Origin of the sequence: Paenibacillus ginsengihumi DSM 21568 (assembly GCF_000380965.1) — a bacterium.
GTDB classification, from domain to species: Bacteria; Bacillota; Bacilli; order Paenibacillales; family NBRC-103111; genus Paenibacillus_G; species Paenibacillus_G ginsengihumi.
Genome location: NZ_KB905555.1, coordinates 9,338 through 67,008 on the forward strand (window position 1 = coordinate 9,338; position 57,671 = coordinate 67,008).

Annotated in this window: 53 protein-coding genes and 1 pseudogene; 39 read left to right on the plus strand and 15 right to left on the minus strand. The window is 58.0% G+C overall.

Annotated elements, in window-relative coordinates; translation table 11 throughout:
• A partial coding sequence (locus F591_RS32225) for a hypothetical protein (protein ID WP_211217562.1) occupies positions 1-263 on the plus strand: 263 nt, incomplete at its 5' end.
• 200 nt (positions 264-463) lie between these two features.
• The gene (locus F591_RS0106165) at positions 464-907 is read left to right on the plus strand and encodes a DUF2663 family protein (protein ID WP_019533717.1); all 444 of its coding nucleotides are present in this window, start codon (positions 464-466) and stop codon (positions 905-907) included.
• 303 nt (positions 908-1,210) lie between these two features.
• Here the strand turns inward: F591_RS0106165 and F591_RS0106170 are convergent, their stop codons facing one another.
• The 3 genes from F591_RS0106170 to F591_RS0106175 all read right to left on the minus strand — a co-directional run bounded on the left by F591_RS0106170 (position 1,211) and on the right by F591_RS0106175 (position 4,696).
• The gene (locus F591_RS0106170) at positions 1,211-2,191 is read right to left on the minus strand and encodes a ribose-phosphate diphosphokinase (protein WP_019533718.1); all 981 of its coding nucleotides are present in this window, start codon (positions 2,189-2,191) and stop codon (positions 1,211-1,213) included.
• 442 nt (positions 2,192-2,633) lie between these two features.
• Positions 2,634-3,077 (minus strand): hypothetical protein, encoded by a 444-nt coding sequence (locus tag F591_RS33375; RefSeq protein WP_156829468.1) that lies wholly within the window; start codon positions 3,075-3,077, stop codon positions 2,634-2,636.
• A 308-nt stretch (positions 3,078-3,385) separates the two neighbouring features.
• Positions 3,386-4,696, minus strand: coding sequence for an ABC transporter substrate-binding protein (locus tag F591_RS0106175; protein ID WP_019533719.1), 1,311 nt, complete (start codon positions 4,694-4,696; stop codon positions 3,386-3,388).
• Between the two features lie 183 nt (positions 4,697-4,879).
• On the opposite strand from F591_RS0106175, the gene F591_RS27490 reads away from it, so the two are divergent.
• The 8 genes from F591_RS27490 to F591_RS0106215 all read left to right on the plus strand — a co-directional run bounded on the left by F591_RS27490 (position 4,880) and on the right by F591_RS0106215 (position 13,121).
• The gene (locus tag F591_RS27490) at positions 4,880-5,740 is read left to right on the plus strand and encodes an AraC family transcriptional regulator (protein WP_019533720.1); all 861 of its coding nucleotides are present in this window, start codon (positions 4,880-4,882) and stop codon (positions 5,738-5,740) included.
• A 429-nt stretch (positions 5,741-6,169) separates the two neighbouring features.
• Positions 6,170-6,856 carry a class I SAM-dependent methyltransferase gene (locus F591_RS27495; protein ID WP_019533721.1) on the plus strand — a complete coding sequence of 229 codons (687 nt, stop codon included), beginning with the start codon at positions 6,170-6,172 and terminating at the stop codon, positions 6,854-6,856.
• 16 nt (positions 6,857-6,872) lie between these two features.
• Positions 6,873-7,736, plus strand: a complete 864-nt coding sequence (locus F591_RS0106190; protein WP_019533722.1) for a carbon-nitrogen hydrolase family protein — start codon at positions 6,873-6,875, stop codon at positions 7,734-7,736.
• 195 nt (positions 7,737-7,931) lie between these two features.
• On the plus strand, positions 7,932-8,618 hold the full coding sequence (locus F591_RS0106195; RefSeq protein WP_019533723.1) for a GNAT family N-acetyltransferase: 687 nt from the start codon (positions 7,932-7,934) through the stop codon (positions 8,616-8,618).
• 134 nt (positions 8,619-8,752) lie between these two features.
• Complete coding sequence (locus tag F591_RS0106200; protein ID WP_019533724.1) at positions 8,753-9,397, plus strand: superoxide dismutase family protein; 645 nt, start codon at positions 8,753-8,755, stop codon at positions 9,395-9,397.
• A gap of 280 nt (positions 9,398-9,677) precedes the next feature.
• Positions 9,678-10,796 (plus strand): DUF3900 domain-containing protein, encoded by a 1,119-nt coding sequence (locus F591_RS0106205; RefSeq protein ID WP_019533725.1) that lies wholly within the window; start codon positions 9,678-9,680, stop codon positions 10,794-10,796.
• A 358-nt stretch (positions 10,797-11,154) separates the two neighbouring features.
• Entirely contained in the window at positions 11,155-12,009 is an 855-nt protein-coding gene (gene larE, locus F591_RS0106210) for an ATP-dependent sacrificial sulfur transferase LarE (RefSeq protein ID WP_019533726.1), read from the plus strand.
• A 125-nt stretch (positions 12,010-12,134) separates the two neighbouring features.
• Positions 12,135-13,121: a 2-hydroxyacid dehydrogenase gene (locus tag F591_RS0106215; protein WP_019533727.1), complete on the plus strand. Its 987-nt coding sequence runs from the start codon at positions 12,135-12,137 to the stop codon at positions 13,119-13,121.
• A 112-nt stretch (positions 13,122-13,233) separates the two neighbouring features.
• Here F591_RS0106215 and F591_RS0106220 read toward each other — a convergent pair whose 3' ends face one another.
• Positions 13,234-15,405 carry a HelD family protein gene (locus F591_RS0106220; RefSeq protein ID WP_019533728.1) on the minus strand — a complete coding sequence of 724 codons (2,172 nt, stop codon included), beginning with the start codon at positions 15,403-15,405 and terminating at the stop codon, positions 13,234-13,236.
• Positions 15,406-15,633: 228 nt separating this feature from the next.
• Here F591_RS0106220 and F591_RS0106225 point away from each other — a divergent pair, with 228 nt between their 5' ends.
• The 6 genes and pseudogenes from F591_RS0106225 to F591_RS30075 form a co-directional block, all read left to right on the plus strand.
• On the plus strand, positions 15,634-17,214 hold the full coding sequence (locus F591_RS0106225; RefSeq protein ID WP_019533729.1) for a response regulator transcription factor: 1,581 nt from the start codon (positions 15,634-15,636) through the stop codon (positions 17,212-17,214).
• A 121-nt stretch (positions 17,215-17,335) separates the two neighbouring features.
• A complete protein-coding gene (locus tag F591_RS0106230; RefSeq protein WP_019533730.1) occupies positions 17,336-19,084 on the plus strand; it encodes a cache domain-containing sensor histidine kinase in 1,749 nt (582 codons plus the stop codon).
• Between the two features lie 191 nt (positions 19,085-19,275).
• On the plus strand, positions 19,276-20,949 hold the full coding sequence (locus F591_RS0106235; protein WP_019533731.1) for an ABC transporter substrate-binding protein: 1,674 nt from the start codon (positions 19,276-19,278) through the stop codon (positions 20,947-20,949).
• A 123-nt stretch (positions 20,950-21,072) separates the two neighbouring features.
• Complete coding sequence (locus tag F591_RS0106240) at positions 21,073-22,038, plus strand: ABC transporter permease (RefSeq protein ID WP_019533732.1); 966 nt, start codon at positions 21,073-21,075, stop codon at positions 22,036-22,038.
• Between the two features lie 14 nt (positions 22,039-22,052).
• Complete coding sequence (locus tag F591_RS0106245) at positions 22,053-22,946, plus strand: carbohydrate ABC transporter permease (protein WP_019533733.1); 894 nt, start codon at positions 22,053-22,055, stop codon at positions 22,944-22,946.
• 267 nt (positions 22,947-23,213) lie between these two features.
• A pseudogene (locus F591_RS30075) lies at positions 23,214-23,363 on the plus strand (putative PEP-binding protein); the annotation flags it as partial.
• Between the two features lie 77 nt (positions 23,364-23,440).
• On the opposite strand, the gene F591_RS0106255 reads toward F591_RS30075, so the two are convergent.
• Positions 23,441-23,671, minus strand: a complete 231-nt coding sequence (locus F591_RS0106255; protein ID WP_019533735.1) for a hypothetical protein — start codon at positions 23,669-23,671, stop codon at positions 23,441-23,443.
• Between the two features lie 180 nt (positions 23,672-23,851).
• Between F591_RS0106255 and F591_RS0106260 the strand changes: the two genes are divergently transcribed.
• From F591_RS0106260 to F591_RS0106280, 5 genes are all read left to right on the plus strand, one after another.
• A complete protein-coding gene (locus F591_RS0106260) occupies positions 23,852-24,640 on the plus strand; it encodes a MerR family transcriptional regulator (RefSeq protein WP_019533736.1) in 789 nt (262 codons plus the stop codon).
• A 243-nt stretch (positions 24,641-24,883) separates the two neighbouring features.
• The gene (locus F591_RS0106265) at positions 24,884-25,468 is read left to right on the plus strand and encodes a P-loop nucleotide/nucleoside kinase family protein (protein WP_019533737.1); all 585 of its coding nucleotides are present in this window, start codon (positions 24,884-24,886) and stop codon (positions 25,466-25,468) included.
• Between the two features lie 165 nt (positions 25,469-25,633).
• On the plus strand, positions 25,634-26,638 hold the full coding sequence (locus F591_RS0106270; RefSeq protein ID WP_019533738.1) for a LacI family DNA-binding transcriptional regulator: 1,005 nt from the start codon (positions 25,634-25,636) through the stop codon (positions 26,636-26,638).
• 182 nt (positions 26,639-26,820) lie between these two features.
• A complete protein-coding gene (locus F591_RS0106275) occupies positions 26,821-29,235 on the plus strand; it encodes a DNA topoisomerase 3 (RefSeq protein ID WP_019533739.1) in 2,415 nt (804 codons plus the stop codon).
• Positions 29,236-29,241: 6 nt separating this feature from the next.
• A complete protein-coding gene (locus F591_RS0106280; protein WP_019533740.1) occupies positions 29,242-29,661 on the plus strand; it encodes a DUF4395 family protein in 420 nt (139 codons plus the stop codon).
• A 1,076-nt stretch (positions 29,662-30,737) separates the two neighbouring features.
• Here F591_RS0106280 and F591_RS0106285 read toward each other — a convergent pair.
• Entirely contained in the window at positions 30,738-31,514 is a 777-nt protein-coding gene (locus tag F591_RS0106285) for a helix-turn-helix domain-containing protein (protein WP_051109121.1), read from the minus strand.
• A gap of 355 nt (positions 31,515-31,869) precedes the next feature.
• Here F591_RS0106285 and F591_RS0106290 point away from each other — a divergent pair, with 355 nt between their 5' ends.
• Positions 31,870-33,183 (plus strand): ABC transporter substrate-binding protein, encoded by a 1,314-nt coding sequence (locus F591_RS0106290; protein ID WP_019533742.1) that lies wholly within the window; start codon positions 31,870-31,872, stop codon positions 33,181-33,183.
• Positions 33,184-33,324: 141 nt separating this feature from the next.
• Here F591_RS0106290 and trhA read toward each other — a convergent pair whose 3' ends face one another.
• On the minus strand, positions 33,325-33,966 hold the full coding sequence (gene trhA, locus F591_RS0106295) for a PAQR family membrane homeostasis protein TrhA (RefSeq protein ID WP_019533743.1): 642 nt from the start codon (positions 33,964-33,966) through the stop codon (positions 33,325-33,327).
• A 618-nt stretch (positions 33,967-34,584) separates the two neighbouring features.
• Here trhA and F591_RS0106300 point away from each other — a divergent pair.
• Complete coding sequence (locus F591_RS0106300) at positions 34,585-34,845, plus strand: YkgJ family cysteine cluster protein (RefSeq protein WP_019533744.1); 261 nt, start codon at positions 34,585-34,587, stop codon at positions 34,843-34,845.
• 589 nt (positions 34,846-35,434) lie between these two features.
• The gene (pepF, locus tag F591_RS0106305) at positions 35,435-37,225 is read left to right on the plus strand and encodes an oligoendopeptidase F (RefSeq protein ID WP_019533745.1); all 1,791 of its coding nucleotides are present in this window, start codon (positions 35,435-35,437) and stop codon (positions 37,223-37,225) included.
• Positions 37,226-37,469: 244 nt separating this feature from the next.
• Here the strand turns inward: pepF and F591_RS0106310 are convergent, their stop codons facing one another.
• From F591_RS0106310 to F591_RS0106325, 4 genes are all read right to left on the minus strand, one after another.
• Positions 37,470-38,027, minus strand: a complete 558-nt coding sequence (locus F591_RS0106310) for a DJ-1/PfpI family protein (protein ID WP_019533746.1) — start codon at positions 38,025-38,027, stop codon at positions 37,470-37,472.
• Between the two features lie 208 nt (positions 38,028-38,235).
• Positions 38,236-38,385: a hypothetical protein gene (locus F591_RS31265; RefSeq protein WP_019533747.1), complete on the minus strand. Its 150-nt coding sequence runs from the start codon at positions 38,383-38,385 to the stop codon at positions 38,236-38,238.
• Positions 38,386-38,590: 205 nt separating this feature from the next.
• Positions 38,591-38,971, minus strand: a complete 381-nt coding sequence (locus F591_RS0106320) for a glyoxalase superfamily protein (protein ID WP_019533748.1) — start codon at positions 38,969-38,971, stop codon at positions 38,591-38,593.
• Between the two features lie 50 nt (positions 38,972-39,021).
• A complete protein-coding gene (locus tag F591_RS0106325) occupies positions 39,022-40,362 on the minus strand; it encodes a hypothetical protein (RefSeq protein ID WP_019533749.1) in 1,341 nt (446 codons plus the stop codon).
• A gap of 250 nt (positions 40,363-40,612) precedes the next feature.
• On the opposite strand from F591_RS0106325, the gene F591_RS0106330 reads away from it, so the two are divergent.
• Positions 40,613-41,668 (plus strand): CobW family GTP-binding protein, encoded by a 1,056-nt coding sequence (locus tag F591_RS0106330; RefSeq protein ID WP_019533750.1) that lies wholly within the window; start codon positions 40,613-40,615, stop codon positions 41,666-41,668.
• 300 nt (positions 41,669-41,968) lie between these two features.
• The gene (locus tag F591_RS0106335) at positions 41,969-42,445 is read left to right on the plus strand and encodes a Fur family transcriptional regulator (RefSeq protein WP_019533751.1); all 477 of its coding nucleotides are present in this window, start codon (positions 41,969-41,971) and stop codon (positions 42,443-42,445) included.
• Between the two features lie 120 nt (positions 42,446-42,565).
• Here F591_RS0106335 and F591_RS0106340 read toward each other — a convergent pair whose 3' ends face one another.
• Positions 42,566-43,345: a sulfotransferase domain-containing protein gene (locus tag F591_RS0106340; protein WP_019533752.1), complete on the minus strand. Its 780-nt coding sequence runs from the start codon at positions 43,343-43,345 to the stop codon at positions 42,566-42,568.
• Between the two features lie 3 nt (positions 43,346-43,348).
• Positions 43,349-44,767, minus strand: a complete 1,419-nt coding sequence (locus F591_RS27500) for a glycosyltransferase family 4 protein (protein WP_019533753.1) — start codon at positions 44,765-44,767, stop codon at positions 43,349-43,351.
• Between the two features lie 564 nt (positions 44,768-45,331).
• Between F591_RS27500 and F591_RS0106355 the strand changes: the two genes are divergently transcribed.
• The 12 genes from F591_RS0106355 (at position 45,332) to F591_RS0106410 (ending at position 55,527) form a co-directional block, all read left to right on the plus strand.
• Positions 45,332-46,426 (plus strand): sulfate ABC transporter substrate-binding protein, encoded by a 1,095-nt coding sequence (locus F591_RS0106355; RefSeq protein WP_019533755.1) that lies wholly within the window; start codon positions 45,332-45,334, stop codon positions 46,424-46,426.
• A 27-nt stretch (positions 46,427-46,453) separates the two neighbouring features.
• The gene (cysT, locus tag F591_RS0106360) at positions 46,454-47,293 is read left to right on the plus strand and encodes a sulfate ABC transporter permease subunit CysT (RefSeq protein ID WP_019533756.1); all 840 of its coding nucleotides are present in this window, start codon (positions 46,454-46,456) and stop codon (positions 47,291-47,293) included.
• An 18-nt stretch (positions 47,294-47,311) separates the two neighbouring features.
• The gene (cysW, locus tag F591_RS0106365) at positions 47,312-48,199 is read left to right on the plus strand and encodes a sulfate ABC transporter permease subunit CysW (protein WP_019533757.1); all 888 of its coding nucleotides are present in this window, start codon (positions 47,312-47,314) and stop codon (positions 48,197-48,199) included.
• A gap of 5 nt (positions 48,200-48,204) precedes the next feature.
• Positions 48,205-49,266 carry a sulfate/molybdate ABC transporter ATP-binding protein gene (locus tag F591_RS0106370; RefSeq protein WP_019533758.1) on the plus strand — a complete coding sequence of 354 codons (1,062 nt, stop codon included), beginning with the start codon at positions 48,205-48,207 and terminating at the stop codon, positions 49,264-49,266.
• A 96-nt stretch (positions 49,267-49,362) separates the two neighbouring features.
• Positions 49,363-50,196, plus strand: a complete 834-nt coding sequence (locus F591_RS0106375) for an alpha/beta hydrolase family protein (RefSeq protein ID WP_019533759.1) — start codon at positions 49,363-49,365, stop codon at positions 50,194-50,196.
• Between the two features lie 28 nt (positions 50,197-50,224).
• Positions 50,225-50,425, plus strand: a complete 201-nt coding sequence (locus tag F591_RS0106380; RefSeq protein ID WP_019533760.1) for a YezD family protein — start codon at positions 50,225-50,227, stop codon at positions 50,423-50,425.
• 172 nt (positions 50,426-50,597) lie between these two features.
• Positions 50,598-51,170: an NADPH-dependent FMN reductase gene (ssuE, locus tag F591_RS0106385; RefSeq protein WP_019533761.1), complete on the plus strand. Its 573-nt coding sequence runs from the start codon at positions 50,598-50,600 to the stop codon at positions 51,168-51,170.
• Positions 51,167-52,183, plus strand: a complete 1,017-nt coding sequence (locus tag F591_RS0106390; RefSeq protein WP_019533762.1) for a sulfonate ABC transporter substrate-binding protein — start codon at positions 51,167-51,169, stop codon at positions 52,181-52,183. The genes ssuE and F591_RS0106390 overlap by 4 nt, the downstream gene beginning before the upstream one ends.
• Before the next feature lie 210 nt (positions 52,184-52,393).
• Entirely contained in the window at positions 52,394-53,593 is a 1,200-nt protein-coding gene (ssuD, locus tag F591_RS0106395) for an FMNH2-dependent alkanesulfonate monooxygenase (RefSeq protein ID WP_019533763.1), read from the plus strand.
• Positions 53,562-54,344 carry an aliphatic sulfonate ABC transporter permease SsuC gene (ssuC, locus tag F591_RS0106400; RefSeq protein WP_019533764.1) on the plus strand — a complete coding sequence of 261 codons (783 nt, stop codon included), beginning with the start codon at positions 53,562-53,564 and terminating at the stop codon, positions 54,342-54,344. Before ssuD ends, ssuC begins: the two co-directional genes overlap by 32 nt.
• A gap of 35 nt (positions 54,345-54,379) precedes the next feature.
• The gene (locus tag F591_RS0106405) at positions 54,380-55,165 is read left to right on the plus strand and encodes an ATP-binding cassette domain-containing protein (RefSeq protein ID WP_019533765.1); all 786 of its coding nucleotides are present in this window, start codon (positions 54,380-54,382) and stop codon (positions 55,163-55,165) included.
• A gap of 59 nt (positions 55,166-55,224) precedes the next feature.
• Entirely contained in the window at positions 55,225-55,527 is a 303-nt protein-coding gene (locus F591_RS0106410) for a hypothetical protein (RefSeq protein ID WP_019533766.1), read from the plus strand.
• Between the two features lie 395 nt (positions 55,528-55,922).
• Here F591_RS0106410 and F591_RS0106415 read toward each other — a convergent pair whose 3' ends face one another.
• Positions 55,923-56,105: a hypothetical protein gene (locus F591_RS0106415; protein ID WP_019533767.1), complete on the minus strand. Its 183-nt coding sequence runs from the start codon at positions 56,103-56,105 to the stop codon at positions 55,923-55,925.
• A gap of 734 nt (positions 56,106-56,839) precedes the next feature.
• A complete protein-coding gene (locus tag F591_RS30085; protein WP_245580989.1) occupies positions 56,840-56,995 on the minus strand; it encodes an aspartyl-phosphate phosphatase Spo0E family protein in 156 nt (51 codons plus the stop codon).
• 187 nt (positions 56,996-57,182) lie between these two features.
• Between F591_RS30085 and F591_RS31920 the strand changes: the two genes are divergently transcribed.
• Positions 57,183-57,338 (plus strand): hypothetical protein, encoded by a 156-nt coding sequence (locus F591_RS31920; protein WP_019533770.1) that lies wholly within the window; start codon positions 57,183-57,185, stop codon positions 57,336-57,338.
• Positions 57,339-57,671: the final 333 nt, after the last annotated feature.

Consider the following 57,671-nt stretch of genomic DNA (forward strand, 5'->3'; position numbering starts at 1 on the left):
GACCACAGATGGACGCAGAGTACGGAGCCGCAGACGAAACGCGGGCATTCAGGGCCCGCAGGAGCACGAGGCTGCGGACGAAGAGCGGACCACAGGTGGACGCAGAGTACGGAGCCGCAGACGAAGCGGAGGGCATAGAGGGAGCCTGGGTGGGCAGGGCCGAGGGCAGCTGTCCGAAAGCGGCGTTGCCTGCCTCGGGCGGAAGAAGGGCGTGCGTATGGCCGGCCGACAGCGTGCCGCGGACCGCTCGCCATCGCGCCTAGAGCTGTCTTGCGGTGTTGCGAGCAGTCCGCTGCTCCGGCTAGGCAGGGGCCGAACCGGGAGCAAGCCAGGCCGGACGGTAAAATGCCTGGCAGACTCGGGCGGTGCGGCGGCCTTCGCATGTCAAAAATAAATCTGCGGCAGGCTTGCAAAGTGCCCCGGACATGCGCATACACTCCTTGTATAAGGGGAGGGAATGCGCATGATTTGGACCGAGATGGACGTTTCCGAGGATACCAAGAAGCTGCTGAACGAGCTCGTCGCCAGGAAGAAAAAGCTGGATCGCTATGCCAAGCTGCGCGCGCTGCTGGCTTACCTCGCGCTGCTTGGCTCGACGGCGACGGTCGTCTATTTTTACAAGGCGATTCTGATTCCTTCCGGCGGCAACATCATGCGCATGCTGGGGGCACTGGCGGGAAGCTCCGCAAATGTGCTGCTTGTCTTCCTGGCGGCGTTTTTATTTTATTTGATGAATTATTATTCGAAGAAGTACGATAAGCAGAAGGCAAAATACGAGTCTTTGCGAGAGGAGGCGGTCGATCATCTGCGCGGTCCGTCGATCGCTGCCAGACTTACCGACGATAAAGATAAAATCTCCGGCTTTTTGCAGCAAACCTATAAAATCAATGTGACGTACAAAAGCTAGCGGAAAAAAGGACACGGGGGCGGGACGCTGCTACATTGCGATCAAGCGTTAGTGCGACGGTGAATCGCGGGCCGAGGGTAAATCGGCGGTGAATCTCAGCCGAGGGTGAAACTGCGCTACACCGCGATCAAGCGTTAGTGCGACGATGAATCGCGATTAGCAACAAGCCGCGGTCGCATTGCGAGCCGTTTGAGGGGCGCCGCGCGCCGCGCGTCAGTCGGCATCCGCATGCTGCCTTGCCGCTCAATCGCCAAGGGGCATGCCCGCGAGACTTGCAGCTTAATCTGCGCTGCTCCGCGCCGGTCAGCCCAGCGAACTGTCGATGACCTGCTCGGGGACGTTGTCGAACAGCGGGCTGAGCGATTCCTTGCGGTGAATGCGGCTGACGGCTTCGCCGAACAGCGGCGCCGCGGATACCTGCATTATTTTAGCGGAATGGATCAGGTGGGGATTGTCTACGGAATCGGTTCCAATGATGCGCTCGATGGGGCTGGCGTCCAGCTTTTTGACTGCGGCTTCGCTCAGGACGAGATGGGACAGGCAGGCGATAATGCTTACAGCTCCCCGCTGCTTCAGCAGCTGGGCTATCTCCGTCAGCGTTCCGCCGGAAATGGAGAAGTCGTCGACAATAACGGCCGTTTTGCCGGCGACGTCGCCGATCAGCTCAAGCAGCTCGGCCCGCTCGTTATGGCTGCGCCTCGTTTTGTCTCCGATAGCGATGGAAGCGCCGAGATGCTCCGCGAATTTGCGGGCTTGCTTGGCAAAGCCCGCGTCCGGCGAGACGACGACCGGGTCGGCGGGCTGTAGCCGCTTGACCGCCTCGCACAGGACAGGCAAAGCGAACAGGTGATCCACCGGCTTCTTGAAAAAGCCTTGAATTTGCTGGCTGTGCAAATCCATGGCGACGATGCGGTCTACTCCGGCCAGCTCCATTGACTCCGCGCATACCCTTGCCCGGATAGAGACGCGCGGCTCGTCTTTTTTGTCGCCTTTGGCATAGCTGAAATAGGGGAGAATGACCGTTACGGAGTTGGCGCTGGCTCTCTTGAAGGCGTCAGCCCAAAAAAGAATTTCCACGAATTCGTCGTTTGGCCTGAGACCGATCGATTGAACGAGATAGACGTCCTTGTCCCGCACCGTTTCGCCGATGCGAACGAAGATATTGCCTTCCGAAAAGGTTATCGTTTCGGACTGTCCCAGGTTTGCGCCAATATATCGGCACATTTTCTCGGCAAACGCCTTTCCCGAGCTGCCCGCAAAAATTTTGATTTCATGATTGTTCAAATCGATCCCTCCCGGAGCATTCGTCTGCCGTAGGCGGCTGTCATCTAGATTATACGCGCAACTCCGAAAGTTCTGCTTGTTTTTTGTAGCGATTCCGGGATCAGCGCTTGACCAACTAACCCAGGCCTGGACGAGACGCCTTCAGGTTCGCTGCGAACGCTAACGCTGCTGAGAAGCGCTATTTCCATGAATATAGCCTTATTAAAAATATAAGGAAACCGAGCAGCGCTATTTTGCCTAAAAACTCGCTTTCGATCGCTCCGAAGGTACAATTAGGTGGCTGGCGAGCGTTACAATCCGATAACGGTTATTTCTAGCGAAATAAGCTTTGTGGCCAGCGTTAGCGTGGCGGAGTTAGCGCAACAGCGCCAACGCTGCGCCAGACCTTGTGTCACTTCCCAGGATCAAGAAGGGCAGATGTCGGGATTCGACGACACGGCGATCAAGAAAGGTCATGCGTGTAACAACCCGCAGCGCGGTTCGCTGCGATAAGCCGGGGGGAAGGCCGAAAAAGGCAAAGAGCGGGGCGATTCCCGCTCTTGTGCGCAGCTTTATGCGCTGTTTGGAAGCGCTTTCTGATGAATTGACTTGCTGCCGTCTGGATGCGTATAATACCAGATGTAACCGGTTGCAAATTCGCTCCCTGATCATCAGGGTTGCATGCCCATCCCTCAGCACATGAGGCGACAAATCCTGCAAAAAATACAACATTTTCGGCATTTATTGTGCAAGAGAAAGGGGAATGTTGCATTTTATACAACAATTTAGGGGCGATGGGCTTCAAACCCGGAAACATCGCCTGAAATGTTGCACAAAATACACAAAATACAACATTGAGCCGTAAATAGGGTGTATCCCCCCGTTTTTGTTGTACAAAATACAACATTTGCGGGCTCTCGTGAAAATAGTCCGGGGTCCGCGGTCCATTTTCATCATCTGATGGTGCTGCGCGAGAAATCGCTCGTCATAGCCGTCCGCGATTGCTTCGCGCTCGGTTGCCGCATTCGGACCGCGGACATGTCGGCGGCGGAGAACCGTTCAATTGCCCAGAGCGGCCGATATCGCCTGCCAGAATGCCGCCTACCGGAAGCTTCCTGCCAGGGAGATTGCCGTCAGCCAAACTGCCGATTGCCAGGGAGAATGCCGCTGTGGCCTGGCCGTTATGAAGCCGGTCTTGGCGCAGCTTGGCGATAGTTATTTCTGCTCTGCCTCGATTTTCTGGTTCACTTCTTCCTCGGCGGTTCTAAGGGCCGTGTTCAGATCGGTTTCGCCCGTCAGCAGCGGCGTATACTGCTTGCGGATGGCTTCCTCGACAAAGGTATCGTACCGCGTTTTGGCAACGGCCGGGGCGGGACGGTTGAAGAAGACGGCGTTTTTGATGTTTTTGTCCTTCATCTCCGTCTCTTCGCCGAACACCTGCTTGATGGCATCGTTGTTCAGCGTGGTGATGCCTCCGGATTTGGACATCCGGGTCTGGTAGTCGTCCGATATAAACAGCTTCACCACTTCCATCGCGGCATCTTTATGCTCGCTGGTAGATGTAATGAACATGTACGTCGGATACGACTGGCTGCCGACCTTCGGGTTGTCCTTGAAGCTCGGGAGCGAGACAACGTCGTAGTTCATCCCTTTTAACCATTCGTACTCTCCGTACATAAAGCTGAACATCGCCGTATTTTGCGTTTTGGAAAACTCGTCTAAATAAGGGATTTTGTACCATTTGCTTTTCAGCTCGGCTGCCACCTGTTTGTACACGTCGGATTGCATCGGATTAAGCATCGATTCCTGAAGCAGCTTTTTCCAATCCTCGTTGTTCAGCGACGCCCGGTTCGTCTTCGGATCGACATTGACCAGCGAAAGCGGATTCATCCGCAGATAATGGTTGATCGAGGTGGAATAGCCGACGTAATGGACTCCGCCGTCGCTTCTCGTGAGCTTCTTGGACAGCTCGGTCAATTCGTCCCAGGTCATGCCGTCCTGAGGATAGGGCACGCCGAACCGGTCGAAGATGTCCTTGTTGTACATAATGAGCATCGTGCTGTTGCTGATGGGAAGCCCGTACAGCCCGCCCATCACGTTGATCGCCTCGATCGCGCCCGGGTCAAAACGGTTCAAATCGACGTTGTGCTTCTTCACCAGCTCCGTCATGTCCTCGTGCAGCCCGACATCGAGCAGCGAGCCCTTGAGGCCGATCTGGCCGATGGAATCGATAAATATGTCGATCTTCATCGATCCGCTGGCGACCATCTCCGGGAACGATACGGTTTTGTCCTTCGGTATGAATTTGACGGTTACGTTCGGCAGCTTTTCCCGAATATAATTGCCGAACTGCGACATGAACTGTTCCTCGGGAATTCCTGCGTTATGATAAAAAGAGAGCTCGACCGGCTCGGCGAGCGCTCCTCCCGGCTCCGGTTCCGACGCGATGTCCTGCCGCGAGCAGGCGGAAAGCGCCATCGCCGCCGTCAGCGCCAAAACGGCGCAGGTACGCTGTGTTCTTGTCATCTGTTTTTGTCCCCTTTCTAAAATGTGGCTGCCGCTCTCTGAATACGCTGTCATCCCAGCGGATTCATGCTCCATGATAGCGAATGAAACGCCGGAAAGTCTGTTGCCGGGTTTAGCAGATTTGTTGCTGGATTACGATAATGTCCGCCGCGTCCGCGCGGGCAGGGGGTGATGGACGTGCGAATGACGAATTATATGCATTTAAACGAATATCCTTTTTTCTTCCGTTTGCGGGAGGACCGGACGCAGCAGTTTATCAGCGTGCGCCACGCGCATCAGGGCGTCGAGATGCTGTACGTGCACGAAGGCTTCGGGCGGGTATCGATCGACCGGCAGTCGTTCATCGTAAGGCCGGGCACGCTGTTCATTTTTAAGCCGTATCAGCTGCATCAGGTGCAGATGTTTACGAGCTCCCGCCAGCCGTATGTGCGCACGCTGCTGCTGTTCGAGCCGGCTGCGCTGGAGAAGTTCCTGACCGCGTTTCCGTCGCTGCGCAGGCTGCTCTTCTCCATGCTGCACGAACGGACGGCGCCGATGGTGTTCGGGGAACTGGATCCGAGCAGCCTCGATGCGCTTTTTCAGCTGTATCAGGGCGGCTTTCGGCCGATGAACTCCGCGGATGTGATGGAGCACCAGGCGATGCTTCTGATCTCCATGCTGTGCATGCTTAAAACGGCCTGGGACACGGCGACGTCTCCGCTGTCTCCGGTCGAGCAAATGATCCGCTGGATCGATCTTCACTATATGGAGCCCTTCGAATTGAAAAAGCTCGCGCAGGCGGTTCATTTGTCGCCGGCTTACGTCTCTTATTTGTTCAAAAAACAGGTCGGCTCCAGCATTACGGATTATTTGAAAAAGGTGCGCATCCGCCAAGCTTGCTGGCTGCTGAAGACGAGCGATCTTTCGGTAGGGGAGGTGGGCGAGGCGGTCGGCCTGACGAACGAGTCATATTTTTGCCAGCTGTTCAAAGCGGAGACGGGCACGAGCCCGTACCGCTACAAAAAAGATGCGGAAAACAATCCGCCCTTCGTCCCCTTTAAATAAGCGGGATCGAGGCGGCGAGCGCGTTGGTTGCACCGGCTTCGGTGCCGGAGAGAGAACTTCGTGCCAGAGGCAGGACTTCGGTGCCGCAGACAGGACTTCGGCGCTGCTGAGAGGACTTCGCTGCCTGCGCCAGGACTTCGCCGCGCGGATTTGGCGCTGCTGAGAGAACTTCGCTGCCTGTGCCAAGGCTTCGGTGCCGGAGGCAGGATTTCGGTGCCACAGAGAGGGCTTCGGCGCTGCTGAGAGGACTTCGCCGCCTGCGCCAGGACTTCGCCGCGCGGATTTGGCGCTGCTGGCTTCAGCGTCAGGCCGAATGTTCGGCGCCGAATTTTCGCGAGGAAGCGCTGACAGCGTAGTTTTATCCTGCGGCTGATGGTATAATGTACAGCACAACCTTCGTCTCATGAAAGAAAGCGGGCGTTAATCGGAATGAACGTGCGGGAGATGTTCGGCGATATCGATATTTATTTGTTCGATCAGCTGCTGAAAGGGCGGATCGGACCCGGCATGAGAATATTGGATGCCGGTTGCGGGCAAGGGCGGAATCTTGTCTATTTCATGCGCGAGGGCTACGATATATATGGCGTGGACCGTTCGGAGGAAGCGATTGCCGCCGTCCGGGACCTTGCGCTGGAGCTGGAGGCCGATACGGCGCTTCCCGGCGGGTTGGCCGGTTCCGGAGAAGAGCGATTTCGCGTGGAGCCAATCGAGAAGCTCAGCTTCGCGAACGATTATTTCGATGTCGTCATCTGCAACGCGGTGCTGCATTTCGCCGCGGACGAGGCGCATTTTCTGCAGATGGCCGGCGAATTGTGGCGCGTGCTGAAGCATGACGGCTTCCTGTTCGTGCGCATGGCGTCGAAGGTCGGCATGGAGCGGCGGATCCGGCCAATCCCGGGCACGCAGCGCCATCTGCTGCCGGACGGGACGGAGCTATTCCTGGCGGACGACGAGCTGCTCGGCCGCATGGCGGAGAAGCTGCACGGGCAGTGGCTCGAGCCGGTCAAGACGGTGCTGGTCGGAGACCGGCGGGCGATGACGACCTGCTGCCTCAAAAAGCCGCGCATCTTGTTTTTCGAGCCGATCGCGGCGGATTTGCCGAAACTGGAGTATTGAAGGAGCTGTAAATTAGATGAAGATGAGAGTATCCGCTGTGCAGTATCATTTACATACGATTGCCGGATTCGACGATTTCGCCCGGCAGGTGACGCATTACGTGAAGACGGCCGCCGAGTTCGAGGCCGATTTTGTGCTGTTTCCGGAGCTGTTCACGACGCAATTGCTGTCCATCGGACGCGGCGGCGGTAGCGGCGAGGCGCTGCCGATTGGGGAGCTTCCCTCGTTCACGGAACAATACGAGGCATTGTTCCGGAAGCTTGCCACGGACACAGGCATGCATCTGATCGGCGGAACCCATATTATCCGCGATGGGGACCGGCTATACAACACGGCTTACTTGTTCTACCCCGACGGGCGGATCGGCACGCAGCGGAAGCTGCATATTACGCCGACGGAAGTGAAGGAATGGGATATGGCTGCAGGCGATGCGCTGCAGGTCTTCGATACGGATAAAGGCCGGATCGCGATTCTGATCTGCTACGATATCGAATTTCCGGAGATCGTGCGGATGGCCAGGGCACGCGGCGCAGACGTCATTTTCTGCCCGTCGTGCACCGACGACCGGCACGGGTTTCACCGGGTGCGCTACTGCTGTCACGCCCGCACGATCGAGAACCAGGTATACGTCGTGACGACCGGCACGGTCGGCTCGCTGCCGACCGTCGATTTCATGCGCGGCAATTACGGACAGGCGGCGATCATTACGCCGAACGATGTTCCGTTCCCGCCAGGGGGCATGATGACGGCCGGGGAAATTAACGACGACATGGTAATCACGGGCGATCTGGACCTGTCTTTGCTGCAGCAGGTCAGGGACAAAGGCTCGGTGACGACATGGCGCGACCGCCGCACCGATCTGTATACGGATTGGCAGTAATAAGGCGCGGCAGCTCGCCGAAGCGATCAGGGCGCCAGTTCGAGCGCTCGCCGCGCTACCGTGGCCGATAAGGTAGCCGAGCGGCCCGGTCGTCTGGCGCGCGCCGACGAGAAGAAGCTGCAGGATGAGGCCGCTCGCCCGCGCGGGAGAGGGCGGGCTTGCCTCCTGCAGGCGAGACGTGAAGGAGGTTGCGGGATGTCGTATCGGAAAGAACTATACGTATTCGATGGAGACCGGCCGGTGAAGGCCGTCATCCGGACATATCGCGAGGCCGATTTTGCCGGATTGATCCGCATACAGCAGGAGAGCTTCCCTCCGCCGTTTCCAGCTGAGCTGTGGTGGAACGAGGAGCAATTGTTAAACCACGTAACGAGATTCCCGGAAGGAGCGCTGTGCGTCGAGGTCGAGGGAGAGCTTGCCGCCTCCATGACCGGGCTGCGGGTCCGCTTCGATCCGCAGCATGCCGAGCATACGTGGGAAGAAATAACGGATTCCGGCTACATTCGCAACCACGATCCGGAAGGGGAGACGCTGTATATCGTCGATATTTGCGTCCGGCCCGCATACCGGAAGCTTGGGCTTGGCAAATGGCTCATGCTGTCGATGTACGAGGTTGTCGTGCAACTCGGGCTGAAGCGACTGCTCGGCGGAGGACGCATCCCCGGATATCATCGGCATGCCGACAGCATGTCCGCTGAGGACTATGTCGAAGCGGTTATGGCCGGCCGGCTGAAGGACCCGGTTATGACGTTCCTGCTGCGCTGCGGCCGCACGCCGGTGAAGCTTATTCCCGGCTATCTGGAGGACGAGGAATCCCGCGGCTATGCCATGCTTATGGAATGGCGCAATCCGTTCGCCCACTTAAGCGCGAACGGACGGTAGGGTACAGGCCGTCTCGGCGGATGAATTGCCGGCCGGCCGACTGAAGGTGCACGTTTATCGTCCTGGCTGCAAGGTTACACTGATTTCATGGGACGACGATTCCCGCGAATGAGTGTGACACAGGAGGTAAACACGTGAAATCGATTCGACGATGGGTGCCGGCCGCGGCTCTGACGCTGCTGGTGAGCGGGTGCCAGGGCGTCAGCGCCGATTGGCTCGGCTTCCGGATCAACCGCGAGCAGGCGCCGGCGGCGAGCTTGCCTGCTCCGGGAACGGATCAGGCGGGCGAAGCTGCATCCGCTTCGGCTGCCGGGAGCGAGCCGAACGCGCCCCGACACGTTACGGTCCGGATGATCAACGGCAGCGGACAGGAGATCGGCCAGGCGCTGCTATCCCAGACGAAGGAAGGCGTTCGCATCCAGCTGGAGGCGGGCCCATTGCCGCCGGGCGAGCACGGCTTCCACGTTCATCAGGTGGGCGTATGCGAGCCGCCTGATTTTAAAAGCGCCGGGGATCACTTCAATCCGCACATGAAGCATCACGGATTGGAGAATCCGGAAGGCCCCCATGCCGGGGATTTGCCGAACGTGACTGTCGGAGCAGATGGCAGGGCGAAGGCTGACGTGACGGCGAAGCTGCTGACGCTGGAGAAGGGCAAGCCGAACTCGCTGCTCAAGAGCGAAGGAACCGCGCTCGTCATTCACGAGCAAGCGGACGATTACAAGACGGACCCGTCCGGCAATTCCGGCGCCCGCATCGCCTGCGGCGTGATCCGCTAAAGCGTCCGGCATGCCGAGCGGGTTCAGCCTCCCGCCTGCGGGCTTTGCGGGGGGCGGGGGCGGGCCTGGACGCCGCCGGCGTTTGCGCTGCTTCCAGCGCGAACGGAAGCATCGTCCGGTTGCCGGCAGCGAGCAAGCTGTGATACGATGATTTGGACCCACCTTGGGGGGCGTCAGCCTTTTAGGGTGGTTTTTTTCTTCTTGCTGTTTCGGCTACGTGCTGTCGGATGGTCATATAGGACGTCTTTTCATTTTCATAATGGCAGGGGAGAGGCGACGGATGAGATTTGACATGGACTACATTTCCTTTTTCGTGATCCAGGTGGACGGGGAGGAGGGGCAGGGCGGGAAGCGGCTCAAGCATTATCAGACGATGGATGCGGACGATTACGAGGCGAGCGAGCTGCAGCCGTTTTTGCATGGGGAGTTCCCGAAGATTGTAAAGCGCAAGGCCGAGCTGCATCCGAAGGCGGAGCAGGTGCCGACGAAGATCGGCCGCTTTACTGTCGAGCCGGGCTACGATCTGGACTCGAACCCGAATTACAATCTGTTCGCCCGGCTGCGGGTCGCGGAGACGATCGACGAATTTGCGGCGGAAGCGGAGGCGATGGCCCAGGCGTATATGGACGCAAGCGCCATTCGGGGCGGAGCGCTGTTCGTCGCCCGCTTGCGGCTGCCCGAGCTTTTCGACGAGCCGTTCATTTTCGTGCTGAAATGCGACTTTGAGCAAAAGATTGCGCGCATTACCGATGAACGCAGCCTGCTTCATAAAGTGGAGATGGCGATCAATGCGAAAAACATGAAGTCGATCATGTACCCGCATATGCCGGAGCCGGGAATGCTGGAGGTGCGCGAGCTGAAAATCCACCAATCGTCGCATGCGCGGTACTTCGAGGATTTTTTGCGGCATGTGGAGTACGAAAAATCGGTTCCCGAGCTGATGAACGAGCAGGTGCTCGGCTTTGTGCAGCAATACGTCGACGAAATCTATGTGGGGGACGATGAGGAGAAGGCGCGGCAATGGGAGGAAATCGAGCTGTGGGCCTGCAGCGAAAAAAGGGAGCTTCAGGAAAAATGGGACCGCGAGCAGGTGCTCGAAGCGACTTCCGTGATGGTGGAGCAAAAGCCGGATATCGAGATGAAGCTGAAGATCGGCGGCATGACCGTGCGGGCGATGCTGGCCGATTTCGGCGACAAGCTGCATATCGCCAAGCTGGGCGACCGGTACGTCGTCGTCCTGGAAGGGGATGCGCTGCAGTTCGATCGCGGCATTTCGCCGGTCGAGCTGCTTGCCCCCGAGCCGATCGAGTCGCTCGTTAAGCGGATGATTCAGCGCGAACGCGAGGAGCAGCTGGCCGGTGAGCCGGTCTATGCGGGAGCCGGAGCAGCGGAGTATTAACCCTGTAGTTATGCGCATGCCGATGGCGCTTAATCCGCCTGCAGGTTGCAGGGCTGAAGCGGGGCAGCCTGGCGACCGCTGAGCGGCACCGGGGAGCCCGGCAGCTTGCCTGCCTTCAGGCTGCGGATTCCCGCGGCGAGCCTTCGCGGTTAGCGGGAGAAGCCGCTGCGCAAGCGACGGCCGGAGCCATTCCGGGGCATGCGGTATCGCTGTCGGGCGCGGCAAAATTTTTAAAGGACGCCGAAAGGCGCCTTTCTTATTTCGGCAAAAGGGTCTATAATGGAAATTGGGCTGCGAACAACGCGGCTTTCTGTTAACGTGTGCATGAGCATTGGATTACTGGGGAGGCGATTAAACCATGGAGACCATGGATCGTCAAATAGAGGAAAAATACGAAAAGCTCGGCGGCATTTTGCGCTCGATGGGGCGCATCGTCGTCGCGTTCTCCGGAGGAGTGGACAGCGCTTTCCTGCTGAAGGCGGCGCTCGAGTTCGCCGGTGCGGATAAGGTGCTGGCCATTACCGCCGATTCCGAGACGTATCCCGAGCGGGAGAAGCGGGAGGCCATCGAGCTGGCGCGCGAGCTTGGGGCGCCGCACGCGATCATTCATACGAGCGAGCTGAACATCCCCGGCTATGCCGAAAATCCGACGAACCGTTGCTATTTCTGCAAAAATTCGCTGTTCGATCATCTCATTCCGATCGCCAAGGAGCGGGGCTACGACTGCGTCGTGTTCGGCGCGATCGCCGACGATTTGGGCGAGCATCGCCCGGGCCTGCAGGCGGCTCACGAGCAAGGGGTACGGGCGCCGCTGCTGGAAGCCGGCATCAAAAAATCGGAAATCCGCCACTTGTCCCGCAAGTTCGGGCTGCGCACCTGGGATAAGCCGTCGTTCGCCTGCCTCTCGTCGCGCATTCCGTACGGCGAAGCGATTACGGCCGAGAAGCTGTCGATGATCGACCGGGCGGAAGATTTTTTGATTCAGCTTGGCTTTCGCCAGGTGAGGGTAAGGCAGCATGACAATTTGGCGCGGATCGAGGTGCCGGCTGCGGAGCTCGCGGATGTGCTGGCGGTCGCCGATACGGTTCAGGCGAAGCTGAAGGAGATCGGCTACGCCTACGTCACGCTCGATCTGCAGGGCTACCGTTCCGGAAGCCTGAACGAAGTGCTGCCGGCGGAGCAGCAGTCCGTCGGAACGCAGGCGGCCGGCTGAGCGCCGGAAGGCGGCGGCCCGTTGTGACGAGCGACGGCCAGTTGAACATAGGTTGAACACATGTCGGGCAGTGATTGAGCATAGGTCGAATGCAAGTTAAGCCCCCAAAGGAGAGTGCACGAGTAATGAACGCCAAGCCGAAAGTGTATATTTCCAAAAAAATTCCCGATTCGGTGCTCGAGTGGCTGCAGCAGCACTGCGACTGCCGGATGTGGGAAGGACAGACGGCGTCGTCGCGCAGCGGGCTGCTCGAAGCGCTGCGGGATGTCGACGGGCTGATGACGACGGGAGGACGGATCGACGCGGAGCTGCTGGATGCCGCTCCGCGGCTGAAGGTGGTCAGCAACATCTCCGTCGGCTACAACAACTTCGACATCGAGGCGATGCGAGCGCGCGGCGTCATCGGAACCCATACTCCGCACGTGCTGGACGAGACGGTGGCCGATACGGTGCTGGCCCTGATGCTGTCCGTCGCCCGGCGCGTGCCGGAATTGGACCGGTTCGTGAAGGCGGGCCGCTGGAAGAAGGGCGTGGGTCTGAGCGACGATCACTTCTTCGGATTGGACGTGCATCACGCGACCGCCGGCATCATCGGCATGGGCCGGATCGGCGAAGCGATCGCCCGCCGGGCCGTGCACGGCTTCGGCATGAAGCTGCTGTATACGAACCGGAGCCGCCGCCCCGATATGGAGGAGCGTTACGGAGCGGTGTATGCGCCATTGGAAGAGCTGCTGCGGGAATCCGACTTCGTCATTATGATGACTCCGCTGACGCCGGAGACGACGCGGATGATTCGGCGGGAGCATTTTGCGATGATGAAGCCGTCGGCCTTCTTCATCAACGCCTCGCGCGGCCCGACGGTCGACGAGGAGGCGCTGATCGAGGCGCTGCGCAGCGGCGCGATTCGCGGCGCCGGACTGGACGTGTTCGAGGTGGAGCCGGTGCAGCCGGACAACCCGCTCTTGTCCATGGACAACGTCGTGACGCTGCCGCATATCGGTTCCGCCACCGAGAAGACGCGCCTGGATATGGCCATGCTGGCCGCCCGCAACCTGGTCGCGGTGTTGACCGGCAGCGGCGAGGCATATGTCGTTAAGGAGCTGCAAGCTTGACGGTCGGCCGCTGATTAACCGGGCAGCGGCGGAACGTGTACATAACCGCCTGTGGCGGCTTGCGCGCAAGGAAGCGCCCCGGCTTCATCGGGAAGCCGGGGCGCCGCTGTTTCTACACCGAGCGAGCGACATAATCGCCTTCGATATCTGCAACGAGCGGCGAAGGCGCATCGCCGTAATACAGCTTGAGCGAGTGAAGCGCGCGCGTGCAGCCGACATACAGCAGCTTGGCCGCATGCGGCGTGGCGGGATAAGCGTCCGGATCGGCGTCGACGATCAGGGCGGTATCGAACTCCAGCCCTTTGGCCAGGTACACGGGCATGATGGAGACGCCGCCCTCGTACTGCTGCTGTCCCGGCACGATCAGGTTCGCCTCGCAGCCGGCCTTGGCCAAGGCGGCATGCAGCTCGCGGCAGCGCGCTTCCGTGCGGCAAAGCACGGCCAGCGTCCCCGCCTGCTCGCCGCCCGCGCGGTGAGCCGCGATCTCGCCGGCCAGCTTCGCCGCAAGCGCCGCGCCGCCCGCGCGAACAAGCTCGACCGGCGCTCCGCTGCGGAACACCGGCACCGCCGGCTCCGGCGGATCGGCCATCCCGCGCTGCAGCACGCCGTTCGCGAAACGGATAATCTCCATCGTTGAGCGGTAGCTGCGGCTCAGCGTATAGTAGCCGCGCTGCTCCTCGGGGAATAGCTCGAGCATTTCGTCCCAACGGTGCACGCCCTGATAGGCGTGAATGCCCTGGGCCAGATCGCCGAGGATCGTAAACGAGCCGCTTCGCGTATGCTGCATGAGCAGCGCGATCTGAAGCGGGGAGTAATCCTGCGCTTCGTCGATGACCGTATGATCGAACCGCAGTTGCCCGTCAATGCCGTAAAAGCGGTTGCGGATATGGATCAGCGGGGCCAGATCCTCGGGCTGCACCTGTTTTTTCCTGGCGAGCGCTTCGGTTTCGCGCCGCAGCTTGTCCGGGACGAGCGGTCCGTTCATGGCTTCGCCGGCCGCAAAGGACGGACCTTCCTCGCGGAACAGCTCCCGGTACCAGGCGAAAGGCGTATACGCCGTCCAACGCTTCGCGTACTCGCGCAGACGCTGCGAGCCCTGCTTCTTACGCTCCTTGCGAATGCGGGGATCGCGGAATTGATCCAGCTCCATCTCCAACCATCGCTTGATGCGGGCAAGCACCCGATCGCGCCGTTTCATCACGGGCTCATGCTTATACTCTGTATGATACCAGTGGCGAATCGTCGCTCGCTTCAGCTCCGCTCCCGGCCACGGAACGAAATCGGCCTCAGGAACGGCGGCAGCTTCGTAGGCGTCAAGCAGCGCGTCCAGCGAGTGCATGAAGCGGATCGAGCCCTTGATGCGCCCCGGCGCCTCGCTGAAGTCGGCGTCCGCGGCGCTGTCGGGCCGATCGAACCACTGCTTCAGCCGCTCCGCCGGATCGGCCAAGGCGACCTCGTGCACGAGCAGCTCAAGCGCCCAGTCGGCGAACGTCGTCTGCTGAATGTGGCCGACGCCCAGCTCGGGCAGCACGCCGGAAATATAATCGAGGAACATCCGGTTCGGCGCGAAAATGATGATTTTCTCCGCCCTCATCTGTTCGCGGTATTGGTAGAGCAGGTAGGCGATGCGGTGCAGGGCGACGGTCGTTTTGCCGCTTCCCGCCACCCCCTGGACGACCAGCGCCTCGCTGCGGCCGGAGCGAATGATGGCGTCCTGCTCCGCCTGGATGGTCGAGACGATGTCGCGCAGCCGGTTGTCCTTGTTCTCGCCAAGACGATGCAGCAGGAATTCGTCGCTTACCGCAAGCTGATCCCCGTTCCGGTCATACGTATCCACGACCCGCTGCAGCGCATAATTGCGGACGACCAGGTTGCGCTTCAGGTGGACCGTCCCTTCGATCGGGCCGTCCAGCGATTCGTAACGGGCGGGAGCGGTGCCGCCGGTGAACGAGTAGAACAGGCTGGCGACCGGCGCCCGCCAATCGATCACAAGAAGCTCGGTGGAATCCTCCTTCTCCACACCGAGCTTGCCGATGTACAAGGGAATGGGAGCGTCATGGCCCGCTTCCTGAAAATCAAGCCGCCCGAAATACGGCTCCGGCATCGCCTGCTTCAGATTGCGCCGCTTCGCTTCGCGGATCGATTCGAGCACCTGCTCCGTCGGGTTGTCGCCGGTATACCGCGGGATGGCGAGCAGTTGCTCGAGCTGCCGCTTCATTTCGTCCAACGTCTGCTTCAGCCGCTTGTTTTCTTCCGGAAAAGCGCTGTGCTTAGCGGGTTCCAAGGTGAAATTACCTCCATTTCCTATATTTCCGACACAGAAGGATTTACTACTCTACCACAAAAAGGGTCAATTGGCAAGCGGTTTCAACCGCATTTGGCAGCCGCCCCCGGCTACAGCCGCAAGCTGACTTTTCGATTGACAATAGACCAAGCCGAAGAAAATAATTTACTTAAAAGTAAGCAGCTGCAAATATAAAGCGGTTTCATACTCCAGGGAGGTGCCCATGACATGTACAGCGTCATGCTGGTCGATGATGAGCAGTTCGCCAGAAAAGGTCTTCGCGCGCTGATCGATTGGCGCGCATGCGGCCTCGAGGTGACCGAGGAAGCGGACAACGGCGAAGATGCGCTGCTGCTGATCAAGGACAAGAAGCCGGATATCGTCATCACGGATATACGCATGCCGGTGCTGGACGGTTTGGAGTTAATCCGGGCGGTCAACGAACAGAGCAAGGGGGAGGCTCCGGCATTCATTATTATAAGCGGTTACAACGATTTCAAGTATGCGCAGCAGGCGGTCAGATACGGGGTGCACGACTTCATCCTCAAGCCGATCGATCAGGAGGAGATGACGCGCACGTTGATCGGGCTTCATCAGAAGCTGAGCGCAGACAAGTCTCTGAAAGAACGGAATGAAGAGCTGCTGATCAGCTCCGTCATTGAAATGCTGATTATGGGTGAAGCGAGCGATGAGAAAATTGCGGAATGGGAGCAGCGGCTGCCCAAGGCGAGCGGGTATCGCTATTTGTTCGTCGAGCTGAACGACGTTCATCCCTGGATGCATCCAGCGGATTCGCTCGCCGCTCATGACGCTTATGAATTCAAGCCATATACGCAAACGATTCTCCGGCAGTTAATCCCGGAGTTCAGGCATATGCTCCTTCACGAGCATCGAGGACGTCTCGGCATGATCGTATCGGATGCGCTGCTGTCCCGTTATGACGGGGACATTGCTTCCTTCATGCAGACGCTGCGCGGCCGGCTCACGCAAAAATTCGGCAATCGGGTATTCGTCTATGCCGGCATGCAGGTTGAGCGGCTGTCGCAGGTGCATGAATCGTTCCGGACGGCGAAGGAGGCTCTGTCGTACAAATATGTGCATGACGAGACGAAGACGATCGTCTATCAAGACCTATGCGATCGCCCGCTGCAATTTATCGAGGCAGACCGCGCCATCCGGCAGACGCTGCTCGAACAGCTGGAGGAAAATAAAACCGATGAAATCCGCTTGACGGTCGAGCGGCTGTTTGACGAATTTCGCAGCAACTATTTCGCGCCGGAAGCGATCAAGATGAATATTCACCAAATCGCCACAGCAGTAGCCAAAATGATCAAAGAGATGGGGGGCGACGAGCGCGAGCTAATCTCGTATGAAGCGATCATCTCCTGGCATGATCTGAATGTCAGCTTAAGCGAGCTGAAACGGTTGTTGACGAATTTTGTCGTGGACAGCAGCCAGCTTCTGAAGCAGCTGCGCAAAGAATGCGCCAAGGGCGGCATTCACCGGATCAAACAATATATTGAAGCCCATTTTCATAAAAATATCAGCCTAAAGAGCATCGCTGCCGAATTTTACATGAATCCGGTATATCTCGGTCAGCTGTTCAAGAAGCATTACGGCATGTACTTTAATGACTATTTGCTCCGTCTTCGCGTGAATGAAGCGAAGAAGCTGCTGCGCCAGACCGATCTGCGCATCTATGAAATCGCGGAGAAGGTCGGGTTCAGCAATGCCGAATATTTTGTTACCCAATTCGAGAAGACGGAGCAAATGACGCCGAGCGAATATCGAAGCAAGCTGCTGCAGTAACGCCGCATGAAGGCAATAGGCCGCTGCCTTGCCGCGAAAACCGCGCGCCGGGAGCCAGCGGACGGCAGTGCGTTGCCGTTGGCCGCAACGTGGCGGCAGCCTTCGGGAAAGGGGTCGAACGATGAGGTGGAGCTTGAATAATATTCGCTTGAGAAACAAGATGCTGATCGTCTATTTCTTGTCTGTCTTTTTGCCGATTTTGCTGACGAACGCCATCTTCTATCAAGTGACGACGGATAATGTGAAGCAGCAGCGGCGGCAAGACATTATGCGGGCGCTGGAACAGATCAGCAACGAATTTCAGACGGAGATCGAGGATGCGATCAGCGTCTCGTCCGTTTTTTATTCGGACTATAACTTGAATGCTGTGCTGGAGAGCGATTACGAGAAGCTGTCCGACTATATTGAAGATTACAACACGTTTATTCGCCGCATTTTGAACAGCTACACCCCTGTCTACACCTCCGTGCAAAGCATCGTCATATACGTTGACAATCCGACGATCATTCGCTCCAGCGGCCTCGAACATTTGACAGACGAAGTGCGCGGCAAAGACTGGTACCGGAGATTGCAGGAGACGCCTTCCCCGTATCCGCTCGTGATGCGGACAGGCGAGGGCGGCTTGCGCGACACGTTCAGCGTCATTCGCAGAATGGACCATTACCGGACCTACCGGGCGAAGGAAAAAATACTGAAGATCGACATGAAGCTCTCTGAAATCAATCAAATATTCGGCAACCTGAATTTGTCGGGATACCTGTACATGGTTGATGAACGCGGATTAATCGAATACTCGACGAATCCGGACATCGCTTGGCAGAGGCAGCATGTCTACTATCAGGATGTGCCGCACTTAGGCGATACCATCCAATTCGAGGTGGACAATCCCGCCAATTATCTGGCCGGCTGGCGCATCATCGGAACGATCAACGAGCAGGAAGTGTTCGGGCAAGTGCGGCAGTCCCGCAGCTTCATCGTCTTGCTTGCGGCGATCAACGTGCTGTTCGCCACGATTGTCATCGCCTGGATCACCCGCTCGATCAACGTGCGCTTGATTCGGTTATTCCGCCACATGAAAAAAGTAAAAAATCAGCACTTCGTTCCGATCAAGGACGAGGAATATACGGATGAGATCGGTCAGCTGACGAAAGAATTCAACCGGATGACGCTGCGCATCAAAAACTTGATCAACGATGTGTACGTCCGCGATTTGCAGAAGAAGGAGCTGGAGCTGCAGCAGCGTAACGCCCAGCTGAATGCGCTGCAAAGTCAGATCAACCCGCATTTCCTGTTCAATGCGCTGGAGACGATCCGCATGCGCAGCATCATGAAGGATGAGCAGGAGACAGCCCAGATCATTCATAATATGGCTAAAATGCTGCGCAATTCGTTTACGTGGACGAGCGATTTCGTAACGGTGCGGCAGGAGCTGGAGCTGATCCGCTGCTTCCTGGAGATTCAGCTGTACCGCTTCAGCGACAAGCTTCAATATCGCATCGATGTCGACGAGCATGCTTTGCAATGTCTGATCCCGAAAATGTCGTTTTTGCCATTCGTCGAAAACGCCAGCATCCACGGCATTGAAGCTGCCAAGCAAGGCGGCATGATCGATCTGCGCATTGCCAAAGCGGAGGATAAGCTCGTGTTCGTGCTGCGGGATAACGGCATCGGCATGTCTCCGGAAACGCGGCAGACATTGCTTGGCTATCTGCATCGCGATCATGAGATGGGCGAGCGGATCGGCGTGCAAAATGTGGTGTATCGGCTAAAGCTGTACTATCCGGATCGCTTTCGGTTCCATATTCAGAGCGAGCCGAATCGGGGCACAACGGTTCAGATCGAAATACCTGCACAGGAAAATGCAGTATAGCTCTGCACGGCAGAAGCTTCAGCGCGGTTTGGCCAGACGGTTTGGCCAGAGTACTTGAGTACGGCATGTTCCGGAGAGAACTCCTATAATTTTTAAAGTCTATTCTTTAGTTTATCGGGTAAACAAAGTATCGCGGCCATTTTATGATAAAGGTGTCATTCGAATATCGGTGGAAAGGGGTAACAGCTTTCATGTCCAAGAGAATAATGGCACTTATCGGTATGGCTGTATTACTGATGGCCTGCTTGCTCGCGGCCTGCACAGGCGACAGCGGCACTTCCGGGAGCGCCGGCCATAGCGGCAGCGACGGCGGAGCAGCCACACAGCCCGTAACGTTCAAGTACTTTAACTTTCAGAACCGCGCGCAGGATAAGATGGCCAGCGAGACGACCATCGGCAAAATTTTGCAGGAGCAGACGGGAGTGGACTTTAAGATCGAGTACCTCGTCGGCGATGCGGAGACCAAATCCGGCGTCATGATGGCAGGCGGCGATTACCCGGACGTCATCGCGCTGGACGGTCAATACGAGAAGTTTCTGGATGCGGGCGCTTTGATTCCGTTGGATGATCTGATCGAACAGCACGGCCCGAATATCAAGCGCGTGTACGGCCCTTACTTCGACCAGATGCGTCACACGGACGGGAAGATTTATATATTGCCTTACTCGGCCAACCAAGGCTATGTGCCGGACCCGACGATCGGCCAGGGCGCCTTCTGGATTCAACGTTCCGTGCTGAAGGAATTCGGCTATCCGGTGATCAAGACGTTGGACCAGTACTTTGACCTGATCAGGCGGTATATGGAGAAATATCCGACTCACGAAGGCACTGCCCGCATCGGATTCGCGATTTATGCGCCTACGGGCAACTTTTTCACCGTGACGAACGCGTCGAACCATCTGGCCGGATACCCGAACGACGGAGACGTCATGATCGATATGAAGACGCATGAAGCGAAGATGTACGCGGCTTCGGAATACGAGAGGCGCTGGCTGAAAGCGCTGAATGAGCTGAACGCCGAAAAATTGTTCGACCCGGAGTCATTCACGATGGACAAGGACCAATTTCTGGAGAAAATGACTTCCGGCCGCCTGCTCGGATACTTCGCATACGGCTGGCAAGTCGGCGAGGCGACCAATACGCTCAAAAATGCCGGCGTCGACGAATTGCGCTATGCGCCGCTGCCGGTTACGTTCGACGAGAGCATCAAGGACCAATACGTCGATCCGCCGAGCTTCGTCGCCAACCGCGGCGTCAGCATTTCGGTCAAGGCTCGAGATCCGGTGCGGATTATCCAATATTTTGACAATTTGCTCAAGGAAGAGAATCAAATTCTCGTGCAATGGGGCGAAGCGGGCGTAACCTATGAAATCGATGAGAAAGGCCGCTTCTACATGACGGAAGAGCAGCTGCGCAACCGCAACGACAACCAGTACAAGGAAAAATACGGCTGGATGGATTTTGAATACGGCTGGCCGCGCTATGGCAGCTCCTCCGTCCTCTCAAACGGCAATGCCTACGGCGTCGGCAGTCAACCGGAAATCGTTCAGATGGACTACACGGAAGGCGATAAGAAAATTTTGGAGGCTTATGGAGCCAAGACGTTCTCGGGATATTTCTCGCCGCCGGACGAACGCCCCTGGTATCCGGCATGGAGCTTCACGATCGAGCAGGGCTCGGATGAGCAGCTTCTGAAAAAGCAGGTGGAAGAGCTGCAGATGAAATATGTGACGCAAATCGTGCTTGCGAACCCGGGCAGCTTCGACAGCCTCTGGAATCAATATGTGGGGGAATTCAGCAAGCTGAATGTCGCCGGTTACGAGCGGTTCATGACCGAAGAGGTGAAGAAGCGTCTCTCGCGATGATGCGAATGGATTCAGCGGAAAGAGGTCGGGCTCGTTTTCCGGGCTCGCCTTTTTCTCGTTCGGCCCTGAACCTTCGCCGACGACTTCGTCGAATGATAAGAAATAAAGAAAGGAGTCATCGTCATGGCCCGGCCAACGAAAGATTTGCCCTTGAGTTCGACCGGACTTGCCGCGTCGAGCGAGAAGACGTTCCTTCAAAAGCTGCGCAATCAGAAAGCACTGCTTGTTATGTCGCTCCCTTTTTTGGTCTGGCTGTTCATCTTCAAATATATGCCGCTTTGGGGCTGGACGATGGCGTTTCAGGACTACAAGATCGCAAGAAGCTTCGCGGAGCAGCAATGGATTGGTCTTGCGACCTTCCGGAAAATGCTCACAGACGATTACTTCTGGCTCGTGCTGCGCAATACGATTGTCATGAGCTTCATTCAGATTGTGCTGGGCTTCGTTACGGCGATCACATTGGCCATCTTGTTGAATGAGTTGAGAAACCTCGTATTCAAACGGGTTGTACAGACGATCAGTTATTTGCCGCATTTTATCAGCTGGGTCGTGGCGGCGAATATCGTGACGACGGTGCTCGCTGCGGAAGGGATTGTCAATGAAGTGTTGCTGCGGCTGGGACTGCTCGATTCTCCGATATTATGGCTCTTGAAAGGCGAATATTTCTGGGGAATCTTCGGCGCAGCGATCACATGGAAGGAGCTCGGCTGGAATACGATTATTTATTTGGCCGCGATTACGATGATCGACCCGTCGCTGTATGAAGCTGCGGAAATGGACGGTGCGAGCCGGTGGCGGAAAATTTGGCACATCACCTTGCCGGGCATGCGTTCTGTAATCGTCATTCTGTTGATCATGAACCTCGGCTACATCATCGAGTCCGGATTCGAGCCGCAATATTTGCTGCGCAATGGGACGAACAAAGACTTTTCGGAAAACCTGGACATCTATGTGCTGGACTACGGGATGAAAATGGCCGATTACTCCTTGTCGACAGCGGCGAGCATGTTCAAGACGATCGTCAGCTTCATCTTCCTGTTCTCGGCCAACGCGATTGCGAAACGGCTCGGCGAAAGCCGCTTGTTCTAAGGAGGCAGATAAGCATGGCATGGAAAAAACGTTTCAGCCTGTTCGATACGATCAATATTGCGCTGATGCTGTGTCTGATTGTCGTCACTTTGTATCCGTTCCTCAACCTGCTCGCCGTCTCCCTGAACGATTCCGCCGATGCGATGCGCGGCGGGATCAAGCTGTGGCCGCGAGAATTCACCTTGGACAATTACGCTTATGTTTTCTCGTTTTCCAACGTCGGCCACGCTACGATGATCTCGGCGCTGCGCGCGCTCATCGGCACGGTGACCTCCGTCTTCTGCACCGCCATGCTGGCGTACACCGTATCGCGCAAGGAGTATGTGCTCAGAAAATTCGTCACGCTGGCGTTCATCATCACGATGTATATTAACGGCGGTCTGATCCCGACATATCTGCTGATTCGCGATCTGAATCTGCTGAACAGCTTCTGGGTGTATATTTTGCCTGGCGTGATCAGCGTGTTCAATATGATCGTCATTCGCTCTTTCATTGAAGGCTTGCCCGAAGGCGTGATCGAATCGGCGAAGATCGACGGCGCGGGCGATTTCAGCGTCTTCTTCCGGATCATTCTGCCGCTGACCGTACCGGCCCTTGCCACCGTATCGCTGTTCGTGGCTGTCGGTCAATGGAACTCCTGGTTTGACGTGTTTCTGTATACGTCGTCCCGTCTGGATCTAAGCACCCTGCAGTATGAGCTGCAAAAAGTGCTGCATTCGACCAGCACCAATGCGGCGGCCACGGCCGCGGACGCGTTTGCGCAAGCCCAGGGCGGGGGCCCGAACGTAACGCCGACGACGATTCGCGCGACGATGACGATCGTGGCCAGCGTCCCGATCATCATGGTGTATCCGTTCCTGCAGAAATATTTTGTCAAGGGGATGACGCTTGGCGGTGTCAAAGAATAGGGAGCACATGTTCTCGAAGGACTCAATCATCAATAAAGCCTGAGTGATCCTAAACTTCACCAAGGAAATCTGCATCTAAATAATACAGGTATTTCCATTCCTTGTTGGATGCATCGGTGAAACAAACCGTCATTTATCATTTTCAGAACGATCCATTGGTGTCAGGTGAATATTTGTTCACGACAACGGACCATAGCCGGTTTGCCCAACTAAGCCAAGAACTGATCGGGAGAGAGAAGGCACTCACGAAAAGCGCCTTCTCCTAAAGGCTTCCGCGCCATTCGTCTTTGTTTGGAGCAGAAGGAGCTTTTCCGCATTCAACTGCGGGCATTGCTCCGTGCCAGTGTATACGGGCCGCTGCGAATGATGTTCCCGATGATTGCGACGCTGGAAAAATTTCGCATGGCCAAAGCGCTTGAGAAGCAAACTGCGCAGTGAACTCATAGACGAAAGCCCAAGAGATGTCGTCCAGATCGAACGGCAGCCGTTACGCTTTATTTGCCTTTGACCGGGTTATCCGCATGATAGAACAGATCAAGGCGAAGGAAGACGGACAAGGTGGTGGCGTTTGCCTCGACAGGGGGCGGGAAGGCCGATTCGCCGCTGGACAAAAAATGAAAAGCTTTCGGCGGCATCGGTCCGCTTCGATCCAGGGACGATTTAGTCCCGCCTCTTTCGCCCACAGGAAGCGGGATGATGGATGCCATATCATGAAACAGGCTCATAGATTCACTCCTTGTCATCTCATCTATACATAGGCGCAGCGGAATGACGAATGGTTCCAGAATCGGAGAGAATGAATAAGGCTGCATTTTTTTTTGCGCTTGCACCTCCACCTGCTGTAGGTATTATGATGAGATTGCAGTCGCGATTGCAAATCTATTTCCTGGAGGTTTAATATAAGCATGACGGAGGAAAAAACGTATTCGATCGGCGATTTTTCGCAAAAGACGGGCGTGCCGATCCGCACGCTGCATTATTACGACGAAATCGGGCTGCTGAAGCCCAGGAAGCATCCGGTTTCCGGACATCGCATGTATAATGAGAAGGATGTACTCGATCTGCACAAAATTGTAAGCCTGAAATTTTTGGGATGCAGCCTGGAGCAGATCAAGGAGCTGATCGCGCACGCCGAGTTCGATGTCAGCTTGAATAAGACGCTGCTGGCGCGCAAGCAGGCGTTGACCGAGGAAAAGGAGCGCATCGAGCAATCGCTGCAGGCGATCGACCGGACGATGCTGCTGCTGGAAAAAGAAGGGGCGGTCGACAGCCATGTGCTGATGAGCCTGATCAACAACATGCAGACGGAAAAAACGCAGCGCGAATGGCTGGAAGCGAAAACGCCCAAAGAGATCGTCGACCGGCTGTTCAACAAGTCGGAGGAGGAAAAAATCGAGCTGGATATCGCCTTCATCCAATTGACCAAAGAAGTGAAGCGATTGATGGGAAGGCCGGCCAGCGACCCGGAGGTTCTGGCGCTGGTTGAACAGTTTATGCAAGCGACGATCGAGTTCGTCGGCGAAGACGCCATGTACGCGATGGGCGAAATGGACACGAGCGAAGCCGAAGAGCTGGCCGCGAAGGTGCCTTCGCCCTATACGAAGGAAGAGGAAGCTTGGTTGAACGCGGCGATGGAATATTATATGGTGCACAACGGCATGATGGACCCGGAGACGCCGGCCGACCCGTCGTAACGGGCAAGCGGGTTCGCAAGCGGCGAATCGACAGGAGCAGGCAGCGCCGCCGCGGAAGTCGTTGGCGGCCGCTTGGATCGGCCGGACCGCTGTGCACTCCTGCGGCTCTGCGGCGCATCAGGGAGGACAGACGCCGATGACGGACTCAGCCTTCGTGAAACGGTTGGCACCTTCGGTATCGACGCCGCTTTCGATGTATTGATGAAATTCAATATAATGGAATGAGAAAAAAGGAGGCTTTGGATGCGGAAACTGGTGTTTTTTCTTGGCGCGGCCGGGGCGGGCAAGACGACGCTGGCCAAGGCGCTGGCCGGCCGACGCAGAGCGGCGCTATTTGATATGGACACGCTGCTGCGGCCTGCGGCCGAAGCGGTCATGACAATGGCCGGCCTGGACCCGAGCGACCGCGATTCGGACGATTACAAGCGGCTGTGCCGGGATTTGGGCTATCGCATCACGATGGATGCGGCGCTGGAAAATATTGCGATCGGCATGGACGCTTATGTCATCGGTCCGTTCACGAAGGAGACGGACGATCCGACGTGGCTGGAGCGGGAGCTCGGGCGCATCGGCGCAACGCTGCGGGACGTGGACGTGAAGGTGCTGTTCGTCACCTTGCAAGGCGAAAGCAAGTACCGCGAGCGCATCGAGGCGCGGCAATCGCCGCTGGATGCGTGGAAGCTGGAGCATTGGGAGCGATTCCGCCGCTCGCTTGCGCCAAGAGAGATTCGCTGGCCGCTGCCGCCCGGGGCGGTCGCATACTTCGACAATTCCGGACCGCTGACGGACGATAAGCTGGAGCAGGCCGAGCGCTTGCTATACGGATGAAGCTCGCGGCTGCCGGCGACAGCTGCCGGGCGGAGCGCTTGAGCCGGCCGCGGCCAAAGCGGCCATCAGGCCGTATATCCGGCTTTCGGCATTGTCGGCTTGACATCGCCGAAAACTCGCGATAACGTGGAAACAAACGAAATAGCGCGGGGGAGCAGGAGTGTCATGGTAACGAGAGACGATGTCGCCAAGCACGCTGGGGTGTCCGTTGCAGTCGTATCCTACGTGATCAACAATAAAGCGATAGTGAAAGAAGAAACGCGGCAAAAGGTGCTGCGCTCCATCGAGGCGTTGGGCTACAACCCGAACCTGGCGGCGCGCAGCCTCAAGACGAAGCGGACGAACCAATACGGCGTCTTGTTCAACAATTTGGGCAACCCGTTCGAGACGGGCATCTCGCTCGGCCTGGAAGAGAAGGCGCGGGAGCTGGGCCAATCGCTCATTTTTCAGACGTTTTTGCGCGCAGAAGAAGAGAAGCTGAAGACGATCTTTATGGGCCGGACGGACGGACTCATCCTGCTTGGCCAAAGCTTGCAGGAGACGACGGTTCAATATTTCGGCAAGCTGGGGCTGCCCGTCTATTCGATTACGACCCCGGTTCATGCCCATCCGTCCGTCCGCTGCATAGATATCGACTGGTACAAGGCGATGACGGACTTGCTGCGGCATTTGAAGGAGCTCGGCCATACGCGCATCGCTTTCATGGGCAATGCGAACGCGGAGCACCCTCATCATGTCCGCTATTTGCAATTTCGGCGGGCGCTGGAGGCGCTCGGGCTCTCCTTCGATCCGGCATCGCTGATGCAGGCGGACGGGCGGCTCGAATCGGCTTACGGGGTCATGAAGAGTCATCTCGCCGACACTTCCCGGCTGGCGTTCAGCGCGATCGTATGCGCCAACGACCTGATGGCGATCGGCGTGTTGTCCGCGTGCAAAGACCGCGGCCTGGCCGTTCCCCGCGATCTGTCTGTCGCCGGGTGCGAGAATATTTTGATGGCTTCCCATACGACGCCATCGCTGACGACGATCCATTATCCGCGCAGGGAGAGCGGCTTCCTGGCCGTCGAGTGCATATTGCGGCGCGAAGGCGGCGATGCCGCTCAAGAGGCGGCAGAGCATCTGGAGCACAAGCTGATCGTCAGGGAATCGACCGGCGAGTGCCGGGCTTAATCCAATGACGCCTCTCTCGGAGAGCTGAAGCCGCTCATGGCGAACGCTCTCCCTTTTATTTTGACGCGAGGCTTTGGGGCCCTTTCTATGGTATAATTTTGGAAACAGCCGGCAGACCGGCGCCGCGTTGAACGAAGGAGCGGACGAGCCGGCCCGCACATTCGGAGGAGCGATCGAACGTTTTGAAGACTTTGATTATAGCCGAAAAACCGGATATGGGCCGCAATATTGCGGCGGCCATCGAACCGAAGGCGATGAACCGCCGCACTTACATCGAAGGGGAGCGGTACATCATTACGTGGGCAATCGGCCATCTGATCGGATTGGCCGAGCCGGACGCGTACGATGACAAATATAAAAAATGGAACATCGACGATCTGCCCATCATTCCCGAGCGGTTCAAGCTTGTGCCTAACCCGAAAACGAAGGATCAGCTCAAGGTGATCGCCGAGCTCGCCAAGCGCTGCGATAGGCTGATCAACGCCTGCGACGCGGGGCGCGAAGGGCAGCATATTTTCTCGCTCATCCAGCGGCATCTGAAGCTGCGCCAACCGGTCAAGCGGCTGTGGATATCCGATTTGACGCCGGAGACGATACGGCGGGGCTTCAGCGAGCTGAAGGACGCCGCCGAGTACGAGAATTTGACGAAGGCGGCCAAGGCGCGCAGCGAAGCCGACTGGCTGATCGGCATGAACGGCTCGCGGGCGTTCACGACGAAGCACCAGGTGCTGCTGTCCGTAGGGCGCGTGCAGACGCCGGTGCTCGCGCTGCTGTACGACCGGCAGAAGGAGATCGAAGCGTTCACCGCGAGCAAATATTATGTGGTCGAGGCGCATTTTAAGCAGAATGAGACGGAATACAGAGGATTGTGGCAGGGCGACAAATTGACCGACTCCGCCAAAGCGGAGGCGATCGCGCGCAAGGTCAGGGGAAAGTCCGGGACGGTTGCCGGCTACGACGTGAAGGAGACGAAGGAGTACCCGTTCAAGCTGTACGATTTGACGCTGCTGCAGCGCGAGGCGAACGCAAGATTTGCTTTTTCCGCCAAAAAAACGCTCGATCTGGCCCAGTCGCTGTACGAAAAGCATAAGGTCATCAGCTACCCGCGAACGACGTCCAATTACGTGACGGAGCAGAACATCCCCGAGATGCACAAGGCGCTGAATATGCTGCGCCGCACATCTTACGGAGCGTATGTCGAAGAGGCCAACCAGCTTCTCGTGCATCCGCGGAATAAAGCCGTCTGCAATCCGGCCAAGGTGGAGGATCACCACGCCATCCTGCCGACGCATCGACAGGCGAAGGGGCTCACCGCTGACGAGTCCAAAATATACGATCTGATCGTCCGGCGGTTCCTCTCGCATTATTATCCCCCGGCCGAATATAAGGTGCATACCGTGCTGACGAAGGTGGAGGAAGAACCGTTCAAGACGACGGTCAAGCAGCTGCTGGCGCCGGGCTGGAAGGTGCTGTACGCAGGCCAGGGCAATGAGCAGAGGGACGGCAAGAAGCGCGGCAGGGCGAAGGAGGACGAGGACGACAGCCAGGCGGAGGATGAGGTGACCGCGTCGTTCGAGCTGGACCCGTCGCTTGCCGTTCGCTGCAGCAAAAGCGCTGCCAGGGAGAAGGAAACGAAGCCGCCCAAGGCCTATACGGAAGGAACGCTGTTGAAAGCGATGGAGAGCGCCGGCAAGCAGATCGAGGACGAGGAGCTGCGCGACGCAATGAAGGATTCCGGACTCGGCACGCCGGCCACGCGGGCGGCCATCATCGAGCGGCTGAAGCAGGTCGGCTATGTCGTCATGAAAGGCAAGCAGCTCGCCATTACGCAGAAAGGACGCACCGCCGTCGAGCTCATCCGCGGCGCCGGGGTCGATCTGCTCACTTCCCCCGAGATGACGGGACAGTGGGAGCGGCGTCTTAACCAGATCGCCCGCGGCGCCGCTTCCGACGAAGCGTTCATGGACAACGTGAAGCGGTTTGCCGCCATGATCGTTGACAAAGTAAAGGGGCAGGCCCGCGTCTCCAGGCAGGCGTTCGAGGATGACGAGGCGGCGAAGCCGGCGCGGAGCAGGCGGGCGCGAAGCAAGGCGGAGGCCGCCGCAGCCGCGGCCAAAGGCGCGCAAGCAGCGCGCGGCAAGCGAACGCGCCTGCAGGCGGCGCCCGCAAGCGCAGCCGCGCGGGGCGGCCGGGCCGCAAGCGCAGCGGCGGGCGAGGCAGCGGCGGCAGAGTCGGTTGCCTATGCGCCTGCTGCATCCGCTCCGGTAGCGGCACCCGCAAGCTCCGCCGCAGCCGGCCGCCGCGGGCTCGGCCCTTGCCCGGCGCCCGGCTGCGGCGGCACCATCATTATAGGCCGCCGCGGCTACGGCTGCTCTCATTATAAGACCGGCTGCCGCTTCGTCGTATGGAAGGAGCAGCACGGCGCTTCGCTGACTCCGGCGGACATTGCCGGGCTTCTGCGCAGCGGAACGACCGCAGCGATGGAGCTGAGCGATCCGGCGGGCCGCCGCTTCCGCGGGCGACTGCGGTTGGCCGACCGCATCTCCGGGCAGCTTGAGCCGGAACCCGCCTCCGTATCAAAGGCGAAAGAGAGGTGATGACGCATGAGTGCAGCGAACAACGAAATACCCGTTCCTCTGATTCGGGTCAACCAGGCCGGCATCGTTCTGCTGGTCGTGCTCGGCATTGTCCTGCAGCAGCCTGCCGTGATCGCGGCGCTGTGGGCGATCCAGGTGCTGAGCCTGTGGCAGGGGATGCGCAGCAACATCATCGTTATATTAGGAGCGCCGCTGGTCAAACGCAAAATTCCCGGCGCACCCACCGAAGCCCGCGAGCTGAACCGCTTTAACCAGACGATCGCCGTCATTTTGCTGTCCTTGTCGGTGCTGCTGTTCTGGCTGCTGCCCGGTTCGTTCGCAGGCTACATTCCCGCCGCCCTCGTCGCTTTGGCTGCCCTGCTGGCCATCTGCGGCTTTTGCGTCGGCTGCTTTCTATATTTTCAGTTTAAACGATGGAGACGCTGACAGACGGCGTCTCCTTTTGTATAAGAGAAATGCGGCTTTCTGTGCCCAAACGCGAAAGCTGCCCGATGAGGCGGATTCCGAGGGGAGAGACGCCTATGACGAGCGCTTCCTTTTGTCACCGGTCGTCACCTGCGGTGTTGAAAATTCGGCTCGTGAGATATTGCCGAATTTTCAAGGTAGGTCAGCAAATGTTGTATTTTGTACAACAAAAACGGGGCAATAACGCGCATTCGCTGCTCATTGTTGTAGAAAGTGCAACATTTCGGGCGATATTCCCGGGTTTCAAGCCCATCTCACCCAAATTGTTGCACAAAATACAACATTCTCCTGTCTCTAGCGCGCAAAATACGGAAAATGTTGCACTTTTTGCAGGATTCGTCGCCTAATTGCCCGGGGAGGGGGAGCACTAACGCCGAGCTCGAACGCCAACGCGAAGGTCGAACGCCATGCGGAGTCCGAACGCCAACGCGAAGGTTGAACGCCATGCGGAGTCCGAACGCCAACGCGAAGATTGAACGCCATGCGGAGTCCGAACGCCAACGCGAAGATTGAACGCCATGCGGAGTCCGAACGCCAACGCGAAGATTGAACGCCATGCGGAGTTCGAACGCCACGCTGAGCTTGGGACCCGCCGGCCGAGTATGCCCTGGTCGCTGCAAAAGGGCTTGCACGATCAAGGGCCTCGGGCGGAGCTCACTCAACGCTTTTCTCACGGCTTGCTTTCGTGTTGCGGCAAACGATCGCCCACGGCACTCGCGATGGGCGGCTCGAGCCGCCGGGGGAATGGCTTGCTCGCTTGGCAAGCCTTCAATCGTTGTGCTGCAGGGCTAACGCTTGCCACAGAGCTTATTTAGCCCGAAACGGCCGATTTCGTATTCTAACGCTTGTGAGCAGTCTTATTCCGCTTTTTTGCCTGCCAGATGCAGCGTTTCCGACAAAATAGCGCTGCTCCGTTTCGCTACATTTTAAGCAAGGGGCGTTTCATCCAAATAGCGTTTGTCACCAGCGTTAGAGAGGTTGTGATCGACAAGTTTCCCGAAGGTCCGCTTTTAGCGATAAGCGATATCCCTTGCCGCTTACTTGCACACAGAAGAGGGAGAGTAGCCTTTTATCGCCTTGAACACTTTGCTAAAGTAAGAAATATCATGAAATCCGCACCGTTCCGCCACCTCAGTTACCGAAAAGCCCCCGGTAGAAAGCAGCATCTCGGCTTGATTTACGCGCAGCTGGTTCAAATATTGCTTAAACGAACTGCCCGTGTTGCTTTTAAACAGCTTTCCGAGATAAACCGGGTGAAGCTTGACGATTTCGGCCATCTTCGATAAGTCCAGCTCCTCCGAGTAATGCTCCATGATGTAATCCAACACTTGATTGATCCTTTTGTCCGATCGAATAGCAGCCTCTTGGCGATAGAAATTGGTCATGACCTGATGCATGATCATCATGAATAATGCCCTTGACTGCATGATATACCCCAGCTGTCTCCTCATCCAGACATGCTTGAACTGCCGGATGTAATTTACAATATCACTCGTTATGATGTTTTTCGTCACGATCTCGAGAGGCAGTGCGTCCGGACTCCCGGCTGGCAGCCAGTTGAAATTGAAAGCATAGGAGTGCATGGGAGATTCCTTCAGCGTATGCGCCTCCCGTTCGCTGCCGAGCGGGATGTAGATGACATCGCCGGCTTCCACCGTATATTGCACGCCGTTGACGTAGTAATTTGATTTTCCTTCAACAACGAAGGTGAGGTCGTGGAATGGGATGACATCCTTTTCGATCTTCCATTCGGGAAAACATTTTCTGTCGACAAAATGGACAACGCCGGGAACTTTGTACTGCAGCTGTTCCATGTTCAACACTCGCATGATCACCTCAATCGTATCGGATGGAGCCGGATGCTTCCACGAAAAATCATCGCACAAGCCTATCGTATCATTGTTTCAAAATCGAATAAAGACATTTAATAGTTACCAATGATATTGAAATATTTTGTCGAAATGTACGGAAGCTGTCTGACAGAAAACAGTGAGTTTAACGAACAACCGGATCAATGGGCATTTAAAAAAAGATTACGCAAATATTTAATAGTTACAAATTATATCTAATTGCTCCATAGAGAATGTAAGCGTTTTAACTTATACTAGGTCATGAAGATTTTAACGATTTTGTAATAAAAGTGAAATGTAATGAGGAGGGTTATTTCGAATGAAAATGAGAAGGCTTGCAGCAGTTACGGCGATGGTATCGTTGCTTTCGATCACTGCTTGTGCCGGTAAGGAAGGCGCAGTCACGGAGAAGCCGGCGGAAAATACCGCAAGTACGGAGCCGGTTACGCTGAAATTGGCCGTAGTTGCCACGATGTTATCCGACGAATCGTTCCAGAAGTATTTTGTTCAGGAAGTGCAGAAGAAATACCCCCATATTACATTGGAGAGGTCCGATCCCAGCCAAGCCATAGAAGATCTGGTCGCTTCGGGCGATATCCCCGATATTATTTATTCCTCCTTGCCGGGTATTCCTAAGCTGCAATTGCTTGACGTTTTAGAGGATTTGTCACCTTATATAAAAAAATACAACACAGATCTGTCCAGGTTTGATCCGGTACTGATGGAGGCGCTCCAGCAATTTGGCGGCGATAATCAAGTAATAGCCCTTCCCTACAAAATGAATATTCCCGCTCTCTTCTACAATAAAGATATATTCGACCGGTTCGGAGTTTCCTATCCCGAGGATGGAATGACGTGGGACGAAGCTTTCGGTCTTGCCAGAAAGCTGACGAGGCAGGATGGTGGCACGCAATATCTCGGTATATTTACAGGGGGAGCAGACCGGATGGCCATGGGGCTGAATCTACCTTATGTGGACATGGCAACCAATAAGGCCAAACTGCAGACGGATGAGTGGCAGCAGGTGCTGAGCATGTTCACGTCGGAAATGTCGTTATCCGGGTATGTGGCAGACGGCAAATTACCGGATCTTTGGGCTATGTTCAATAGGGAAAAAAGCGTAGCCATGGCTGCTTTTTGGGGGCCGGACGCCATCAGCAACTTCGGTGAAATGGAGAGAAATGGCGAAGGCTTTTCCTGGGATATGGTAACCGTTCCGACGTTCAAGAAGGGAGAAGGGTATGCGTGGCAGGCCGATGCGCATACGCTGATCATCACTTCGACCAGCAAGCACAAGGAACAGGCGTATCAGGTGCTTTCCGTGATGACAAGCGATGAAGTGCAGAGCGTGCTGAATAAAAACGGCGTGCTGACCTCCTTGCAAAAAACGCCGGAGCTGATTAAGGACTACGGCTCCGAGATTCCATCCTTCCATGGAAAAAATGTCAATGCGCTCTTTGCGTTGAAGCCGGCGGTCAAGACGTTTACCCCATTCGATGATAAGGGACGGGGACTGATCAATGCGGCAGCCAACGATGTTTTGATAAAAGGAATTGATGTGAACACGGCTTTGAAAAGCGCTGAGGAGCAGTTGGACCAGTATATTAGACAGCATCAAATGGCCAATCCATAGTCAGGGACTCGGACCGGCAAAAGAGCAAGAGCGCACCGGCAATTGGCGAGAAATCCTATAGGTTTTTGTGGCGTTCACGATATGACATGATTGGTAGTTCCTGGCAGCGCCAAATCGATCTTGCTACCAGGCTTTGCACCGTTAATAAGGCACAGGCGTTACATAGCGGTAGACCGCCCAAAAGTGGCACAAGCTGCCGATCAGCACAAAAGCGTGCCAGATCGCATGATGATACGGCAGCCGCCGCCAAAGAAAAAAGACGAGCCCGATCAAATACATCATCGCGCCTATGAGCAAAAGCTGGAAACCCGCTTCCGGCAGCCTTTCGCTGAGCGGGCCGAGCGCGAGCACGATCAGCCAGCTCATGACGAGATAATAAAGGATGGTCCAGGCGATATACTGCCTGACGAGCGTGCGGATATAACATATGCCCGAGAGGGCCATCGCCCAGACGAACAGCAGCAGGCACCAGCCGAACGGCCCGCGCAAGGTAACGAGCATGAACGGGGTATACGTGCCGGCGATCAGCAGGAAGATCGCCGCATGATCGAGCAGCTCGAAGCGTTCGATCCATTTGGGCGAGCGGGCGCTGTGCAGCAGGGTGGAGGATGTATAGAGCAGGCACAGGGCGAACCCGAATATGACAAAAGCCGCTGTCTGCCAGGGATCGCCTTCAGCCAAGGCGCGCTCCAGCAGCAAATATAAGGCGGCCAGGCTGCAGGCTGCGCCGAACCCATGGCTGATGGCGTTCCAGCGCTCTTCGTTGCGGGCCAACGCTTCCATCGTTCATCATCTCCCCTGAAGTCATCGTGCCTAGCTTATCCCAAAAGGCGGGGGCGCATGCAGCCGCAGGGCCGCAGCATGGAGAGGGATACGATGGCCACCGTTTGAACGATCATTCCCGTTGCGGCATGTTTTGGGGGGCTGCTGATCGTCTCCGTTTTCTACCTGATCAAGCAATATTGGGGGGGAATTAGGTCGGGGCGAGCGTTTTCTGCGTTTCCCCTCATCATTCGTGGCATCCTATGCGATATCGTTGTCCCGGGTTAAACGTGTTTTTTCGCTGTTTCCGCCGTTTTGCTTTTCAAGCTTAGGTCGGCATGATAGGATCGTACTAGAGCAACAGCAATGCGGCGCAGCGGTTTGGGAAGCGGTCTGAAATCTGCCAAGCGCTACCGCGCAGCGGTTTGGGAAGCTCCTGAAGTCTGCCATGCACCGCTGCGCACCAATCACTTCTGACCAAGCCCTGCGCGTGTACCGGTCAGTCTTATCAAACCTGCATGCGTACCGATCACTCTAACTAGACCGCATGCGTACCGATCACTCTAGCCAGACCCGTACACGTACCGACCACTTTGACCAGCCCCCGCGTACCGATGACAAGGAAGGAGAGGGAGCGATATGGATTGCCGCGTCGGCTGTGCGGCCTGTTGCATTGTCATCTCCATCACCTCGCCCATACCCGGCATGCCGGAAGGCAAGCCGGCCGGCGTCCGGTGCGTTCAACTGACCGACGACGGCAAATGCCGCCTGTTCGGCAAGCCGGAGCGCCCTGCGGTGTGCGGCAGCCTGCAGCCCGCGCCTGATATGTGCGGCCAGTCCAACGAGGAGGCCTACCGTTATTTGGAAGCGCTCGAGCAGGCAACCCGGCCGCAGTCATAGGTTGCCCGCAAGGAAAGGGCATAGGGAGCCGGGAGCCGTCTTACCTTCGCATGTTTTGCCGACGCCCGGAGTATGTTGTGGAGATTGGCGCCTATGACTGGGAAGGGGCGCACTAACGCAGGGGTCGAACGCAAACGTGACGCTAACGCGGGGGGCGAACGCTAATGCGGAGTTCGCGGTTAGCTAACGCTAGCCAGAGAGCTTATTTCTCTCGAAACGCTCGATTTGAAATTGTAACGCAAGTGAGCAGCCTTATTGGGCATTTGGGCTACCCGATTCAGCGTTTCTGACCAAATAGCGTTACCACGTTTCGTTACATTTTAAAAAAGGCACGATTCAGCAAAATCACGTTTGTCACCAGCGTTAGAGATTCAGAAGCTTTCGGCGGCAGCGCAGGAAGGAGCAGCACAGGAATGGGCTGCGGACCCTGGAGTGTTTTCAAAGTAGACCCCCATGCCGCCTGTGCGCACCATCGGAGGATGAACATGGGCCGCGGGCCTTGGGCTATTTGGCATACGAATGACAGCCGGTGATGAACCATTCGTTCGTCGCGGGCGTCCAATCAGCAGAGAGGAAGTGGCTAATCGCGATGAGTGTTGAGCCTTTGCAGCGTTCGGCTGTAGCGAAGGACGAGCAGTGGAATTTGCAGCATATTTATGCCACTGCGAAGCAGTGGGAGGACGATTACCGCCGGGCGGGGTCCCTGATCGACCAGGTAGCGGGATACAAGGACAGGATCGACAGCGCCAGCGCGCTGCTGGCCTTTCTGGAGCAGGAGGAAGAGCTGGGCTTTCTTTACGAAAAGCTGTTTGTGTACGCTTCCTTGAAGCTGGATGAGGATACCCGGGTGACGGAGCATCAGGCGCGAGTGGACAGAGCCCGCAGCCTTGGGGTCAAAATCAGCAGCGCGACCTCGTTTTTCAGACCGTATCTGCTTAGTCTGGACAAGCAGACGCTGGACGGCTACATCGCGCAAGAGCAGGGGCTGGAATACTTCAAGAAAGAACTGTACGATCAGTTCAAATACAAGCCACATGTGCTCAGCAAGGACAAGGAGGAGGTGCTCTCCCAGCTGGGGGAGGTGATCTCTGCGCCGAAGACGATTTTCGGCATGATCAACAATGCGGATATTCAGTTCGGCGAAGTGACGAACGAGCAGGGCGAGAAGGTCGCGCTTACCCGCGGCATGTATATGCGCATTCTGGAAGGTCGCGACCGCGAGCGCCGGCGGGAAGCGTTCAAGGCTTACTACAAGCCGTATGTCGGCTTGAAAAACACGATCGCCAGCACGCTGGCCGCCTCGGTGAAAAACAACGTGCTGTTCTCGCGGATGCGGGGCTACGATTCCCCGCTGCACCGCTCGCTGTTCGCCGACGACGTGCCGGTCTCGCTGTACGACAATTTGCTGCAGACGACGAGAGAGCACATCGCCCCGCTGCACCGTTATATGGCTTACCGGAAGCAAAAGCTGAACGTGGACGAGCTGCGGCTGTACGATTTGAGCGTGCCGCTGGTGGACGACTGCGAAGTATCGATTCCGTACGAGCAGGCGTACGAGACGATGCTGGCGGGGCTGGCGCCGCTCGGGGGCGAGTATCTCGATATTTTGCGCAAAGCAAAAACGGCCGGCTGGATCGATGTCAGGGAGAAGCAGGGCAAACGGTCCGGCGCTTATTGCTGGGGGCCTTACGGCACCCATCCTTACGTACTGCTCAATTACAACGATACGCTGGATAGCATGTTCACGCTCGCTCACGAGATGGGGCATGCCCTTCATTCGTATTTGTCGGACGCGAATCAACCGAGAATTTCGGCGCAGTATAAAATTTTCGTCGCTGAGGTTGCCTCGACCGTCAACGAGACGCTGCTGATTCGCCATCTGCTGAAAGAAACGACGGACGAACCGTTCCGCCGCTATCTGCTCAATCATTTCATCGATACAATCAAAGGAACGTTCTTCAGCCAGGTCATGTTCGCCGAATTCGAGAAGCTTGTGCACGAGAGGGCGATGAACGGGGAGGCGCTGACGGCGGATGCGTTCAGTGAAATATACGAAGCCTTGTTCACTGCCTACAACGGAGAGCTGGTCGCGCTCGATCCCGAGGTCAAGTACGGCTGGTCGCGCATTCCGCACTTCTACAACGCCTTCTACGTATACAAATACGCGACAGGCATCGCGTCGGCCGTCAGCATAGCCGGACGCATCCTGGAGGGAGACGAGGAAACGACGAAAGCGTATATGACTTTTCTGAAAAGCGGAGGCTCCGAGCCGCCGCTGGAGCTGCTGCGCGGCGTCGGCGTCGATCTCCTGAAGCCGGAGCCGATCCGCGACCTGCTGTCATTGTTCGACGATCTGGTCCGGCAGCTGGAGGAGCTTTAGGGCACGCCGCACCCTACCTGATTGTTCAACCGCATCGTGCTCCATCTTATGCTACATCAGCAAACGGCGCAGCATCCCTGCAATTAGGGACGCTGCGCCATTCGTATGGAGATGACCAACATGGTAATGCAGGGCGGCTAATACTTAGCTTATTCCGAAATGATAGAAAGCAGCATAGTATATTTGCTAGATTGCGAGCCTAAAAAAGGCCGCTCATTGCGCCGACAGCTGCGAATACGGCTTTCTATGCCTTCAGCAGCTTGAGAAACTCCCTCATGAACCCGGGCAAATCCGGCCAGGCATGACCCGAGACGATATTGCCGTCGACGCACAGCGTCTCCTTGGAATATTCGGCGCCCAGCGCTTCGACATCCGGCCGGCAGGCGGAGTAAGCGGTCATCGTGCGCCCTTCGAAATATTTGTTGTTCTTAAGCGCGTTCAGCACGAGCGCGGCGTGGCAGATGGCCCCGACCGGCTTGTCCGTTTCAAAGAAATGGCTCACAATCCGCGGCACGTTAGGGTCGATGCGAATGTACTCGGGCGCTCTGCCGCCGGGAATGATCAGGCCGTCGTAGCGGGCCGGGTCGACGTCGGCGAAGGAGAGATGAGCTTCGAGCTGATACCCGGGCTTTTCCGTATACGTGTCCCAGCCCTCGAAATCGTGAACGACAGTGCGCAGCACTTTTTTCGAAGGAGCTGCGATGTCGGCTTCGTAGCCTTCCTCTTGCAGGCGGTAATACGGGTAGTATACCTCGAGCGATTCGGCGGCGTCTCCGGTAATGAGCAATACTTTTTTGGACATACGGCACACTCTCCTTGGAAAAAAGGATGTTAAATTTTTAACACGCAGGCGACGACCGATGACGAAGGCAATGCATGCCACAGGCTGTCATAGCCGTCTATTTCATTGTGCAGGATCGCTTGAGAATTGTAAATGAGGAGATTTTGTGGAAAAATGACGAAAAAAGTCCCCCGCCCCAAAGGGGCGAGGGAAAGCGTCCGCCGCAGCTTCAGGTTTTGGCAGGCTTGCTGGCGGCTTTTTCTTTTTTCGACAGCTTCCGGACCTTGCTTCGTCTGCTCAGCTTGTAGTAGTATTTGCCGTCGGCGCTTCGGAGTAGGTGGCATCCGAACACGCGCAGCACGCTAGTGTAATAAGCCATCCCGAACACCTCCTGCTTTCATGTTGTATATGTATGCAGGGGGGCGATTGTCCTAGACGCCTCATCTTGAAAATTGCTGTAGAGCAAATTTTCAACACCGCGGCAGACCCGGGAATTTGGCGGTATCCGCGGGTCGAATTTTCAACTTTCGCAGGCGACGGCCGCTGACCGAAGGAATCGCTCAACATCGGTGTCTATGATCGCATCAGAAGTTATTCTCGTAAAAGACGAGGCGGTTGCCGAACGGGTCGGTGAGCCGCACCTCCCTGGTGCCCCAAGGCGTCTGTTCCAATCCGGGGCGGGCGTAGGCGTAGTTTTGCGCCAGCAGGCCGGCGTGAAGCTCTTCGATCCGCTCCGTCTCGATGCGGACGGCCGATCCCGGGCAGCAGTCGCCGTGGTGCTCCGACAGATGCAGCCGCACGCTGCCGCGGGATACTTGCATATAGAGCGGGAATCCGGGCTCGTGACGGTGCTCCCAATCGACGTCGAAGCCAAGAAACTGCACGTAGAATTCCTTCGCCTTCACCTCGTCGAACATGCGCAAAATCGGGGTTAACGATGTCATAGTGGCGGCTACATTCGTCATCGATTTATCGCTCCTTTATATGGTCGTTGACCTGCCTGTTTCCCGGCGGCTTAAGACAGCGCGGGCACGACGATGCGGCAGTCGGATACATTGGCCGGACAGCCGCTTGCAAGCCAGCGGTCGGGCGTATCCCGAACCCCGCGAATATGCGCGGCGAACGCAGCGTCAGGAAAATGCTCCGAATATAGCGTCACCGATTGGCCGTCGGCGGCGGCACGCAGGTCGGGAAGGAGAACCGGCTCCCCCTGCAGCGAACGGAAGCGGTAGTGCTCCGTCTGCTCCGCCGAAGCGCCGTCGAGCCGCTTGTTGAAGTCGATGCGCACGGCGCCGCTGGCGAGCCGGGCCGCCGCCAATGCCCGGGGCGGCTCCTCGTACATCCATCCGCCGATGGAATATTCGTAGGCGGTCCAGGAGGCGTAGCCGAGCGATGCCGCCGCTGCGGCGAACCGCTGCATCCAGGCTGCGCTTCGCCGCATGGAACGCAGCGAGCCGATATCGGTCTGCAGCGCGAGCGGCAGCTTAGGATATTGGCGGCGCAGCGGTTCGACGAACGGGCGATACCGCCGGGCGTAGTCTGCCGGCAGACGCTGGCGCGTCCAGTCGGGCCAATGAGTCTGCAGCATGTGCAGGTCGGGCCGCACGGCGGCGATCATCTCTGCGGCGTCGATGCCCTGCAGCTCGCGAATGGCGCGGGCCGGGTCGCGGCCCGCATCGATGGCGATGGACCAGGTGGCGATGCGCAGCTCCGGCCGCGCCTCGCGAACGCCGCCGGGGCCGTTCACGATGCGGTCGAGAAAGCGGTTGACCGCGCGGACGCGGAATTCGACCCAGACGAGATAGCGGCCCCGGTCTTTCTTGTAATAGGCCGGGGAGGTGCGGTGCACGAATTCCGGCGGAAGCATTCCGCTGTAGGCGCGGAATGCGGCCTGCGCCAGCGGGCCGACATCCCCGTACACGCCGGTGGACAAGCCGTTCCACTCCGGGAAATAGGCCTCGGCAATTTCCAGACCGTCGAAAGGATGCTCTTCGACGAGACGGACGAGGGCGCGCCGCTTCCAATCCAGATAGCCCTCGCTGTGCGGGGAGAGGCGGGTGTAGTCGTCCTTGGGCGGCTTCAGCAGCTCCATGCGCCAGCGCTCCCAGCCGGCCGGCAGATGATCGGTGGCATATGTGCCGTTGCCGAGCGTCATTGCCCAGACGAACAAGCCGTGGCGCTTCAGCGCCTCCACCAGCCGTCCGTCCACCCGGTCCTCCCGCGTCACGAAATAGCGGACGGAGCGATATCCGGCCTGCTTCAGCTCCCTGGCCACGCTGTCCGCCGAGCGGTCGCGGTAATAGGCAAACGTCGGATCGATTTGAATGGATGGGCCGAGCCATGCTTCTTCTCGCAATCGTTCTTCACCGTCCCTTGCAGGCTGGGCTAGGTTCGGACGCTGCCGAACCTAATTGGCCGTTGTCTTCATGGTAACGGGATCGGAGCTTGGACGCAACCTGATTTTGCCAGATGATGCGCAGGTTTATTTGACCAAATGATACGCGGATTTAATAGTAATTATTACTGTTAATTTGACAAAACGGGAAGTTCAGGGGTACAATTTTAGGCAGGAAACGAAAGCTCATCGACGAGAAAGCGGTGCAATCATGAATACTCCCGTTCCTGTCCACATACTTTGCGGTTTTTTGGGAAGCGGCAAGACGACGCTGCTGACCGCCGCGCTGGATTATTATACATTGCAGGGCAAGAAGCCGGCCGTGCTGATGAACGAGCTGGGCGACGTCAATCTGGACGGCATGCTGGTGAACGAGGCGGTGCCGATGTCCGAGATGCTGAGCGGCTGCATCTGCTGCACGATCCGCGGCGATCTGGGCATGGAGCTGAAGCAATTGATCGACGAGCACCGGCCTGACGTGATTTTTGTGGAATGCACCGGCGCCGCCAATCCAATCGAGATTTTGGACGGCGTGACCGATGCCTCGCTGCTGACTGAGCTGGAGCTAAAGACGGTCGTCACGGTCATCGACGCGGGGCAGCTGTCGGAGCGCTCCCGGACATCGGCAGGCAAGACGTACCGGCTGATGCAGGAGCAGATTCGCTGCGGCACGCGCCTCGTGCTCAACAAGAGCGATGTCGTGACGCCGGAGGAGCTGAGCCGGCTGGAACAGCTGATCCGCGGCTGGAATCCGGATGCGCCGCTCGATGCGACGGTCCGCTGCGCCATCGACCTGTCCTTTTTTGAGCGGGGCGGCCGCGTCGGCGCGGCGGAACCGGAAGCGGGGATGCGCGAGATGGCATCATGCGGCTGCGGTCACAGCCATTCGCACGGCGGGGAAGGGGAGGAAGCCTGCGGGCTAGCCGGGGGAAATGCCGGGCCGGAGCCTTCCGGCCAGAAGCGTTCCGACCGCGAGCAGGCCCATCATCATTCGCACGATCACGTGATGGTGTATACGCATTACTTCGATCGGCCGATCGACAGCGAGCAGTTCGAGGCGCTGGTCGGCTCGCTTCCCCCGGAAATTTTCCGGGCCAAAGGCATTTTGCGCTTCACGGACACGGCCGGCCCGTTCCTGTTTCAGTACGCCTACCGCGAGATGGATTTCGTCCGGATCGCTCCGAAGCAGGAGGTTCCGCATGTGGCCGTATTTATCGGCGAGCGGTTCGACCGCCAGGCGCTTGCGGAACGGCTGTCCGCGTTGTAGCCAAGGGCGGCGCGGCTCTCGCTCCGGACGCCGCAGCTCGCTTAAAGCGGTCCGGCTGAAGACGGCGAGCCGGGAACAGGAGCGGCTTGCCCTTGGCAGGAGTGACCGGGCCGGGAACAGGAGCGGCTTGCCCTTGGCAGGAGTGACCGGGCCGGGAACAGGAGCGACTTGCCCCTGGCAGGGGCGACCGGCCCGGGATAACGTCCGGCCTTAAAGCCGCACGAGACGGGCTCTATTGACTATTCATCCCCGCTCGGGCATGATTAACTTAATTTCAAAATGCACAAAAGAGGGAGTCCTATGACGAATCACAACCATGATCGTGAGCATGATCATGAGCATGACGTGCAGACGACCGTTCAAGATATTTTGCGGGCGATGTCGGCCCAGGGCTGGAGGATCACCGACCAGCGCAAGACGCTTGCGGCGCTGTTCGCGGAATCAAGCGGGTACTTGTCCCCGAAAGACGTCTACGACCATATGCGGCAAAAATACCCTGGCGTCAGCTTCGATACGATCTACCGCAACCTGCGCCTCTTGAGCGAGATGGGGGTGCTGGAGCAGTTCTACTTGAACGACGGACTGAAATTCCGCGCCCGCTGCCGGACCCGGCATCACCATCACATGATTTGCCTGCAGTGCGAGAAGACGATCACGTTCGAGTTTTGCCCGATGTCGCATATGGACCGTCTGCCGTCCGATTTCAGGGTGATGAACCACCGCTTCGAAATATTCGGCTACTGCGGCAGCTGCGCTTCCGAAGCTCCGCATTCCTGATTCGCAGCAGCGCGGAGGATGCGGCGGCTGCGCACGCGCCGGTTGCGTATACAACAACTCACAGCGAAGGACCCGCAGCGCATTGTCGCGCGTGCACGGGTCCTTCGGCTTTTGTTGCAGTTACCAGTGCAAGTCCTTCTCATAGCCCAAATAAATAAGCAGATCGCCGGCCAACTCCTTGAAAGCAAGCTTATGCGCTTCGCCGAAATGCCGCTTCCACAAGCCGGGCCCATCTGCTGTCCCGTCCGGCAAGCGGAGCGGAGCAATGCTGCTCATAGCCGATTCCGCCAGCTGCTCCATAGCATGCTTGGACAGCGCTGTTCCTTCCAGCACATATTCGATCGCTTTCGCAATACACTCCCGGCTGCGCGCCGTCCCGCACACCAGCTCCTCGTAGCGAACGGCATGCGTGCCGTCATCCTCCATCCATTTCAAATAGGGCATGTAATGGCTGACGATATCGCCGTATCCGAGCGAAGCGTGGCCGTATCGTTCGGCAATTTCCCTGGTCTCGTAAAAGCCGGCGATGAGCATCATCAGCCGCTTCCCGTCGTCCTTCACATGCTCCGCAAAATAACGGCCATGCGGATGCGCATTGTGCGGATCGGTCATGTACTGCGCAATCGATACGATCATATCGCGCGGATCTCTGAAAATAAAGAGACGGCGAATCCGCCTTTCGTCCAGCTGCCGCTTCAGCTCCGGGCGGTAGGGGACATGTCCGCAGCAAATGTCTCCCGGACTCATCTGCCCGAAGACCGCATGCAAATCGTCCTGCCACGGATCGAGCCAACGGGGCGTTCCCATCCGCAGCAGCCCCGCAGCCAGCGGGCCCGCCAGATGCAGCCCGCTTTGGGCCGTTCCATTCACGAACAGTTTGGGCGCTTGCTGCCGTTCCATCGCTTAGTCGCCTCCTGTCTGCAGTCGCTTAAAGAAAAGCGGGTCCGGTATCGTATAGCCGACGGGCAGCTTGCCCGCAAGCTCGCTCCATTCGCGGTTGAAAAAAACGGTGCACGTCTCGAACCGGAACAAGTCGGCCGGCATACGTCCGGCGCGTCCGCCGGGCCGGGCTTCTGCGGCATCGGCAAGCTGCGCAGGCTGCGGCGGTGGATCGGCGTGCCGCTGCGCCGCGATGGCCTTCTCGTACACTTGCAAGGTGCGCCCGCCGAGCCGCTTGACGGACCATTGCCGCACGCCGTACGCTTTGGCCTGCTCGCCCAGCCGTCGGCGAAGCTGCGCGTCGCCGAGCGCCAGGCTTAGCTTGCGGGCCAGATCGGCGCCGTTCGCCTTCTCGAACAGCAGGCCGGTCCTGCCGTGCTCGATCATTTCGGGAATGCCGCCGCCATTCGAGGCGACGATCGCTTTGCCCGCGATCTGCGCTTCCATTACGGCATGCGGCAGATTGTCCTCGATGGAGGGCATAACCATCACGTCAGCCAATTTCAGGAGCGCGGGCACATCGGAGCGGTTGCCTGTGAACACGACGCGGTCCGCCACCCCCTGCTCCCGGCAATACGCCTCCAGCTCGCCGCGCAGCGGGCCATCGCCGACGATCCAGCACATGAAATCGTCGCGGCTCTCCTTCAGGATGCCGAGCGCGGCGATCAGCGTCGCATGCCCCTTCTCGACGCCGAGCCGGGCCGGGCAGAGGATCACGAGCCGGCCGGATGCCGGGGGCACCGGAGACTCCGGCGCGTCGTTCATGCGGCCAAGGAATGCGCCCGCATCCATGCCGTAAGGGACGACGGCCGTCAGCTTCGCGGCGGGCACGCCGAAGCTGTGGCGCAGCTCGTCCCACAGCCAGCGGGACGTGGCGATCACGCAGTCGGCCGAAGCCGTCCCGTAGTGCTCCTCCGCCGCGATATATGACCATCTCAGGCCGCTGGTGTCAGTTGCCTCTCCGGAAAGCCGGTGCACGCTGGCCAGCAGGCCTTGCAGCGTATAGATGAGCGGCACGCGGGCCGGCTTGACGCGGCTTAAGGCGCGGGTCGAGACGATATCGTGAGTATGGATGATATCATACGCCTCCAAATCGAAGCACGCCGCCGCCAGCTCGAACGTATACCGCTCGATCTCCCGCATCCGAATCCAATGATCGACATGCGGCAGCTCGCGGTCATAGTATCCGTTAATTTCGCCGTACACGTTGTCCCTGAGCCGCGATTTGACGATCGACCGGCCATCCCGGCCAGGGTCGCCGCTCTGCACATGCAGCCGCCGCATGCCGGAATCGTGAGCCAGCAGGTCGACCCGGTGGCCGCGGCGCTCCAGCTCTTTTCTCAGCAATTGGAGATAAGTATTGACGCCGCCCACATGCGGCATAGGCCAATAAGTCGCTAGCAAAATGTTCAGGCGAATCCATCTCCTTCCTGCAGCCGGCAAGGCTTGCCCTATATCGTATGCCGGACGATTCTATAAGGTTATCAACGCTCCGCTCATTTTTCATAGACTTCTATGACGAGCGGAGCCTTCGTCATCGGTCGTCACCTTCGGTGCCTGAAAATTCGCCGGAGGGTTCCGTCCTATTTTTCAAGATAGCGTTTGTCGCCAGCGTTGCAGATTCGGAAGCTTCGATGGGAGAGCAGGAAGGGCGGCTTAGGAAGGAGCAGCGGGCTTAATTTCTTTTTGACAAAATGCATCCGATTCGTTGACAGAAATGCCCATAGGCTAATATACTGCGAACTAATAAAACCGAGTATGCGCATCGGAAATAATGGTAACTGGTCCACCGGATATACCGGAGACGGGTTATGCCGCTGATTGCCGCAGATGACGGCGATGAGCCCGATTTCATACTTGCCGGACCCTTGTTCCTGCCGGCGGAACGGATGCGGTCCACCATCGCTTACGAGCTTACTTCATCCATTACAAGGGGAGAATAGAAAAATGAACCATTCCTTATCTGCAACACTTCGCACGATTGGCAAACGGGCCTTCCTGCCGCTCGTCGCGGCTTCTCTGCTCTCGCTGACCGCTTGCGGTGGCGCTGTGAGCGGCGGCGATGCGACTCCGGCTGCGGGAGGCGGCCAGACGCAGGCGAAGCCGGTCGAGCTGCTGAATGTGTCATACGATCCGACCCGCGAGCTGTACCAGGAATTCAATCAGGCGTTCGCCGCCCATTGGAAGGAGAAAACCGGTCAAACCGTCGCTTTCAAGCAATCGCACGGCGGCTCGGGCAAGCAGGGGCGCTCGGTCATCGACGGTCTGGAGGCGGATGTCGTCACGCTGGCGCTGGCCTACGACATCGATGCGATCCAGGAAGCGGGACTGCTGCAGGAGGGCTGGCAGAGCAGGCTGGAGCATAACAGCTCGCCGTATACGTCGACCATCGTATTTCTCGTGAAGAAGGGCAACCCGAAAGGGATCAAGGATTGGGACGATCTGATCAAGCCGGGCGTGCAGGTGATCACCCCGAATCCGAAGACGTCGGGCGGCGCCCGCTGGAACTATCTCGCCGCTTACGGATATGCCTACAAGAAGAACAACAACGACGAGGCCAAAGCGAAGGAGTTCGTAGGGCAGCTGTTCAAGAATGTGCCGGTGCTCGACTCCGGCGCCCGCGACGCGACGACGACGTTCGTGCAGCGCGGCATCGGCGACGTGCTGCTGGCCTGGGAGAACGAGGCGTTCCTGTCGATCAAGGAATTCGGCGACGACAAGTTCGAGATCGTCGTGCCTTCGGTCAGCGTGCTGGCGGAGCCGCCGGTCGCCGTCGTCGACAAGGTGGTCGACAAGAAGGGGACGCGCGAGGTGGCCCAGGCGTATCTTGAGTATTTGTATTCCGAGGAAGGCCAGACGATCGCCGCCAAAAACTATTACCGTCCGCGGCTTGCAGCCGTCGCGCAGAAATTCGAAAGCCAGTTCCCGAAGGTCAACCTGTTCACGGTGGACGACGAGCCGTTCGGCGGCTGGCAGAAGACGCAAAAAACGCATTTTGCCGACGGGGGCGTATTTGACCAAATCTACAAGCCGTCCAATTGAGCGGAGCGGCAGGGAGAGTAGAAGCGTATGACCGCAAAAGCTTGGAAAGAGCGCAGTATTTTACCCGGATTCGGACTGACGATGGGTTTTACTGTCCTGTACTTGAGTTTGATCGTGCTGTTCCCGCTGTCGGCCGTCTTCATCAAGACGTCGGGAATGACATGGGAGCAGTTTTGGCTGACGGTAACCGACCCCAGAGTTTTGGCGTCGTACAAAGTCAGCTTCGGCACCGCCTTGGGCGCGGCGCTGATCAATGCCGTTTTCGGCTTTGTCGTCGCCTGGGTGCTCGTGCGCTACTCGTTCCCGGGGCGCAAGCTGATCGACGCACTCGTCGATCTGCCCTTCGCCCTGCCGACGGCGGTGGCGGGCATCGCCCTGACTACGATCTATTCGCAGAACGGCTGGGTCGGCAGCTTGCTGGAGCCGTACGGCATCCGCATCGCGTTCACGCCGCTTGGCATCATGCTCGCCTTGACCTTCATCGGCATGCCGTTCGTCGTCCGCACGCTGCAGCCCGTCATTGAGGAGCTGGAGAAGGACGTCGAGGAGGCGGCCGTCAGCCTCGGCGCAGGGCGCTGGCGCACGTTCCGCCGGGTGATTTTCCCGCAGCTGCTGCCGGCGCTTCTCACCGGATTCACGCTGGCCTTCGCCCGCTCGATCGGGGAATACGGCTCCGTCGTCTTCATCTCCGGCAACATGCCGATGAAGACGGAGATCGCGCCGCTCATGATCATGACGAAGCTCGAGCAGTACGACTACGCCGGCGCAACCGCTGTCGCTCTGGTCATGCTCGTCATCTCGTTCCTGCTGCTGCTTATCATCAACTATTTGCAATGGCGGGCGAACCGCCATACGCAGACCGCATAGGAAGGAGAGAACGACATCATGGCCGGTTACGTAACGACTGCCGTCAAAGCCGCCCCGAAGGCGGCCGCGAGGCCCCGCCATATCAGCGAGCCGCGCGCCGTGCAGTGGATATTGACCGCTGTCGCGCTGCTGTTTCTCGGTTTTCTGCTGGTGCTGCCGCTCGTATCGGTGTTCGTCGAAGCGTTTCGCAAAGGCGTCGAGGTGTACACCGCCGCATTGACCGAGCCGGACGCCCGGGCGGCGATCCGCCTTACGCTGACCGTCGCCGCCATCTCCGTGCCGATGAATCTCGTCTTCGGCTTGGCGGCCGCCTGGGCGATAACCAAGTTCCGCTTCAAGGGCAAAAATGTGCTGATCACCTTGATCGATCTGCCGTTCGCCGTCTCGCCAGTCATTTCCGGCCTCGTCTATGTGCTGCTGTTCGGAGCGCAGGGATGGTTCGGGCCGTGGCTGCAGGAACACGATATCAAAATTATTTTCGCGCTGCCCGGCATCGTGCTGGCGACCGTCTTTGTCACTTTCCCCTTCGTCGCGCGGGAGCTGATTCCACTCATGCAGGCGCAGGGCACGCAGGAGGAGGAAGCGGCGGTGACGCTTGGCGCAAGCGGCTGGCGCATCTTCTGGAAGGTCACCTTGCCGAGCGTCAAATGGGGACTGCTGTACGGCATCATTTTGTGCAACGCCAGGGCGATGGGGGAATTCGGCGCCGTCTCCGTCGTCTCGGGGCATATTCGCGGCGAGACCAATACGCTGCCGCTGCATATTCAAATTTTGTACAACGAGTACAATTTCGCCGGCGCATTCGCGGCCGCTTCGCTGCTGGTGCTGCTCGCGCTCGTCACGCTGGTCGTCAAAAGCGTGGTCGAATGGAAATATAACCGGGAACATAGCCGGAAGGGAGAATGAGCTCTATGCATATTGTTGCCGAACACTTGACAAAAAGCTTTGGCCGCTTCCAGGCGACCCGGGACGTCAGCTTCGAGGTGGAGAGCGGGAAGCTCGTCGGTCTGCTGGGGCCGAGCGGCGGAGGCAAGACGACGATTTTGCGGATGCTCGCCGGACTGGAGGAGCCCGATTCCGGCGTCATTCGTTTTGACGGGCGCATAGTCAACCAGCAGCCTCCCCGCGAGCGGGGCATCGGCTTTGTGTTTCAAAACTACGCCTTGTTCCGCCATATGAGCGTATGGGATAATATCGCCTTCGGGCTGACGGTGCAGAAGCGAACGAAGGCGCAGATCAAGGAGCGTGTCGGCGAGCTGATCGAGCTGACCGGCCTAAGCGGGCTGGAGCGCCGGCTGCCGCACCAGCTGTCCGGCGGCCAGCGGCAGCGGGTCGCCTTCGCCCGGGCGCTGGCGCCTGAGCCGCAGCTATTGCTGCTCGACGAGCCGTTCGCGGCGATCGACGCCAAGGTTCGCAAGGAGCTGAGGACGTGGCTGAAGGAGACGATTGCCCGGGTCGGGATTACGACGATCTTTGTCACGCACGATCAGGAGGAGGCGGTCGAGGTGGCCGACCGGATCATGATCATCCATCAGGGCCGGCTCGAGCAGCACGGCACGCCGCTCGACATCTACAAGCACCCGCAGACGCCGTTCGTCGCCGGCTTTATCGGCGAATCCGTGCAGCTGGACGACGCCTCGCGGCTGAGAGGCTTCGCGGAAGACGCGCCGGCAAGCGCCAGGGCGATCGTTCGGCCGGAATTTCTCGAGATCGGCCGGCAGGCGGAAATTTCGCATCCGTCCGCGGCCGAGCGGGGCACCGTCGCCAGCGTCTATTTCCGCGGCACGTACTGGCAGGTGGAGGTCGAGACGGAAGCCGGCCGGCTGCTTGGCCACCGCTCGCTGGAGCAGCCCGAGCTGCATCCCGGCGACGAGGTGCTCGTGCTTATACACCGGCTGTACCTGTACAACGATCAGGGCCACAAGACACTCGAAAATCGGCTGAAATTCGATCCGCTTCCGGTGCATATTTAACTTGGGGGGAAGCATCCGGCCGGGCCGGAGGCCGATTACCGAAAGCCGCCCTTCGCTTTCATACTTTTTTAACGTTAAGAAAGGGGATAGTGGTCCATGGAGCATGCGATAACGATTCGAAGCGGCGATACGAATTTGGCGGCGACGCTTCATTATCCGGAGGAAGACGCCGGGAATAGCTCGCCAGCGCGGCAGGAGCGGTATCCGATCGTCATCGTTTGCCACGGCTTTGTCGGCAACCGGATCGGCGTCGACCGGCTGTTCGTCAAGGCCGCCCGCGAGCTGAGCCGCCATGGTTATATGGTGCTGCGGTTCGATTACGGCGGCTGCGGCGAAAGCACCGGCGACTACGGAGCGGGCGGGCTCGATGCGATGATCGAGCAGACGCGCCATGCGATCGACTACGCGCTGGACATCGACTGCGTCGATCCGCAGCGTGTCATACTGCTTGGCCACAGCCTCGGCGGCGCGGTTGCGATTCTGACCGCCGCGCGGGACAAACGGGTCCGGACGCTCGTGCTGTGGGCGGCGGTCGCCCATCCGCTGAGCGACATCATCAAGATTACCGGCCGCAAAGTATATGAGGACGCGCAGAAGAACGGCGCGGCGGACTATCTCGGCTACCGCTTCCAGCCGGCGTTCTTCGAATCGCTGGCCCGCCATCAGCCTTACGAGCAGCTGCGCAAATTCAACGGCGACGTGCTGCTCGTTCACGGCACGAACGATCAGGTGATTCCGACGGATTACTGCTTTTTGTATCAAAAGCTGTTCTGGATGAGGCACCAGGGACAGTGCGACAAAGAGGTTATTTTCCAGGCGGACCATACGTTTTCCACTGCCGATGCGACGGGGCAGCTGCTGAAGGCGACAAAGGATTGGCTGCAAAATATCGACCGGCGCAGAATCGAATGGAACGACTGGATCATATAACAACGACCATTTCCGGGAGGGACGTCAAATGGCTAAGCCGCTTCGCGTTGACGAGTTATGGAATGACCGCATCGTTCAAAGCTTGAACGGATTGGAATACGGCAGCGTCCAAATTGTCGTGCATGACGGGCGCATTGTGCAGATTGAGCGGACCGAACGCAAACGGTTCGAGGCCGAAGCGGCGCGCAGGAATGCGGCGAACATTCAGCCGCGCAGCGCGTCCAACTGAAGCTGGGCTAAGGTCGACCGGAACGCCGGAGACTTCCCGCAGAGCCGGAGCTAACTTCGCAAGAAGACAGGCTCCCTGCGCGAGGTCTCTTTTTTGTTAGTTGGAACGGTCGCCTCGTCGTTAGGCGAGTTGCCATTCATTAAACATACTATTCACAGGGGAGATGTAGGTTATGCCTTATATCGCTGCAATTTCAGGAAGCCCGACGGAGACGTCGCGGCTGAACGGCCTTTTGCACGAGATTCGACACGCTGCTTTGTCCGCGGGATGGACCTATAACGAGATTCAGGTTCGCTTGCTGCCGCCGGAAGATTTGATCTACGCCCGTTTTGACAGTCCGGCCATTGTGGAAGCGAACCGGCTTGTGGCGGAAGCGGATGCGGTCGTTGTGGCGACTCCGATCTACAAGGCCTCCTATACCGGCGTACTGAAGACGTTTCTCGATCTGATTCCGCAGAAGGGGCTGGAAGGCAAAATCGTTCTGCCGCTGGCCATCGGCGGCACGATCGCGCACCTGCTCGCGCTGGACTATGCGCTGAAGCCGGTGCTCGCCGCGCTCGGCGCAAGGCACATTGTCTCCGGCGTCTATGCGCAGGAGTCGCAGGTGACCCGCCTGGAAGGAGGCGGCTTCGCGCTGGCGGACGACCTGGCGGAGCGGCTGCGGGCGGCGGCGGACGAATGGCTGGCCGCCGCGGGCAGAGCGGCTTCGTTCCGCGCGGCGGCGAAGGAAGGTGCCGCCGGATGAGCCGGAGACGCAGCCGCCAGCGGCGGCTCGGGCTATCCTGGCTGCTGCTCGCCGGCTTGACGCTCCTCGCCGCCGGCTGCGGCAGTTCCGCCGCGCCCGACGGGGATGCGGCTAACAAAGCGGCCTCCGGCGGGGCCAAGGAGGAAGCGAACGCTGTCCGCATCGGGTATCAGAAATACGGGACGGTCAATTTCCTCCGGGCGCAGGGCAAGCTGGATCAGCAGCTCCAGGACGCCGGCTATACGGTCTCTTGGACGGAATTTCCCGGCGGCCCCCAGCTGTTGGAGGCGCTAAACGTCGGCAGCATTGATATCGGCCATACGGGCGAAGCGCCGCCCATCTTCGCCCAGGCGGCCGGGGCTCCGCTCGTTTATCTTGCGCACGAGCCGCCAAGCCCGCGCGGCGAGGGGATATTGGTGCCGGCTTCGTCGGACATTCAGAGCGTCAAAGATTTGAAGGGCAAAAAGGTGGCGCTCAACAAAGGCTCCAACGTGCATTATTTGCTCGTCAAGCTGCTGGAGGCGGCCGGGCTGTCCTACGAGGATGTGGAGACGGCTTTCCTGCCGCCGGCCGACGCCCGGGCCGCTTTCGAGAGGGGCAGCGTCGATGCCTGGGTCATCTGGGACCCGTTCTACGCGGCAGCGCAGAACGGCGCGAAGGCGCGCATCCTGGCCGATGGGGAAGGGATCGTATCGAACCACGAGTTTTATCTGGCTTCCCGCACCTTTGCCGAGCGGCATGGGGATGCCATCGAGCTGCTGCTGGATGAGCTGGAGCGGGTGGACGCATGGGCGCAGGCGAACCCGAGGGAGGCGGCCGAACTTCTCGCTCCGCAGCTCGGTATCGATGCCGATTCCCTGGAGCTGGCCGGAAAACGCAGAGGCTACGGCGTGCAGCCGATGGACGACAAGGTGATCGCCGAGCAGCAGCTGATCGCCGACACGTTTCACAGGCTCGGCCTCATTCCGAAGGCGATTGAGGTGCGGGATGCCGTGTTGAAAAAGGATAACTAGTCTTCGTTAAGAGACTCCTATGACGGCCGATTCCTTTTGTCATCGGTCGTCACCTGCGGGGTTGAAATTTTGTCGGCGGGTTATCGCCAAATTTTCAAAATAGACGCCTATGACGAACGACTCCTTCGTCATCGGTCGTCACCTTCGGTATTGAAAAATTCGTCGGAGGAATCCCGTCCAATTTTTCAAGATAGATAGGAGCGATCAGTTATGAACGTTTTTTGGTTTATTCCGACGCATGGCGACGGGCGGTATTTGGGAACGAACCGCGGAGCGCGGGCTGTCGATTACAGCTATATGCGGCAAATCGCCCAAGCGGTTGACAGACTCGGCTACGAAGGCGTGCTGATTCCTACGGGCAAATCATGCGAGGACCCGTGGATCGTCGCTTCGTCTCTGGCGCCTGTCACGGAGCGGCTGAAATTTCTCGTTGCGGTCAGACCCGGCCTCATGTCGCCGACGCTGGCCGCGCGCATGACGGCAACGCTCGACCGGATTACGGGCGGCCGGCTGCTGATCAACGTCGTTACCGGCGGCGATCCTCTCGAGCTGGCGGGCGACGGCTTTTTCCTCGATCATGGGGCCCGCTATGCGCTTACCGACGAATTCCTCGAGATTTGGCGCCGCGAGCTGGCCGGCGAGGAAGTATCCTACGAGGGGGAGCATCTTGCTGTCCGCGGCGGCAAGCTGCTGTATGCGCCGGTTCAGCGCCCGTATCCGCCGCTGTATTTCGGCGGCTCTTCGGCTGTGGCACAGCAGGTGGCGGCGAAGCACGTCGATCTGTATTTGACCTGGGGGGAGACTCCAGCGCAGGTAGCGGACAAAATCGCCGCAGTCCGCAAGCTTGCCGCTGAGCAAGGGCGCACCGTCCGCTTCGGCATCCGCCTTCATGTGATCGTGCGCGAAACCGAAGCCGAGGCATGGAGTGCGGCCGACGAGCTGATTCGTCATCTGGATGACGAGACGATCGCGCAAGCCCAGCGAGTGTTCGCCCGCTTCGATTCGGAGGGCCAGCGGCGGATGACGGAGCTGCATCGCGGGGACCGGAGCAAGCTGGAGATCAGCCCCAACCTGTGGGCCGGCATCGGTCTCGTGCGCGGCGGAGCCGGGACGGCGCTTGTCGGCGATCCGCAGACGGTTGCCGAGCGGATGCGCGAATATGCCGAGCTCGGTATCGAGACGTTCATTTTCTCCGGTTATCCTCACCTGGAAGAAGCGTACCGGGTCGCCGAGCTGCTATTTCCGCTGCTGCCGCTGGACAGGAAGGCGGAGGCCGCGGGCGGCTCATTCATCAGTCCGTTCGGTGAGATCGTCGCCAACAACGAGCTGCCGAAGCAAGAGATTGCCGTAGGCAGGGAAGGAAAAGAGGGGCGAGCCGATGAAGGCAGCATTCGACAGACGGCGATTTGACGCCCTTCTGCCTTGGGCGGTTCCGGCGCTGGTCTTGATCGTCTGGCAGGCGCTCGGTTCAGCTGGCGTGATCCCCTCGCGCATTCTGCCGACGCCGTGGGCGGTGCTGGAGGCGGGCTATCAGCTCGCCCGGCAAGGAACGCTCCTCGAATCGGTGGCGGTCAGCACGCAGCGGGCGCTGCTCGGCTTCGCCATCGGAGGCGGCATCGGCTTTGCGCTCGGGCTGCTTAACGGCGTCGTGCCGCTGGCCGAGAAGCTGATCGATTCCACCGTTCAAATGGTTCGGAACATACCGCATCTGGCGCTCATCCCGCTCGTCATCCTCTGGTTTGGGATTGAGGAGGAAGCGAAGCTGTTCCTCGTCGCTTTGGGGGTCGCTTTTCCGATCTATCTGAATACGTTCCACGGCATCCGCTCGGTCGATCCCGGACTGATCGAGATGGGCAAAGTGTACGGCCTCGGCAGGCTCGCCCTGTTCCGCAAAGTGATCCTGCCCGGCGCCCTGTCGTCCATTCTCGTCGGCGTCCGCTTCGCCCTCGGCATCATGTGGGTGACGCTGATCGTCGCCGAGACGATCTCGGCGAGCTCCGGCATCGGGTATATGGCGATGAACGCCCGGGAGTTTATGCAGATGGACGTCGTCGTGCTGAGCATCGTCATGTATGCGCTGCTCGGCAAGCTGTCGGATTGGATCGCCAGGCTGCTGGAACGGACGTGGCTCCGCTGGCACCCGAATTACCGCAACATTTGATTATATATGCGATGTTAAAGAAAGGAGCGGTAGTCATGAACAATCGGCGAGCGGGCCGAGGGATATCGCTTACGGTTCGCCGGGCCGGCAAGCGTTTTGGGGAGCTTGCCGTTCTAAGCGGCATCGAGCTGGATATCAGGTCTGGACAATTCGTCGCCATCGTCGGCAAAAGCGGCTGCGGCAAAAGCACGCTGCTCCGGCTGATCGCGGGCCTGGACCGCCCGAGCGAAGGCGAGCTGTTCGCGGACGGAGCGCCAGTAACCGGTCTTCATCCCGATGTGCGGCTGCTGTTCCAGGACGCGCGGCTGCTGCCATGGAAGACGGCGGCCGCCAACGTGCAGCTCGGCGTCCGTTCAGGCGGTAAGGAGGCGGCGCTGACGGCGCTAAGGCTCGTCGGCCTGGAGCACAAGGCAAGCGAATGGCCCGGCGTGCTGTCCGGCGGCCAGCGGCAGCGGGTGGCGCTGGCTCGCGCGCTGGCCGGAGAGCCGCGGCTGCTTCTGCTCGACGAGCCGCTCGGCGCCCTGGATGCATTGACGCGCATCGAGATGCAGCAGCTGATCGAGCGGCTGTGGCTCGAGCAAGGCTTCACGGCAATTCTGGTGACGCATGATGTGAGCGAAGCCGTAGCGCTGGCCGACCGGGTCATTCTGATCGAGGAGGGCGCGGTCGCTCTGGATGTGCCGGTTGCGCTGCCAAGGCCGCGTCAGCGGGATCACCGTTTTGCCCGATTGGAGCAGCTGATTTTGGATCGGGTGATGGGCAAAGACGTCGAACCGGCCGAAGCGAGCCAGATCTTGGAGCCCAGCTCGTTATTTGTCTGAACGACGGTTTTTCTGTACGAATGGTTTCGGTCTGTACGAATGTGGAGGAGGTGTGACGGATGTCGGTATCCTCTATGCCTGCGGACATCCGAATAGCCGAAGACGAGATGCTGCAGCTGCCGGACTACCGGTTCGTCATCTACTGCTTTGAGCAGTTCGGTTTGAACCGGGGCATTTACAATACGATCGACGAATGGCTGTACGATCAAGGGTACGTCAATATCATAGAGCGCAGGCGGGAGCTTGTTCGCTTCTTGAGCGCCGTGCAAGCGGGCGGGCGGAAGCAAGGGGACCGGTTCCTGAAGTTCGGCAAGGGAGGTCTGATGAAGCGCCTCGGCGAATTTTTGGAAGCCAACGCCTAGCGGGAAGGAAGAGAACGGCCGGGTTCCGGCGTCGGCCGCTTAAGGCAACCCGGTCTTAAGCGGCGCGTCTTGCAGCGCCTGGCGCGGACAGATGCAGACCTGCGGCTCTGCATCACTCCAGCCGCCATGCATGCTGCAAGAGGCAGTTACCGGCCGGACAAGGCCGCGGCGAACGGCGGGCTTACAGGGCGGCGCCGACGATGAGCCGCACCATGATGACCGATGCGGCCGCAAAGCAGAGGCACGAAATACTAGGCGGCCAGCAGCGAGCCGAGGAGAGGCCTGGCACTTTGCCGGGCGTCTTTTCAAAATTAAAAAAACCGCCAGGGCCGTGCACTCGCATGCCTGCCTGACGGTTTCCTTAACAGAAAGCGCTTACTCGATGATGAAATGTTTTATTGAACGTTGCGACGAGAGTCAATAAGCTGTTCGTCAAGCCCGCGCTTGATTTTCTGAATAGCGTCCACCTCAAGCTTATGATTTTGCGGGAAACGGACGCCCGTCAAAGCCAGCGCTTCATTCAAAGTCAACTCGACGAAAATTTTCTTCTCTTGCAGCTGTTGTACATCCTGATTCATGGTTCATCGCTCCTTCAATCAATATATTCCTGGCGCGTCGAACAAGCGGATCAAGTGCTGCGTCTTAGAGGGGCCAAATTGCTGAAACCCTTGATATTGCTCGGTTTTAATATAACACATCATGTAAAGTTTTGCAAGAGCAGATTGACGGCAGGCCGAAGAAAACCAGCCGATGCCCGGCTGGCCATCATACCGGCTTAAACGTTCGGCTCCTGCTGATTATTCCCGTCTTGGCCGAAACAGAAGCTAGCAGTGATCGGTGGATCGCATTGCGGCAATTCCCGTTCCGAGCCCCGCGAACGTTATTTCTGTGCTTTTGATTCGGCTGCTTCGGAATCCTTGTTGTTGCCAGGCTGCTTCTTTTTGCCGTTATTGTTCGCATTGTCTCTGGACACCGCGGAATCCTCCTCGCTGTTTTGGCATGAAATAAGCGCGACTCCCGGCGCGCGGCTCGCCCATGGTGGCGGTCAGCCGCATATAGTATATCCTTTCAACAGCTTGTTTCATTCTTGATGATCGGTGTTAAGAGCCTGGGATTGATATCCGATTCGCTAGGAATGTTCATATGCCCTTCAATTAGGAAAAGCGTCCATCGACGCCCATTCAAGGAAGAGCGAACACGGTTTAACGATAGTTTGTCTTGATACAGAAAGTCGCACTTGCACTTTGCTTTATCAACTTTCTCCTCGTAACGTTAAAAAAAGGCGCCGGCTTAAAACCAGGCATCCGACGGGTTATTTGATCTTCCTCTGCATTCTTTTTCGCTGCATCGCCAGAACGATCCGGTCTATCTTCTGGCTGAGCTTGACGACTTTAGGGTCGACAAAGCTGCCGGTCTGTTCCACCAGCACGACAAGCTCGCGCCGCATCGATTCCAATCGCTGTTTCATCTCCACTTCTTCCATGAAAGGCATGTCCCCAATTCGGCCATTAATGATCTGTTTCGATTATTATAAATCTTTTTTTATATGAAAATTGTAAAAAACTGTCGATGCAATTGTTAATTTTTTTGACAAGAATCGACTATCATGAATCCGGAGCCTATACGCCAAAATACAAGGGCGGGAGGTGAGCACAATGAGCAAGCGAAACGGCGCCGCGCCGGACGGCAGAAAAAATCCGAACTTTAAAGAGAACAAATTTACGGAAGAGCAGACGTTCATGCGCGCGGAGAAAGCGGCCGACCGGCCGCCAAGCTTGAACGGCATTCCGAAGCAGACCAATCCGCAATAAACGCCGCAATTCGACAAAAACCGGAAGGTGCAGCCTCTCGCTTCAGAGATGCTGTACTTTTTTTATCGTTGTTACAGAAAGCTTAACTTCGCTAAGGATTAAAGCGAAGTGTGAGTTTCTATGATTATGATAAGCAGATGTAGAAAGTGCAATATTTTGGGCGATATTCCCGGGTTTGATGCCCATTTCGCTGAATTTGTTGCACAAAATACAACATTACCCTATCTTTTGCACGAAGGAAGCGGAAAATGTTGCATTTTTTGTTTGAGAGACGAACGAACCGCAGACGCTAGACTTCTTTGCGCGGTTGATGTTAGTATTTGTACTGGAAAT

Excerpts from the sequence above, each read along its gene's own strand:
- pepF (WP_019533745.1), top strand. The coding sequence starts at position 35,435 with ATGAGTGTTGAGCCTTTGCAGCGTTCGGCTGTAGCGAAGGACGAGCAG.
- F591_RS0106260 (WP_019533736.1), top strand. The coding sequence starts at position 23,852 with ATGACGGAGGAAAAAACGTATTCGATCGGCGATTTTTCGCAAAAGACG.
- F591_RS0106380 (WP_019533760.1), top strand. The coding sequence starts at position 50,225 with ATGGCTAAGCCGCTTCGCGTTGACGAGTTATGGAATGACCGCATCGTT.
- F591_RS0106370 (WP_019533758.1), top strand. The coding sequence starts at position 48,205 with ATGCATATTGTTGCCGAACACTTGACAAAAAGCTTTGGCCGCTTCCAG.
- F591_RS0106355 (WP_019533755.1), top strand. The coding sequence starts at position 45,332 with ATGAACCATTCCTTATCTGCAACACTTCGCACGATTGGCAAACGGGCC.
- trhA (WP_019533743.1), bottom strand. The coding sequence starts at position 33,966 with ATGGAAGCGTTGGCCCGCAACGAAGAGCGCTGGAACGCCATCAGCCAT.
- F591_RS0106270 (WP_019533738.1), top strand. The coding sequence starts at position 25,634 with ATGGTAACGAGAGACGATGTCGCCAAGCACGCTGGGGTGTCCGTTGCA.
- F591_RS0106340 (WP_019533752.1), bottom strand. The coding sequence starts at position 43,345 with ATGGAACGGCAGCAAGCGCCCAAACTGTTCGTGAATGGAACGGCCCAA.
- F591_RS0106255 (WP_019533735.1), bottom strand. The coding sequence starts at position 23,671 with ATGAGCCTGTTTCATGATATGGCATCCATCATCCCGCTTCCTGTGGGC.
- F591_RS0106310 (WP_019533746.1), bottom strand. The coding sequence starts at position 38,027 with ATGTCCAAAAAAGTATTGCTCATTACCGGAGACGCCGCCGAATCGCTC.
- F591_RS0106300 (WP_019533744.1), top strand. The coding sequence starts at position 34,585 with ATGGATTGCCGCGTCGGCTGTGCGGCCTGTTGCATTGTCATCTCCATC.
- F591_RS0106390 (WP_019533762.1), top strand. The coding sequence starts at position 51,167 with ATGAGCCGGAGACGCAGCCGCCAGCGGCGGCTCGGGCTATCCTGGCTG.
- F591_RS0106410 (WP_019533766.1), top strand. The coding sequence starts at position 55,225 with ATGTCGGTATCCTCTATGCCTGCGGACATCCGAATAGCCGAAGACGAG.
- F591_RS0106240 (WP_019533732.1), top strand. The coding sequence starts at position 21,073 with ATGGCCCGGCCAACGAAAGATTTGCCCTTGAGTTCGACCGGACTTGCC.
- cysW (WP_019533757.1), top strand. The coding sequence starts at position 47,312 with ATGGCCGGTTACGTAACGACTGCCGTCAAAGCCGCCCCGAAGGCGGCC.
- F591_RS0106335 (WP_019533751.1), top strand. The coding sequence starts at position 41,969 with ATGACGAATCACAACCATGATCGTGAGCATGATCATGAGCATGACGTG.
- ssuD (WP_019533763.1), top strand. The coding sequence starts at position 52,394 with ATGAACGTTTTTTGGTTTATTCCGACGCATGGCGACGGGCGGTATTTG.
- F591_RS0106415 (WP_019533767.1), bottom strand. The coding sequence starts at position 56,105 with ATGAATCAGGATGTACAACAGCTGCAAGAGAAGAAAATTTTCGTCGAG.
- F591_RS0106175 (WP_019533719.1), bottom strand. The coding sequence starts at position 4,696 with ATGACAAGAACACAGCGTACCTGCGCCGTTTTGGCGCTGACGGCGGCG.
- F591_RS0106215 (WP_019533727.1), top strand. The coding sequence starts at position 12,135 with ATGAACGCCAAGCCGAAAGTGTATATTTCCAAAAAAATTCCCGATTCG.
- ssuE (WP_019533761.1), top strand. The coding sequence starts at position 50,598 with ATGCCTTATATCGCTGCAATTTCAGGAAGCCCGACGGAGACGTCGCGG.
- F591_RS31920 (WP_019533770.1), top strand. The coding sequence starts at position 57,183 with ATGAGCAAGCGAAACGGCGCCGCGCCGGACGGCAGAAAAAATCCGAAC.
- F591_RS0106330 (WP_019533750.1), top strand. The coding sequence starts at position 40,613 with ATGAATACTCCCGTTCCTGTCCACATACTTTGCGGTTTTTTGGGAAGC.
- larE (WP_019533726.1), top strand. The coding sequence starts at position 11,155 with ATGGAGACCATGGATCGTCAAATAGAGGAAAAATACGAAAAGCTCGGC.
- F591_RS33375 (WP_156829468.1), bottom strand. The coding sequence starts at position 3,077 with ATGTTGTATTTTGTACAACAAAAACGGGGGGATACACCCTATTTACGG.
- F591_RS0106320 (WP_019533748.1), bottom strand. The coding sequence starts at position 38,971 with ATGACGAATGTAGCCGCCACTATGACATCGTTAACCCCGATTTTGCGC.
- F591_RS27495 (WP_019533721.1), top strand. The coding sequence starts at position 6,170 with ATGAACGTGCGGGAGATGTTCGGCGATATCGATATTTATTTGTTCGAT.
- F591_RS0106280 (WP_019533740.1), top strand. The coding sequence starts at position 29,242 with ATGAGTGCAGCGAACAACGAAATACCCGTTCCTCTGATTCGGGTCAAC.
- F591_RS0106235 (WP_019533731.1), top strand. The coding sequence starts at position 19,276 with ATGTCCAAGAGAATAATGGCACTTATCGGTATGGCTGTATTACTGATG.
- F591_RS27490 (WP_019533720.1), top strand. The coding sequence starts at position 4,880 with ATGACGAATTATATGCATTTAAACGAATATCCTTTTTTCTTCCGTTTG.
- F591_RS0106245 (WP_019533733.1), top strand. The coding sequence starts at position 22,053 with ATGGCATGGAAAAAACGTTTCAGCCTGTTCGATACGATCAATATTGCG.
- F591_RS0106205 (WP_019533725.1), top strand. The coding sequence starts at position 9,678 with ATGAGATTTGACATGGACTACATTTCCTTTTTCGTGATCCAGGTGGAC.
- F591_RS0106265 (WP_019533737.1), top strand. The coding sequence starts at position 24,884 with ATGCGGAAACTGGTGTTTTTTCTTGGCGCGGCCGGGGCGGGCAAGACG.
- F591_RS27500 (WP_019533753.1), bottom strand. The coding sequence starts at position 44,767 with ATGCCGCATGTGGGCGGCGTCAATACTTATCTCCAATTGCTGAGAAAA.
- F591_RS0106230 (WP_019533730.1), top strand. The coding sequence starts at position 17,336 with ATGAGGTGGAGCTTGAATAATATTCGCTTGAGAAACAAGATGCTGATC.
- F591_RS0106195 (WP_019533723.1), top strand. The coding sequence starts at position 7,932 with ATGTCGTATCGGAAAGAACTATACGTATTCGATGGAGACCGGCCGGTG.
- cysT (WP_019533756.1), top strand. The coding sequence starts at position 46,454 with ATGACCGCAAAAGCTTGGAAAGAGCGCAGTATTTTACCCGGATTCGGA.
- F591_RS0106190 (WP_019533722.1), top strand. The coding sequence starts at position 6,873 with ATGAAGATGAGAGTATCCGCTGTGCAGTATCATTTACATACGATTGCC.
- F591_RS31265 (WP_019533747.1), bottom strand. The coding sequence starts at position 38,385 with ATGGCTTATTACACTAGCGTGCTGCGCGTGTTCGGATGCCACCTACTC.
- F591_RS0106165 (WP_019533717.1), top strand. The coding sequence starts at position 464 with ATGATTTGGACCGAGATGGACGTTTCCGAGGATACCAAGAAGCTGCTG.
- F591_RS0106225 (WP_019533729.1), top strand. The coding sequence starts at position 15,634 with ATGTACAGCGTCATGCTGGTCGATGATGAGCAGTTCGCCAGAAAAGGT.
- F591_RS0106290 (WP_019533742.1), top strand. The coding sequence starts at position 31,870 with ATGAAAATGAGAAGGCTTGCAGCAGTTACGGCGATGGTATCGTTGCTT.
- F591_RS0106405 (WP_019533765.1), top strand. The coding sequence starts at position 54,380 with ATGAACAATCGGCGAGCGGGCCGAGGGATATCGCTTACGGTTCGCCGG.
- F591_RS0106375 (WP_019533759.1), top strand. The coding sequence starts at position 49,363 with ATGGAGCATGCGATAACGATTCGAAGCGGCGATACGAATTTGGCGGCG.
- ssuC (WP_019533764.1), top strand. The coding sequence starts at position 53,562 with ATGAAGGCAGCATTCGACAGACGGCGATTTGACGCCCTTCTGCCTTGG.
- F591_RS30085 (WP_245580989.1), bottom strand. The coding sequence starts at position 56,995 with ATGAAACAGCGATTGGAATCGATGCGGCGCGAGCTTGTCGTGCTGGTG.
- F591_RS0106285 (WP_051109121.1), bottom strand. The coding sequence starts at position 31,514 with ATGGAACAGCTGCAGTACAAAGTTCCCGGCGTTGTCCATTTTGTCGAC.